Annotated in this window: 52 protein-coding genes and 1 tRNA gene (1 of these 53 only partly in view); 21 read left to right on the top strand and 32 right to left on the bottom strand. The window is 62.2% G+C overall.

Features of this window, described 5'->3' with window-relative positions; translation table 11 throughout:
* A protein-coding gene (locus ACFOYU_RS13220) for a M10 family metallopeptidase C-terminal domain-containing protein (protein ID WP_377033957.1) crosses the window boundary here: on the bottom strand, positions 1-751 show its 5' portion. It extends 614 nt beyond the left edge of the window; 751 of the gene's 1,365 nt are visible here — the first part of the coding sequence; it begins with the start codon at positions 749-751; its stop codon lies beyond the left edge, outside the window.
* Positions 752-1,358: 607 nt separating this feature from the next.
* On the opposite strand from ACFOYU_RS13220, the gene ACFOYU_RS13215 reads away from it, so the two are divergent.
* The 3 genes from ACFOYU_RS13215 (at position 1,359) to ACFOYU_RS13205 (ending at position 3,499) form a co-directional block, all read left to right on the top strand.
* Positions 1,359-2,615 carry a cytochrome P450 gene (locus tag ACFOYU_RS13215; RefSeq protein WP_377033956.1) on the top strand — a complete coding sequence of 419 codons (1,257 nt, stop codon included), beginning with the start codon at positions 1,359-1,361 and terminating at the stop codon, positions 2,613-2,615.
* A gap of 153 nt (positions 2,616-2,768) precedes the next feature.
* Positions 2,769-3,014, top strand: a complete 246-nt coding sequence (locus ACFOYU_RS13210) for a DUF2171 domain-containing protein (RefSeq protein ID WP_226742618.1) — start codon at positions 2,769-2,771, stop codon at positions 3,012-3,014.
* A 38-nt stretch (positions 3,015-3,052) separates the two neighbouring features.
* Positions 3,053-3,499: a DUF6789 family protein gene (locus ACFOYU_RS13205; RefSeq protein WP_377033955.1), complete on the top strand. Its 447-nt coding sequence runs from the start codon at positions 3,053-3,055 to the stop codon at positions 3,497-3,499.
* Between the two features lie 96 nt (positions 3,500-3,595).
* Here the strand turns inward: ACFOYU_RS13205 and ACFOYU_RS13200 are convergent, their stop codons facing one another.
* The gene (locus ACFOYU_RS13200; RefSeq protein WP_377033954.1) at positions 3,596-4,039 is read right to left on the bottom strand and encodes a hypothetical protein; all 444 of its coding nucleotides are present in this window, start codon (positions 4,037-4,039) and stop codon (positions 3,596-3,598) included.
* 178 nt (positions 4,040-4,217) lie between these two features.
* Entirely contained in the window at positions 4,218-4,361 is a 144-nt protein-coding gene (locus ACFOYU_RS13195) for a hypothetical protein (protein ID WP_377033953.1), read from the bottom strand.
* 137 nt (positions 4,362-4,498) lie between these two features.
* Here ACFOYU_RS13195 and ACFOYU_RS13190 point away from each other — a divergent pair, with 137 nt between their 5' ends.
* Positions 4,499-4,774: a hypothetical protein gene (locus ACFOYU_RS13190; RefSeq protein ID WP_226742615.1), complete on the top strand. Its 276-nt coding sequence runs from the start codon at positions 4,499-4,501 to the stop codon at positions 4,772-4,774.
* Positions 4,775-4,868: 94 nt separating this feature from the next.
* On the opposite strand, the gene ACFOYU_RS13185 is transcribed toward ACFOYU_RS13190, so the two are convergent.
* The gene (locus ACFOYU_RS13185; RefSeq protein ID WP_377033952.1) at positions 4,869-7,073 is read right to left on the bottom strand and encodes a family 1 glycosylhydrolase; all 2,205 of its coding nucleotides are present in this window, start codon (positions 7,071-7,073) and stop codon (positions 4,869-4,871) included.
* Positions 7,074-7,565: 492 nt separating this feature from the next.
* On the opposite strand from ACFOYU_RS13185, the gene ACFOYU_RS13180 reads away from it, so the two are divergent.
* Entirely contained in the window at positions 7,566-9,026 is a 1,461-nt protein-coding gene (locus ACFOYU_RS13180) for a family 43 glycosylhydrolase (protein WP_377033982.1), read from the top strand.
* A 293-nt stretch (positions 9,027-9,319) separates the two neighbouring features.
* Positions 9,320-10,561 (top strand): DUF6538 domain-containing protein, encoded by a 1,242-nt coding sequence (locus tag ACFOYU_RS13175; RefSeq protein WP_377033951.1) that lies wholly within the window; start codon positions 9,320-9,322, stop codon positions 10,559-10,561.
* 3 nt (positions 10,562-10,564) lie between these two features.
* On the opposite strand, the gene ACFOYU_RS13170 is transcribed toward ACFOYU_RS13175, so the two are convergent.
* Positions 10,565-10,798: a hypothetical protein gene (locus ACFOYU_RS13170; RefSeq protein WP_377033950.1), complete on the bottom strand. Its 234-nt coding sequence runs from the start codon at positions 10,796-10,798 to the stop codon at positions 10,565-10,567.
* Between the two features lie 171 nt (positions 10,799-10,969).
* Here ACFOYU_RS13170 and ACFOYU_RS13165 point away from each other — a divergent pair, with 171 nt between their 5' ends.
* Complete coding sequence (locus tag ACFOYU_RS13165; protein WP_377033949.1) at positions 10,970-11,119, top strand: hypothetical protein; 150 nt, start codon at positions 10,970-10,972, stop codon at positions 11,117-11,119.
* Between the two features lies 1 nt (position 11,120).
* Here the strand turns inward: ACFOYU_RS13165 and ACFOYU_RS13160 are convergent, their stop codons facing one another.
* A complete protein-coding gene (locus tag ACFOYU_RS13160; protein ID WP_377033948.1) occupies positions 11,121-11,489 on the bottom strand; it encodes a hypothetical protein in 369 nt (122 codons plus the stop codon).
* A 26-nt stretch (positions 11,490-11,515) separates the two neighbouring features.
* On the bottom strand, positions 11,516-11,821 hold the full coding sequence (locus ACFOYU_RS13155; RefSeq protein ID WP_377033947.1) for a hypothetical protein: 306 nt from the start codon (positions 11,819-11,821) through the stop codon (positions 11,516-11,518).
* A 507-nt stretch (positions 11,822-12,328) separates the two neighbouring features.
* Here ACFOYU_RS13155 and ACFOYU_RS13150 point away from each other — a divergent pair.
* From ACFOYU_RS13150 to ACFOYU_RS13135, 4 genes are all read left to right on the top strand, one after another.
* On the top strand, positions 12,329-12,874 hold the full coding sequence (locus tag ACFOYU_RS13150) for a sigma-70 family RNA polymerase sigma factor (RefSeq protein ID WP_377033946.1): 546 nt from the start codon (positions 12,329-12,331) through the stop codon (positions 12,872-12,874).
* A 44-nt stretch (positions 12,875-12,918) separates the two neighbouring features.
* Complete coding sequence (locus ACFOYU_RS13145) at positions 12,919-13,239, top strand: hypothetical protein (protein WP_377033945.1); 321 nt, start codon at positions 12,919-12,921, stop codon at positions 13,237-13,239.
* 267 nt (positions 13,240-13,506) lie between these two features.
* Positions 13,507-15,018, top strand: a complete 1,512-nt coding sequence (locus tag ACFOYU_RS13140; RefSeq protein ID WP_377033944.1) for a diguanylate cyclase — start codon at positions 13,507-13,509, stop codon at positions 15,016-15,018.
* Positions 15,019-15,188: 170 nt separating this feature from the next.
* Entirely contained in the window at positions 15,189-15,764 is a 576-nt protein-coding gene (locus tag ACFOYU_RS13135; RefSeq protein WP_377033943.1) for a recombinase family protein, read from the top strand.
* A 501-nt stretch (positions 15,765-16,265) separates the two neighbouring features.
* Here the strand turns inward: ACFOYU_RS13135 and ACFOYU_RS13130 are convergent.
* A complete protein-coding gene (locus ACFOYU_RS13130) occupies positions 16,266-17,864 on the bottom strand; it encodes a hypothetical protein (RefSeq protein WP_377033942.1) in 1,599 nt (532 codons plus the stop codon).
* A gap of 650 nt (positions 17,865-18,514) precedes the next feature.
* Here ACFOYU_RS13130 and ACFOYU_RS13125 point away from each other — a divergent pair.
* The gene (locus tag ACFOYU_RS13125; RefSeq protein ID WP_377033941.1) at positions 18,515-18,943 is read left to right on the top strand and encodes a hypothetical protein; all 429 of its coding nucleotides are present in this window, start codon (positions 18,515-18,517) and stop codon (positions 18,941-18,943) included.
* A gap of 823 nt (positions 18,944-19,766) precedes the next feature.
* Positions 19,767-20,981 carry a DNA methyltransferase gene (locus ACFOYU_RS13120; protein ID WP_377033940.1) on the top strand — a complete coding sequence of 405 codons (1,215 nt, stop codon included), beginning with the start codon at positions 19,767-19,769 and terminating at the stop codon, positions 20,979-20,981.
* 335 nt (positions 20,982-21,316) lie between these two features.
* Here ACFOYU_RS13120 and ACFOYU_RS13115 read toward each other — a convergent pair whose 3' ends face one another.
* A complete protein-coding gene (locus ACFOYU_RS13115; RefSeq protein WP_377033939.1) occupies positions 21,317-21,742 on the bottom strand; it encodes a hypothetical protein in 426 nt (141 codons plus the stop codon).
* A gap of 13 nt (positions 21,743-21,755) precedes the next feature.
* Between ACFOYU_RS13115 and ACFOYU_RS13110 the strand changes: the two genes are divergently transcribed.
* Positions 21,756-22,514, top strand: a complete 759-nt coding sequence (locus ACFOYU_RS13110; RefSeq protein WP_377033938.1) for a hypothetical protein — start codon at positions 21,756-21,758, stop codon at positions 22,512-22,514.
* Positions 22,515-22,765: 251 nt separating this feature from the next.
* Here ACFOYU_RS13110 and ACFOYU_RS13105 read toward each other — a convergent pair whose 3' ends face one another.
* From ACFOYU_RS13105 to ACFOYU_RS13070, 8 genes are all read right to left on the bottom strand, one after another.
* Positions 22,766-23,092, bottom strand: a complete 327-nt coding sequence (locus ACFOYU_RS13105; protein WP_377033937.1) for a hypothetical protein — start codon at positions 23,090-23,092, stop codon at positions 22,766-22,768.
* Positions 23,089-24,177, bottom strand: coding sequence for a hypothetical protein (locus tag ACFOYU_RS13100; protein ID WP_377033936.1), 1,089 nt, complete (start codon positions 24,175-24,177; stop codon positions 23,089-23,091). Before ACFOYU_RS13100 ends, ACFOYU_RS13105 begins: the two co-directional genes overlap by 4 nt.
* Positions 24,178-24,477: 300 nt before the next feature.
* Positions 24,478-25,587, bottom strand: a complete 1,110-nt coding sequence (locus ACFOYU_RS13095) for a sensor histidine kinase (protein ID WP_377033935.1) — start codon at positions 25,585-25,587, stop codon at positions 24,478-24,480.
* 160 nt (positions 25,588-25,747) lie between these two features.
* Positions 25,748-26,110 (bottom strand): response regulator, encoded by a 363-nt coding sequence (locus tag ACFOYU_RS13090; protein ID WP_377033934.1) that lies wholly within the window; start codon positions 26,108-26,110, stop codon positions 25,748-25,750.
* Between the two features lie 4 nt (positions 26,111-26,114).
* A complete protein-coding gene (locus tag ACFOYU_RS13085; protein ID WP_377033933.1) occupies positions 26,115-27,476 on the bottom strand; it encodes a sensor histidine kinase in 1,362 nt (453 codons plus the stop codon).
* A 124-nt stretch (positions 27,477-27,600) separates the two neighbouring features.
* On the bottom strand, positions 27,601-27,795 hold the full coding sequence (locus ACFOYU_RS13080; protein WP_377033932.1) for a type II toxin-antitoxin system ParD family antitoxin: 195 nt from the start codon (positions 27,793-27,795) through the stop codon (positions 27,601-27,603).
* Positions 27,796-28,211: 416 nt separating this feature from the next.
* Positions 28,212-29,585, bottom strand: a complete 1,374-nt coding sequence (locus tag ACFOYU_RS13075) for a sensor histidine kinase (protein WP_377033931.1) — start codon at positions 29,583-29,585, stop codon at positions 28,212-28,214.
* Positions 29,575-29,739, bottom strand: coding sequence for a type II toxin-antitoxin system ParD family antitoxin (locus ACFOYU_RS13070; protein WP_377033981.1), 165 nt, complete (start codon positions 29,737-29,739; stop codon positions 29,575-29,577). The genes ACFOYU_RS13075 and ACFOYU_RS13070 overlap by 11 nt, the downstream gene beginning before the upstream one ends.
* 333 nt (positions 29,740-30,072) lie before the next feature.
* Here ACFOYU_RS13070 and ACFOYU_RS13065 point away from each other — a divergent pair, with 333 nt between their 5' ends.
* Positions 30,073-30,810 (top strand): Crp/Fnr family transcriptional regulator, encoded by a 738-nt coding sequence (locus ACFOYU_RS13065; RefSeq protein WP_377033930.1) that lies wholly within the window; start codon positions 30,073-30,075, stop codon positions 30,808-30,810.
* Between the two features lie 494 nt (positions 30,811-31,304).
* Here ACFOYU_RS13065 and ACFOYU_RS13060 read toward each other — a convergent pair.
* Positions 31,305-31,380 (bottom strand) — tRNA-Glu (locus ACFOYU_RS13060).
* Between the two features lie 97 nt (positions 31,381-31,477).
* Between ACFOYU_RS13060 and ACFOYU_RS13055 the strand changes: the two genes are divergently transcribed.
* Positions 31,478-32,470: an RluA family pseudouridine synthase gene (locus tag ACFOYU_RS13055; protein ID WP_377033929.1), complete on the top strand. Its 993-nt coding sequence runs from the start codon at positions 31,478-31,480 to the stop codon at positions 32,468-32,470.
* 198 nt (positions 32,471-32,668) lie between these two features.
* Positions 32,669-33,556 (top strand): RNA polymerase sigma factor RpoH, encoded by an 888-nt coding sequence (gene rpoH, locus ACFOYU_RS13050; protein WP_226742593.1) that lies wholly within the window; start codon positions 32,669-32,671, stop codon positions 33,554-33,556.
* A gap of 52 nt (positions 33,557-33,608) precedes the next feature.
* Here rpoH and ACFOYU_RS13045 read toward each other — a convergent pair whose 3' ends face one another.
* The 5 genes from ACFOYU_RS13045 to ACFOYU_RS13025 form a co-directional block, all read right to left on the bottom strand.
* Positions 33,609-34,820: a histidine kinase gene (locus ACFOYU_RS13045; protein WP_377033928.1), complete on the bottom strand. Its 1,212-nt coding sequence runs from the start codon at positions 34,818-34,820 to the stop codon at positions 33,609-33,611.
* Positions 34,821-34,854: 34 nt separating this feature from the next.
* On the bottom strand, positions 34,855-36,147 hold the full coding sequence (locus tag ACFOYU_RS13040) for an adenylosuccinate synthase (RefSeq protein WP_226742591.1): 1,293 nt from the start codon (positions 36,145-36,147) through the stop codon (positions 34,855-34,857).
* A 624-nt stretch (positions 36,148-36,771) separates the two neighbouring features.
* On the bottom strand, positions 36,772-37,539 hold the full coding sequence (locus ACFOYU_RS13035; protein ID WP_226742590.1) for an ABC transporter ATP-binding protein: 768 nt from the start codon (positions 37,537-37,539) through the stop codon (positions 36,772-36,774).
* A complete protein-coding gene (locus ACFOYU_RS13030) occupies positions 37,533-38,597 on the bottom strand; it encodes an iron ABC transporter permease (RefSeq protein WP_226742589.1) in 1,065 nt (354 codons plus the stop codon). Before ACFOYU_RS13030 ends, ACFOYU_RS13035 begins: the two co-directional genes overlap by 7 nt.
* Positions 38,598-38,601: 4 nt before the next feature.
* The gene (locus tag ACFOYU_RS13025; RefSeq protein ID WP_377033927.1) at positions 38,602-39,741 is read right to left on the bottom strand and encodes an ABC transporter substrate-binding protein; all 1,140 of its coding nucleotides are present in this window, start codon (positions 39,739-39,741) and stop codon (positions 38,602-38,604) included.
* A gap of 211 nt (positions 39,742-39,952) precedes the next feature.
* On the opposite strand from ACFOYU_RS13025, the gene ACFOYU_RS13020 reads away from it, so the two are divergent.
* A complete protein-coding gene (locus ACFOYU_RS13020) occupies positions 39,953-40,729 on the top strand; it encodes a class I SAM-dependent methyltransferase (RefSeq protein WP_377033926.1) in 777 nt (258 codons plus the stop codon).
* A gap of 10 nt (positions 40,730-40,739) precedes the next feature.
* Here ACFOYU_RS13020 and ACFOYU_RS13015 read toward each other — a convergent pair whose 3' ends face one another.
* Positions 40,740-41,528, bottom strand: a complete 789-nt coding sequence (locus tag ACFOYU_RS13015) for a type 1 glutamine amidotransferase (protein WP_377033925.1) — start codon at positions 41,526-41,528, stop codon at positions 40,740-40,742.
* A gap of 151 nt (positions 41,529-41,679) precedes the next feature.
* Between ACFOYU_RS13015 and ACFOYU_RS13010 the strand changes: the two genes are divergently transcribed.
* Positions 41,680-42,585 (top strand): DMT family transporter, encoded by a 906-nt coding sequence (locus ACFOYU_RS13010; protein WP_226742586.1) that lies wholly within the window; start codon positions 41,680-41,682, stop codon positions 42,583-42,585.
* Here the strand turns inward: ACFOYU_RS13010 and purU are convergent.
* The 3 genes from purU to ACFOYU_RS12995 form a co-directional block, all read right to left on the bottom strand.
* A complete protein-coding gene (gene purU / locus ACFOYU_RS13005) occupies positions 42,582-43,454 on the bottom strand; it encodes a formyltetrahydrofolate deformylase (RefSeq protein ID WP_226742585.1) in 873 nt (290 codons plus the stop codon). The genes ACFOYU_RS13010 and purU overlap by 4 nt on opposite strands.
* A 10-nt stretch (positions 43,455-43,464) precedes the next feature.
* On the bottom strand, positions 43,465-45,057 hold the full coding sequence (serA, locus tag ACFOYU_RS13000) for a phosphoglycerate dehydrogenase (protein WP_377033924.1): 1,593 nt from the start codon (positions 45,055-45,057) through the stop codon (positions 43,465-43,467).
* A 124-nt stretch (positions 45,058-45,181) separates the two neighbouring features.
* Positions 45,182-46,354: a phosphoserine transaminase gene (locus ACFOYU_RS12995; RefSeq protein ID WP_377033923.1), complete on the bottom strand. Its 1,173-nt coding sequence runs from the start codon at positions 46,352-46,354 to the stop codon at positions 45,182-45,184.
* Positions 46,355-46,591: 237 nt separating this feature from the next.
* Here ACFOYU_RS12995 and ACFOYU_RS12990 point away from each other — a divergent pair, with 237 nt between their 5' ends.
* On the top strand, positions 46,592-47,857 hold the full coding sequence (locus ACFOYU_RS12990) for an efflux RND transporter periplasmic adaptor subunit (RefSeq protein ID WP_377033922.1): 1,266 nt from the start codon (positions 46,592-46,594) through the stop codon (positions 47,855-47,857).
* 59 nt (positions 47,858-47,916) lie between these two features.
* Entirely contained in the window at positions 47,917-51,057 is a 3,141-nt protein-coding gene (locus ACFOYU_RS12985) for an efflux RND transporter permease subunit (RefSeq protein WP_377033921.1), read from the top strand.
* A 112-nt stretch (positions 51,058-51,169) separates the two neighbouring features.
* On the opposite strand, the gene ACFOYU_RS12980 is transcribed toward ACFOYU_RS12985, so the two are convergent.
* The 5 genes from ACFOYU_RS12980 to glmM all read right to left on the bottom strand — a co-directional run bounded on the left by ACFOYU_RS12980 (position 51,170) and on the right by glmM (position 55,496).
* A complete protein-coding gene (locus tag ACFOYU_RS12980) occupies positions 51,170-51,589 on the bottom strand; it encodes a hypothetical protein (protein WP_377033920.1) in 420 nt (139 codons plus the stop codon).
* 83 nt (positions 51,590-51,672) lie between these two features.
* Entirely contained in the window at positions 51,673-51,951 is a 279-nt protein-coding gene (locus ACFOYU_RS12975) for a hypothetical protein (RefSeq protein ID WP_377033919.1), read from the bottom strand.
* A gap of 192 nt (positions 51,952-52,143) precedes the next feature.
* A complete protein-coding gene (locus ACFOYU_RS12970) occupies positions 52,144-52,896 on the bottom strand; it encodes an outer membrane protein (protein WP_377033918.1) in 753 nt (250 codons plus the stop codon).
* A gap of 252 nt (positions 52,897-53,148) precedes the next feature.
* Entirely contained in the window at positions 53,149-53,904 is a 756-nt protein-coding gene (locus tag ACFOYU_RS12965; RefSeq protein WP_377033917.1) for an outer membrane protein, read from the bottom strand.
* A gap of 218 nt (positions 53,905-54,122) precedes the next feature.
* Positions 54,123-55,496, bottom strand: a complete 1,374-nt coding sequence (gene glmM / locus ACFOYU_RS12960; RefSeq protein ID WP_377033916.1) for a phosphoglucosamine mutase — start codon at positions 55,494-55,496, stop codon at positions 54,123-54,125.
* Between the last annotated feature and the right edge of the window lie 394 nt (positions 55,497-55,890).

Raw genomic sequence — 55,890 nt, 5'->3', positions numbered from 1 at the left:
TGTTGATCGTGAAATCGAAGAACTGCCGCAACAGACCCTTGACGTTGCTGTTGAAGCCGAAGACCTGGCCGCCCGAGAAAGGACCGTTTTTCGCGGCGCCGTAAAGCTGCTGGATCGCCATGATGTCCAGCATCATGATGGTGTGGGGCGAATTCTGAGGAATCCCCTCCTGCGTGACGCCCCAATTCGTGCCGGTCACGGGATAGCTGCCGGCATACTTGGCGTCGGCCGCAGTCCAGCCGATGTAGGACATGATCGTCCACATCCGGTTGTCGTAGGCGCTGAACTGCTGTGTGGACGCGTCGACATTGCCGTTGTACGGCCCTCCGTGTCCCAGGCCAAGCAGGTGACCGACCTCGTGGATGGCCGTGCCCATCCCGTAGCCGCCATACTTGTCGAACGATCCCGAGAGATCGAAGCCGTTCTCGGCCGTATCCATGGATATCGTGGCCTGGCCGGTGTGGCTGCCCAACTGGTAGCCGCTTCCATTGGAGACCGGGCCGTTCTCCCAGGCTCCCCCGTCATTGCCGCGCTGGATCCGGACATCCGCATTGGTGCCGCTCTCGACGAACTTGATGTCCGCGACGGCCGACCACATGGCGAAAGCCTTGAGGAACGTATTCTTCTCCACCTTCGTCAGCTGGGATGCGGGGTCGAAGGTGTAGGTGATGACCGCTCCTGTCCCGGCGAACGGCGCTCCCCACTTCTGCGCGGTCTGCCCGTCCAGGCTCCAGAACGCCTTGTTGGTCACCGAACCCTTCGGGCTCAACCCGTTTATGAATGAGACCTCCGCCTGCAGCGAAGGGCTTTTCGGACCGGCAAGGCCGGCGCCCTTGCCCGCCGACAGGTTGCAGACGAGTCAGAGCGAGCACCCGCATGCTCGTAAGACCCTAGCGTAAGCCGGCCATTGCCGTTCTGGCCGCAGAAGAAACACATGAATGCCCCCATAAAACCCTGCGCGGCGGAGCCATCCTGACTCTCTTTGCCACTAGGCTGGGGGATAGTCTTACGATGCTTCCGTAAAGGAAAGACTATGGGCTCCAGTCTTCTGGAGCATCGCGAGGGGCTCGCCTCATCGTCGACGGGGCGGATGCTCAGGAGGACGCGCGGGAGGAGAAGGTTCGGCCTCAGGCCACTTCTGTTGAAGTATCCGTGCGACACCCCGGGATCGGGCACACTCCTCAGGCTCGGACTGGCGGTAGGCCCGAATCCGCACCTCCTCGAGACCGAAGCCATATGGCGGCGAATGTCGATGATCGGCCGGCGGAACCTTGGGGCTTCCGGATCGCTTGAGAGCAGGCATGCGTTTGTCGTCGCCAAGCCCCGGCCCGCATCGCCGGACCACAAGCGGAGGTCTCATGGCCAGCATTCCCAAGGATCCGAGCCTGGACAGCACCCTCAAGCTCTTTTCCGAGGGCTACACGTTCATCTCCGACCGATGCCGCCGCTACGGGTCAGACCTTTTCGAGACACGGATCATGCTCACCAAGGCCGTCTGCATGGTCGGAGCGGAAGCCGCGGAGCACTTCTACCGGCGGGACCAGTTCACTCGACGCTATGCCATGCCGCGGCCGTCCATCACGCTGATCCAGGATTTCGGAAGCGTCATGGTCATGGATGGCGAGGACCATCGCCGGCGCAAGCAGATGTTCCTGTCCCTCATGAGCCCTGAAGCGCTCCGGAGGCTTGCCGATCTGACAGCTTCGCATTGGCGCGCCCGAACTCGCCGCTGGGAGACCATGGACGAAGTCGTCCTCTTCCATGAGGCGCATGTTCCCCTCTGCGGAGCCATCTGCGAATGGGCGGGCCTCAGCCTGGAAGAGAGCGAGATCGAGCAGAGGGCCCGGGAATTCGAGGCGATGGTCGAGGGAACCGGATCTCCCGGGCCGCGCAACTGGCGAGGGCACCTGATGCGCGCCCGGACGGAGCGGTGGATGCGCGACATCATCCGCCGGATCAGGGCCAAGGACATCCGGGTTCCTCAGGGAAGCGCCGCGGACGTGATCGCCTCGTACCGGGACATGAACGGCGAACTCCTCGATGTGAAGGTTGCGGCGGTCGAGCTTATCAACGTCCTGCGGCCCACGGTTGCCAATGCCCGCTTCGTAACCTTCATCGCCATGGCCCTGCATGACAATCCCCAGTGGCGGGAGCGGCTTCAAGCCAGCGACGACGATCTGGAACCCTTCGTGCATGAGGTCCGCCGCTTCTACCCGTTCATCCCCTTCATCGGCGGAAGGGTGCTGAAGGAATTCGAGTGGAGAGGCTATCGCTTCGCCAAAGGAACCTGGGTCCTGATGGATCTCTACGGCACGAACCGCGACCCGCGCATCTGGAATGATGCAGATGCTTTCCGGCCGGAAAGATTCCGGGATCGGGCGATAGGCAGCTATGAATTCATCCCTCAGGGCGGCGGCGACCACTCGGAAACCCACCGCTGCCCGGGCGAGTGGATCACGATCGAGCAGATGAAGACGATCACCCGCCTGCTCACGCGGGAGACGACCTATCGTGTCCCCGAGCAGGATCTTGCGATCGACCTCGGGAGAATGCCCGCGTTGCCCGAAAGCCGCTTCGTGATGAACGACGTCCGGCACGTACCGCGTCCGGCATAGCGGCCCGACGGCTGAGTTCATGTGGACCGAAGGACGCCGAAAGGATTGTTGCCGGCCGTTCCGGCCCAGGGGCAGCCCTTCACGGTTGAACCGTCTCCATCGCTCGTTTGTTGAGCCAGCAGACGACCACCCTCATGCGCCCGGAGATCATTGATGATCAACCTCGACAAGATCCACAAGGGAATGGACGTGGTCACGTCCGACGACCATCGCCTCGGGACCGTTCGCGAAGTCATGGAGCACGTGCTGTTCCTGAACGACGTCGAGGCGGTTTCGGAGTTCAACAAGACCTCCGTCCCGATGATCTGGATCATCGGCATCGACGATGCGGTGCGGCTCGCGAAATCCCGGGAGCAGGTCGAGAAGGAGTGGCACGCGGGTCCCAGGTCCGGCCTCTGACGCGTCGGCGGAGCCTCAATGTTCCCTGTGGAGACATCATGATCAATATCGGCAAAGGCATCATCGCGGGTCTTGTTGCCTCCGCAGTCACTGCCGGTGTCGTGTTTCTGGCGTCGTCGGTCGGCATCGCCCAGAGCCTGGATCCGGTCCGGGCGATGAGCGGGATCATGCTGTCGCCGCCTGGACTGGGCTGGGTCTTACACTTTGCGCTGGGGGCGATTCTGTGGGGACCTCTCTTTGCGGTGCTAAGTCCGGCTCTGCCGAGCCCCTTCTGGTTCAAGGGCATCGTCTTCGGCGCGGCTGCTTGGCTGCTGATGCATGTCGTGGTTTGGCTGGCCGACCCCGCCACGCCGCCCCAGGCCGCCTTCGGACCTGCCCTGTACCACCTTCTTTTCGGGGGCGTGCTCGGGGCGATCTATGGAATCCTGCTCGACCGGTCGGAGCGGCGAGCTTCGGTCCGGCGCGCAGCCGGAAACACCTGGTGAGCGCCCCCCCGGGCAGGCCGTCTTCCGGCCTACCCGGTCGGTGAGAACCGGCACCGCGAGGCGCGCCTCCTGACGATTGCCGGCTCAGGCGAGTCGCTAGCTCTGCAATTGGGGTGGAATGGCCGAAACATCGTCGTGGTCATGGTCGATGGGCACGAGGAACGTCACGAAAAGACCGTCCTCTTCCTCGTCCTCGTCGAAATCGTCGTCGGCATCCAGATCAGGGGCTTCGAAGGCGGCCACCTCCTCCTGCGAAGCAGGCCGGACGTTCAGGTGTGCCTGCCCGTCCCACAACGGCTTCCCCTCGCTGGTCATCGCAGTCAAGTCCTGCTTGAACTCGTCGCTTTCGAAGATCGCTCGTGCCTGAGCCTCTTCCGCATCCGTGATGGCAATCGGGTTGCCACCGATCTCGAGCGTAAACATCTTTCTTCCTTCTCCATTGAAGTCGCATGGCCAATCAACGCCGTGCGGGTGAAACAGATCGCCGACGGACCCTGGAGAGCCCGTCACGGACGGCAGTCGTCCGGCGAGCATCCGCACCGACCGGCCTCTCCGTGGCGCACGCACCGCCCAACCGTAGCAGGACGGCGGCCGTTCACAGCCCGGCTCATGGTGTCCTCCTCGCTGCGTCCATTGATGGAACAGATAAAGGCGCGGGTTGTTCTGGCCTAGGTTCCGTATGGATCCCGAGCCGTTTGCACGTCGGGCACGACCGCACCTACTGAACGGGCATCGTCGGCGCAGGATTCGGGGCCTGATCGCTCGATGGGGAGGTGTCCTCCAGAGAGCCGAAATACGTCATCAGAACAGTGCCGGCCAGGACGATCAGGACGAGGGCGATCATGATGGTGCGTCGGTTCATGGATGTCTCCTCTGACAGTGTGCCGATGAGCCGGCGAAAGCATGGATTCCCGCCCCGTCCGACCCGCGAAGTCTTTCCGTCATGGTACTCTCCACCTGCCCCTCCGATGGCGCGGGGCCAGCAACCGGAGCGAACAGATGCCCGTCTTCAAGCGTGAATTGGCCTTCACCGCGGATCGTCCGCTCGAGAATGCGGGAGACTGGTGGCATCTCGTCCTCGATACCGATGCGCCGGGCCTTTACGTGGAGCACACTTGGCTGCACGCGGGTCCTCACCAGGACGGTCAGACGGCCCATGGAACGCAGCGCTTCGGGATCAACGACTTTCTCACGCTGGCCGAGGGCCGGCCGGCGCAGCCGATGCTCATGAGCGCCCTCCGAGAGATGTTCCGCGACACCGAGCCAGCCTCCTGACGGCATTCCCCGGTCGTCCATCGTCGGTCCTGCGCCACACGGGAAGGTCGGAGCGTGAGGATCTAGACCCTCACGCCCGTCGCACGCCGGATCGCTATTCGGCCGCCTCGAGGAACGATTGCGCTCTCCAGTCGACCTCGCATTCGTCGAAGTAGCGCGAGACGGCCTTCTCGAAGGGCGGCAGGATCAGGCCGCGCTCGCTCGACAGGGCCGTGAGCCGCGGAGCATCCTTTACCGCCTGCGGCCCTGCCCGCCACGGCAGCCCGGCCTCGACCGCGATGCGCTTGGCCAGTTCGGCCCACGAGGTCATGCCCTGGTTCGCCAGGTGCCAGATCCCGCGTTCGCCGTCGACCAGGAGATCGAGGACGGCGTGGACAAGATCGGGAACATAGGTGGGCGAGACGATGCCCTCCGTCGGAGCGACGGTCCGGCCGGCGTCGAGATTGCTGAGAACCTGGTAGACGAAGTTGGACGTGTCCCACGGTCCGAAGAAGGCGCTTGTACGAATGACGAGCGCCTCGGGATGGGCCTGGGCCACACGTCTCTCTGCCTCCGCCTTGCTCTCGCCGTACACGCAGGCCGGGCAGACCGGATCGCTCTCCAGGTAAGGGCGTCCAAGCCCGCCGTCGAAGACCCGGTCAGACGAGAAGGCGACCACCGGCAGCCCAAGGCGGGCGCCCGCCTGAGCAACCGCCTCGGCCCCGGCGGCATTCGCCCTGAAGCACAGATCCCGCTCACGCGCGGCATCGCCGACACGAACGTATCCCGCTGCATTGATGACGGCCCAGGGACGGTGCCGTGCGACTGCGGCATCCACGGAGGCCGGATCGGTGATATCCATCTCGTTGCGCGTCAGGAGCACGTGGTCGAGCCCGCGCTGCTCGCAGAGGCGGGCGAAAGCCCGGCCGAGGGTCCCGGTCGCGCCGGCGATCAGGATCGGACGCCGGGCACGGGGAGGCGCAGCCGCTTTGCGTGCCGGGGGATGGTAATGCCGCCCGTCACGCCGCCACCAGCCCTGCTGGTCGAGCACGGGGTGCTCGAAGGTGCCGGTGCGCGCCAGGGACTCGGCCGCCCTTCCGATCGCGGTGCGACGCGGTTGCGCGCTGCGGATGTCGAAGGCGCCGGGTTCATAGAAGCCGTTGCGGGCCACGAGCAGAGAGTTCCAGTCCACCGCCCCGAGCAGGGACCAGATGGTGACGGCCCGGATGTCGTGGCCCGTCGCCCTGAGTTCCTGAACGCCGTTCCAGACCTCTGCGAGCCAGCGCACCTGCTCCTCGCGGGTCGAGCCGTGATGCGCCTCCGTGACCACGATGGGATGCCGGTAGCGGTCCCAGACCTCCGCAAGGCGCGCCTTGAAACCGAGCTCTTCGGGCGGAATGTCCATCCGCAGCGCCTCGACATCGGCGTAGTGGTCGATGCGTGTGGCGCCACTGAGCGGATGCAGGTGATTGCCGCCATGGAAGCACGCGGGATAGCGATCCATCGCTTCGTCGAGATAGCGTTCGCTCGTATTATAATGGTTGATGCCGATGATGTCCGGCGTGCCGTCACCTTCGAGGAAGAAATCGAGCTCCTCTTCCTGAATGCCGTGCCGGAGGCAGATCTCATGCCAGGGATGCGAGCGATCCACGCGCCCGAACAGCAGGTCGAGGCTGAGCCAGCGGCGCTGGTTCTCCAGGTCGGCCTGGTAGCGCAGATGCGGCGTGCTGAAAGTCTTGCCCATGTCCTCCGTCTGCACCAGTTGCGCATGAGGCGTTATCCGGCGGATGGCGCGCATGGCCAGTACGGTTGCCCGGCATTCGGTGACGAGGCAGCGCAGGAACGTCGGGTAATCGCGCCCATGTGGATGCCAGTGACCGTAAAGACCGCTGAAGCGGGCGGTTGTCAGCGGCTCATTGATCGGGGTGAACATGTCGATCCAGGGATAGCGCGCCGCGACACGCTCCGCGTGGCGGGCCAGCAGATGGGGGAACTCCGGATCGGTCAGGCTGGTATATCTCGGTCCGCTGCCGTGATGCACCAGGCCGGCGATCGGCCGGATGCCCAGCTCGCGCAAGCGAGCGAAACGCTCGTCGCTCCAGCTCCAGTCGCAAATGTCGGGATGATCGGGCGCGATGGATTCCCACACGACGGGATAGCGCATCGTCCTGATCCCAAGAGCCGCGATGGCATCGAGGTCCGAAAGGCGCCGGAGATGGCCCGTCTCTTCGACCTGATTGCGGAACTCGTCTCCGATTTGCACAACAGTGCACTCGACGCCGCCCCAAAGCTCGAGCGGCCGCTCAACTGGCTCGATCAAAGTCAGACCTCTTTAAAACGGATCGCGCGGTCGGCGCGTTTAAGGAGTGGTTCTAACCTGCCCGAAGCGCCAGTAGTTCCTCATGTTTCGACAATATACACCTCGGTTTAACTCATGTTAATTGGAGGATCTTCCCGGTCTATAAGAAGGTTATGAATATTGTTGAGAAAACAGGAGGCATAGATGGCATCGCCTCCGCCCAACGCCCGAGTAATTCCTCTGTCCGGCGCCATGTATACAGGCATCGCCTTAGCGATATGGCTGTGTTTCCCTGAACCGGCTGAGCGGCGCCGGTGTTCATCATGATCGCATTGCGGTGGCTCCGTCGTGACGAGACCGGACGAGGCTCCGGCAGTTCGCCGTGCGATCGTAGCCCGGTTCTCGCACGGCCATGAGCAAAGCACGCGGGTTCGGCGTTAAGTGAAGGAGCACGGGCGATCTTGGTTGAACGGGACCGGAGTTTCCTTCAGCCACGGCGAAGAGGGGAGCGTGATGGAAGATGAGCAGGCTGAGAGCACGGGGCACGGCATGATCCTCAAGGCACCGGCGGCGACGGTCCCTTTCGAGGCCCGCATCGCGACGAGCGGTGCCGGCATCGTGTTCGAGCTGCACGGGCTCGATTCCAAGGGCGAGTCCATGGTTGTGCTCCGGCACGAGATGGCAAGACGCGAACAGGGCGATTACCTCGACCTTTTCGAGAAGATCTCTCACACCTTCGGAACCCGCCTCCCCCGCAACCGTCAGGGCGGAGAGCCGCCTTCCTTCACGGCGTCCTACCGGGTCCTGCTCGACCGCAACATCACGCCTCAGGTCTGGTACGGATACGGCGATCCAGCCGTCACCAGAGTTCCGGCCGAGCGCACGGGCGACGGCGACTGGTACTATCTCTTCGTGACCTCGAACGACGCCCCGAACTCGTTTCCGATCCTGCGGTCCAGAACCCTGGATCGATGGGAGCTGTCGGGCTTTGTCTTTCCGGAAGGGAAAAAGCCGTCCTGGGCCGAGGATGGGTTGAATGTCAGCGATTACTGGGCTCCCGAGATGCACATGGCCGGGGATCAGTTCCTGGTCTGCTTCGCGGCCCGCGAGAAGGGCGGTTCCCTGGCGATCGGGCTGGCCCGATCGTCCCGGCCGGAGGGGCCCTTCGAGGGCGACGACGCGCCGCTCGTCGGCGGCGGCGTGATCGATCCGCATCTCTTCGTCGACCGCGACGGCCGAACGTTCTTGTTCTGGAAGGAGGACACGAATGACGTCTGGCCGAGCCTGCTGAGCGCGTTCCTGTCCGACCACGCGGAGATGGCCGAAGCGCTCTTCCCCTTGCCCGAGGACCAGAGGACGGCCTCGCTCGCCCTAACGATCTGGCCCTGGGTGCGCACGCTGGAACCCATGGAGCGCTTCCTCGTGCAGCAGGTCCTGATCGAAGCGGTCGTGTCCGACTTCTCAGGGTTCCGGCAGCGTCTCCGCGCGTTGCTGGAAGGGCAGGTTGCCGAGGACACCCGGCAGGCCATCAACCATATTCTCACGGCCCTGCGCACACCTGTTTATGCTCAGGAGTTCGATCCGCAGACCCGCTGCCTTATCGGCGACAGGACGGTCGTGCTCGAGAACGATCAGGATTGGGAGGCCCACCTCATCGAGGGGATCTGGGTCGTCGAACATTCAGGCCGGTTCTACATGTTCTATTCCGGAAACGATTTCTCGACGCCGGAATACGGAACCGGTGTCGCTGTCGCCCCCTCCCCGCTCGGACCCTACCGGAAGATCGCGAACCCTCTCCTGCGGTCGACGAGACAATGGGCCGGCCCCGGCCACCCCTCCGTCGCCACCGGACCGGACGGAGCCCCCTGGCTCTTCCTGCACGCCTTCCATCCGGGAGAGGCCGGATACAAGAAGTTCCGCGCGCTGCTCGCGGTGCCGCTCAGCTTCGATCGGGAAAACGTGACGGTCCGTTGAGGTCGTCCCTCGCGATGGACCTCGACCCTCGGCTGGCCCATTTCACCGCAGTCCGACGCAACTCGCCGGGCTCGCCCATGGCAAGCCGCGGATGTGCGCAGATCGATTTTGAGGGATGGACGAGAAGGCGGCCTGCACTGAGGCCAAGCCTTGAAACCGTGGCGCTCCCTAGGGGACGGGATTCTTAAGCAGCGATAAAGCATTATTTCGTGTGATTTCAAATAGTTGAGCTATGCCGATAGCTATGCCTAAACCTCTATGCCAAGCTCACATGCCTAAGCTTGGAATTTCACATGCGAAAGACCGACTATCTATATCGTCAGGCTGGCTCTGCGAACTGGCACATTAGACTTCAATTTCCTAAAGCTCTTTGGGACAAGTTCGGACGAGAGAAACGTAGGAGCCTCGGCACACCTGATCGTAAGGAAGCTGAAGTTCGAGCCCTTCCGCTGATCCATAAGCATAAGCTTATGCTTCTCACCATTCAAAGGATGGTGGATGGAGCAGCTAGGGAAACTGAGGGTGTCCGCTACGAGCCCGGTCGTGAGCACCGGACCCCACAAGGTGAACGTGTCCTCGCCACCACGACAGGCCAACTGATCTACCTCGATGAGAAAGGGACGATAACGCGGACAGAAGCCAATCAGCCGGTTGTCCAGATTTCCTTCAAGACAACCCCTCAAGAGCGAAGAGAAGTCACAAAATATCGCCCCAAGACACCCAATCCTGACGATGCGATCCTAGAAACTTGGATCAAAGACAAGAACGTCAGCGGCTTCCTTGAGCAGGAGGCTCGCACGGTATGGGACCTGTTCAGGACCATAACAAACAACAAGCCTTTGAAACAATGCAACCGCGATGATGGGCGAAAATTAGCTCAGCATCTATTGGATACAGGCAACAAATCAAAAACCGTCCAGAAGAAAATCGGGCACCTAAATGCAGCAGTTAACATCGCCATCGATGAAGGAAAACTAAGCTTCAATCCCTTCTCGAAGGTAGTTCCTAAGCTTAACGACAAGTCTAGACGCCTCCCACTTGATGAGGACGACATGGCTATCATGCGAGCCGTCCTTCCCTCGCTCAATAGAGACGAGTGGCTACTTTGGATGTGGCTTGCGACCACAGGAATGCGGCGAGGAGAACCATTTCAGATCGTCGAGGAGTTCAGAGAAGACTCCATCAGGTACGTGATGTTCGGAACAAAGTCAGAACCATCTGAGCGCCGTGTCCCGATCCCTGACGCGATGGTCCCGTTGCTCCCGAGAAAGATCACAGGACCGTTGTTCAAGAGAGATCCACGGAATGTGGGCCGCAACCTGCTGCGAACCATGAGGAGCTTAGGCATCAGTGATGAGCGCAAGGTGTTACACTCACTCCGTCACCGAGCCAAAGACCGCCTCCGTGCTGCAAGCTGCCCTCTCGACATTCAGTATCATCTGCTCGGTCACGAGGAAGATACCGTAGCCGCCGATTATGGCCGTGGTTATCCAATGAGAATCTTGAAAGGCTTTGTCGAGAAAATCGGCTTCTGAACCCTAAACCTCTTGAGCCTTAAGGTCCGTAGCTTCTGCCGCAGTCCACAGCGCCAAAATCTCATCCGGGTCTGTGATCCGAAAAAGCTCGTCCATGGTGATCCCGATGGACGAGCCATACCGCAGCATCTTCTCACGGTCGGCTTCAAACACATCCTGATCAGCCCATTCCGGTCGGGCATCGATCAAGGCGTTCATCATCCGCCAAACCCGGTGTGAATGAGACGGTCCGAACATCTCCCCCTCCCCTTTGGGACTTGCCTTTCAACTGATGCCGAGAATTATAGAACAAATAATGAACAAGAGATTCGATCTACGATGCGCCATGGCGGGGGAAGACGGTCCACACGGTCAATGAAACCCATGATTGCACAACGCCTCTTAAAGGCGGCTGAGGAGTGCCGCCACGTGCCCACCCGTACTCAAGCCGAAATCCCCATCCACGGGGAGGAGTACAGAGCCATCAACAGGGTCGTTGATAAGATCGATGGTCTGGCCGAGGTGCTGACAGGAAGCCGGGAGCACTTCCATCTGAAGAGCCCGACCGTATCCGGCTAGATCATCGACAGGCTTTTGCTACTGGACGACGGGTACGAGGCTTCTTGCAAGCTGCCTCAAACCGACACCGCTCCGCGTCTGTCGTGAAGCTGACCCGGATGTATTCCGTCATGCCCCACGCTCCCGGAGCAAGATGGTCATCGAGCCACGAAACTAAGTTCGGCACGCAATCGACCGACGCCCCAACCAACACCATGCCGCTGCTGTCTAGGACGTGAAGTTGGCAGACTGAGCCTTGGTTTGCAAAGCGAAACCAGAACGCATCATCCCGATTATTGAACCCGAAGATCACCTCTGATGACGGCTCAAAGTGCGTCGCGCCATTCAGGTTCAGATGCTTGGCGAGATCGAGCGCCGCACCATGGCTCATAGCATAGACGTTCCACGCCCTCCGCATCACCGCTCACCCTCGGCCGCAATAAGGTCGTCTAGAGTGTCCAGCACAGTCTTGCCACTGCGGACGGTGGCGGTGATCGCTCTGCTCCGCTCGATCCATGCCCCGAGCAGAGCAGCGGCAGCATCTGGACTGCCGGTGAGCACATCAACTGAATAACCCCCAAAACGGGGCAGAACCCTCGTCTCAATAATCCTGCCGCTGTGCTGTTCGCAGACAGCAACGAACGCGGCAACATGACCTCGCGGGATGAACAGAGTAGCAATATTGAAGATGTGCTGCCACTCGGCAATCTCATTGTAGCGCATTGATATAAACTCTTACATGGACCTTGAGGTATTTATCCGACGTAAAACCTTCTGATCCAAATCAGAACAGAGCATTCCATCTGTGCTCAACTTTGCTCCTAAAGTCTTAGGCGAGGATCAAACCTTAAACACTGCTCTGCGGAACCATCTCACCTGCTCACGGTTCTGTGTTCGTAACATAGGTTAATCACGCCACTCGTCCTGCGAGCATTTTCAAGTCTTACAGGTTTCTGACACATTTTGTTAGTCAAGCTTCAAGGTAAGCAATATGTCCGCACCAGCCTTGCCCAATAACCGTACTATCTCTTCACCTAGCGCGAATGCTATTATTCTCAGTCGTATTGGCGCTAATCTGCGCTCTCACTACGAAAGCATGCTATATAAGCCTATCCCACACCAAATAGACTTGATTTTGCGGCAGCTTTCCTAACAGTTGCTAGTCCACTCAAGCGAGCAACCTCGAATGTTAGCTCGGTAGCCGCCCCTCATTAAAGATGGATTCCTAAGATGCCCGCTCCGTCCATCAGCACAGAGGAATTGCTCGCTGCAATTCCTCACCTTAGAGCCTTCGCGACCTCTCTTTGTGGCAACCGGGATCGGGCTGACGATCTGGTGCAGGACACGCTTGCCAGAGCTTGGGCCAAGATGGACCGCTTCGAGGCCGGAACGAACCTTAATGCGTGGCTCTTCACGATTCTTCGTAACCTATTCTTCTCCGAGCACAGAAAGAAGGTGCGTGAGGTGGAGGATGCTGATGGTTCCCATGCCAGCCGACTTTTCACTCTGCCCGAGCAGACTGCACGGCTGGAAATGCAGGACTTCCGAAGAGCGCTAATGAAGCTCCCATCTGACCAGCGCGAAGCGCTGCTTCTGGTCGGTGCTGAGGGTTATGCCTACGAGGAGGTTGCGGAGATTTGCGGCTGCGCAGTGGGAACCATCAAGAGCCGCGTCAACCGCGCCCGCACCCGCTTAGCTGCACTCCTTGGTCTAGAGGACGAGGACAGCATCGGCGTTGATAAAATCGTCATGGCCGCACTTCCAGTAGCTGCGTAGAACGCCAACCGCATTCTAAGACGGGATGGGGAGCCCCTTGGAAGTTGACTGATCTTCTGTGTCTGAAGGCTCTCGATGAAGCCTGCCGAGACCTCAAGGAAGCTCGGTTCCGATATGCTGAGGCAGCCCTTGCTCTGGCGCAAGCTCGGGGAAAGCTGGAGCAGGTCGTTGATAAAGCCTTCGAGCAGAAGCGATTTCGCCCTATCGAGGCCCTGTTCTGTGAAGAGGAGGCTGCCCTGAAGGTCTATGAGGAAGCAGTTGCGGCACTTACGCGGATAGAGGAACGATGTTGCATCCTGCGATTGGCCTTAGCCCATGAGCGGATGCTTATGGTCATCGGAGTTCCGCGCCAGAGGTTCCACTGAAATGGAACCACCAGACCGGCAGCGACATTGGCATCGTGTGATCCTCGTTCAGAGATACTTCGCAGACCTGAGACGCCTCCCGCTCGGGTCTTCTTTTTACGCGAAGCTTAGCCTTACTGGAGGCAGCACTCCATCACCTCTCTCAGCATCCTTCCTGCTCAAAGAAGCTCGATGGGTGAGGCAGTCTGTTGACTTTCAAAGCTAGCACAGCATGGTGCTGCCCGCATCCGGTCATCCCGAGCATCGGACCAGTGTTGCCGAAGTTGTATGATGATGTGGACGAAGCCTCTCCCCCTTAAGCTCTATCTGAACCTTTTCGCTGCCGTAATTGCCTTGAGCATTGTCGCCTTATCGGGAAAAATTTTGTGGGATGATCACCGGCGCGCTTGGAGTGAAGCAAAGCAAAGCTCCCTCAATCTGTTGACCGCCCTTGCGCGAGACTTGGGAGGTAATATTGCGCTTCTCGATCTTTCTCTCAGAGGAGTTATCCAAGACCTTAATGAACAGGGCTTTGAGGAGCTATCCCCTGAACTTCGGCACCGAATGCTGTTCGACCGTGCAGCGACCGCAGCTTATATGGGTTCTGTTCTGGTCCTGAACGCTTCCGGGCAGGTAATTGCTGACGCCGAGGCTGTCACCCCGCGCAAGGCGAACTTCGGTGACCGCGACTATTTTAAGGTTCATCAGGAACGTCCTGATATTGGGCTGTATGTAAGCCGCGCCTACAAGAGCAGGTTCAGGAGCGGTGATTTGAGCATTGCTGTCAGTCGGCGGCTCACGCATGCCGATGGCAGTTTTGCCGGTGTCGTGATGGGAGCGATTTCTCTAGCGAAGGTCCAAGCACTGTTCAGAGAGCTGAATCTAGGTTGGGCAGGTACCATCAACCTCTTTCGTGAGGACGGTATCCTCCTGATGCGGTGTCCCTTCGATGAAGGTCAAATCAATCAGGATTTCAGTAGGTCTCCTCATGTCCAACGGCTCTTACAAGGAGGTTCGGGTACTTTCGAATCCGTTTCGCCGATTGATGGTGTGAACCGTCTAATCTCGTTCAAGAGGTTGGAAGGGCTTCCGTTGGTTTTGACCGTCGCACAGTCCGTGGATGAAATCTTCGCGCCGTGGGTAGAAGAGGCTGCCACATTGGGTTTCGTTACTATTGTGGTGTCCTCTTCGGTCATTGGACTGACTCTCCTGTTTCAACGCGAACTGAACCGCCGCGTAAGAGCCGAGGCGAAGCTCAGACGCATTGCCAGGACAGACGACCTGACCGGGTTACCAAATCGTCGCGGCTTCCGGGAGACGTTCGAACGTGAGTGGCGGCAGGCGATCCGCTCAGGGAGACCGCTTTCGCTCCTCTATATCGATGCTGATTTCTTCAAGGACTTCAATGATCGGTATGGACACGGTCATGGGGACGAAGTGCTCCGTGCGCTCGCCCGTGCTCTCGAAGCAAACATTCGCCGACCTCGGGACATCGCTGCTCGCCATGGCGGCGAGGAATTCGCCGTGATGCTGCCGGAGACAGACTTAGCAGGTGCTCGGGTCATTGCCGAGAACATCCGCCAAGCCGTCATGGCATTAGGAATCGTCCATGAAGAGAGCCCCTATCACGTCGTGACTGTCAGCATCGGAGTTGCGGCAGCGAGGCCGCCTCGTGGGAGTGTGGCAGCATCCCTCCTGACAGCAGCCGATGCAGCCCTCTATCAGGCGAAAGCGGATGGTCGAAACGCCGTCCATATATCAGAGCGGAGCATCCCGTCAGAGGCCATTACCGCAGGTTGACCCTCAAGGTCCCCGATTGCATCGCATCTAGATGCAACAATGAGTGTGCATGTCTCTAGACCCTGACCTAGTGAGACTTCTCAACTAAGCCCAATCCTGTCTCATACAAGTTGTCTCTTGATTTTTACGATCAAGTCTCACATGGTTGTCTCACACAGCAAGGGGACAGCATGCTGATCGGATTGGCAAGAACAAGCACGGACGAACAGAAAGCCGGTCTCGAAGCGCAGATCGAAACGCTTCGGAATCTCGGGGTCGATGACGACCACCTCTTTGTTGAGGAAGCAAGCTCAGTCGGGAAGCGGCCTGTTCTGGACGAGGTGCTGAAGTTCTGCCGAAAGGGCGACACTCTCGTCGTCACCTCTCTTTCGAGGCTTGCACGATCCGTCCCGCACCTGTGGGAAATCGTCCAGCACCTTCAGAAGAAGCGCGTCGCCCTTCGCATTCTCGATCTGGACATTGATACGAGCACTCCCAATGGACGGCTCATGATGACTCTTGTGGGCGGTATCGTGCAGTGGGAGCGCGAGATCATGTTAGAGCGGCAGAAGATTGGGATCGCAAAAGCACGCAAGGAAGGCAAGTTTCGAGGCCGTGTGCCGACCGCCCGGCGTCAAGGTGCCGAAGTCGTGAAACTCAAGGCCGAGGGCGTCGCACCGAGCGACATTGCCAAGCGTCTGAAGATCAGCCGAGCCTCCGTCTATCGCATTCTCAGTGAGACCGGCCCATCCGAGTTGAGTACCTGACCGAGCAGAATCTCCCGCTCGACAGTCCATCGCGCCATGCACCGCTAAATATCTATGTGAAAGTTTCCTGCTCGTCCCAACACCGCTGCGCCATGGTCACCTGTGAGGTTTGTGCCCGGCGCTATGCCTCACGGCTGTCCCGGCGCATCCTTGCCACTGACCCTCGGCGACTACTCGCCGTTGAGATCGATGCGGCAATCGCGTCCACCACTGATTTTCGACAGTGGCGCATTGAGGCCCGGAACCTGCTCGACCACCGTCGCCGAGCGAGTCGCTGGTGGTTGGGTACGGGAATATGGGTTTGGCGCAGCCACGACGGTAAGGTTCGCGGAATCGTCTGTCTCGGCTCAATTGTCGAAGACGAGTTCATGGCGGCCTTGGACCGGCGCTGGCCCACAACGCTTCGTCGGATTGATCCTGCGGCGCTACGGGAAGAGATCATCGCAGCGATCCGGCCCGGCGTGATTTACGTCGGGCCGGTGAGTGGTCGCTATCAGAGGCTCAAGTTCTTTGTGGGGCCTCGGGAACGAATGCAGAGGAAGGCTTTGACACCAAGGCCGTTTCAGGAAGCGGACTGGATGGAGCCGATGCCGATAGTGGTGTGATCGCCGAATTCATGATAATTCGGCCCTCTCTTGGCTTGGTTCTCTGCTTAGGCTGAGAAGCGTTGTCGGGTATCGAGGATTTGGATCGCCGACCAAGTTTGGGAGGGGGCAGGCCGTTTTTGGCATCCTCCTCCTTTTTCTTGTCCCGTCTTGCCTGACTGCGCGCCTTGTCATACGCCTTCGTTCTCTCCCTTCGCTCTTTCGGGGTCAGTGATTGGGATTCGGCCCTTTTGCGCGAGCGCTCTGTCTCAGGACGCCTCACGTCCATAATACCAGCTTCACTGACCGGTGTGACGGCTACATCATCGGTTACGCCGTTCTCTATAAGGTACTTCTTCAACACCTCAGCCTGATCCAAGCTGTAGAGGTGAACATCGTATGCCCCATCGAAGTCGGGGCGGCGGATTGCACCGCGCATGACAAACTGGATCAGGTCTTCAGTTTCCCGCGTCCGCTTGATGCTCTTCCGGTCAAGGTCAAGAACCTCCAGAATGGCGTTGTCAGCATCTTGAGCCTTATTGCTGTAGATGTAGGCGCATGACACGTGCTCGATTAGGCCGTTTGTCCCTGCGAGCTTAGGTGAGCACATCACACCGGGGAAGCGATGCCGGAAGTAGGGTCGGATTTCGTCGTTACATGACCAGTAGCCGTTGAACCCAATATTCTCTAACCAACGCGACACCTGAACGAGGCAACGACTTCCTTCATCGGTGCGCCACCATGCTGTCGTGCCCTCGTGGAGGGTATAGTAGTAGATTGTAACTCTTGGTCGGCCTGTGCGCTTCGTGCGCTGGCCGACATCGACAGCTTCAAAATTGATTGCACCATCATGCGCCCACCGAGTGGCATGATAGGCAAGACTGCTGAAGAAACTCGCGCCCGTGATGACGACGGACCGGCATTCTCGGATTAGCTCGGCGGGCGTCCATGCCGACCACCATTTGACGCGGCGCAGCTTCGCGTCCTCCCAATCGCCAATGTTTACGAAGACGCCATGGCCGCTGAGCACACGCTTGTGGAATGGCGTCAGCTTGTCTGCCGCGTCTTTGATGATCTCGCTCGGCTTGAGACGTTCAACTCCCTCACGCGGCAAAACCTGCCAGTTCCGGTCATCCCCGATAGGGTCAAGGCGGTATTGGTGGGCAAGGGCACTCCATATTGCGGATGCAGGAAACGCCCCTGACAGAACGCTCATTTCCGGGTTTTCGTCGATGCCGAGGGACCACCCACTCAGACCTGACGGATTGAGGGTTAGTAGCGTCTCATGGGTTGTGAGAATGAACGCGTGTTGGGCTTGCCCATATGTTCGAAGTGCGGTCTCGACGCGGGCCAACACCCTTCCACGGACATGCTGGTCGGAATGGAAAGTCTCAATGATGACCTCAGGGCGTTCGGCACACTGGCTACGAAGCCACGAAGCCTTTTCTTCGATTAGCTCGGTACGAGGGAACGCAACCAAATAAATGCCGGGGCTCCCAACCATCTCTTGCAACATGCTCAAAGTCTTTTTGCTGCCGGGAACGCCAATATAAATCTTACAGTTCAAGTTACTGCCTTTCTTTCCTCAAAATATGTTCTGAATAATTCCGTCCGACGCGTGTCTATAGTAGCAATTCGGACGGATTTATTACTGATTATTATGTATCTATACATCACTGACTTCGCCTGACCAAAATTTATTTTTACAGACCGGCGAGGTGAGCCAGAAGGAAGCCCTCGCGGCTGACGGATGGCCACCTCGGCACGACGGGGTGGCCCGCCACCCCTCGTCTTCTCGCGATCTCCAATCCTGAAGGAATGAGGGAAGACGCCGCTCGCGCTGAAGCGCGATCCGCGTGCCGCTGCGTCCTCTGTCTTGGCGAGCGCCAAGGGCGCTACGCCCGCCAGAGCCCGAGCGGCGGGCTTACAATACCTGTTTGGGCTGACCTCACACCTCAATCAGTTATCGCCCGGTTCATCCAAGCAGAGATCAGGCTGGCCTCCTATTCGCCTCAAGAAACTAAGTTTTTGGCAAGCCGCCGCAGGCGGCTCACCACCAGACACGCAGCGGACGGAATCTAATTTTGACTTCTGTCTAACTCAACCCGTATATTTCAGATGTCTTCAATGACATTCATTCAATTTTTTCAATAACGGATTTTTCTAATGTCTAAAAAGCGAATTTTCTACGGTTACGAACTCTGTGAGAATGGAATTGTCCGCCATAACTACTTTCAGGAACAGCAGCTTCGTCGTGCCTTCAGCCCACCACCCGTCATTTGGGACGGGGAACCGGCCTCGCTGTACTTCTGGAACTATTACCGAACCAGCACGCCGGTGAACCAGATTGCCTCAAATCTGATCACCCACACGGGCTTTATCATTCGAGGACCAGCTTTTGTCATCACCGGGTCTGAGCGGTGGCACCACTTCCGTGCGGTGGGTACGGCTCAACAGGTCCAAGCCAAGCTGGCAAACGTCCTGCACGGCCTCAGCGGTAAGATCATCTTTAGGCCCTCGGGCCGGTGGGAGACGCATCAAAATATCTACGTTGAGAAAGACGATGATGCGGTCGCCGTGAGGATGGCGCTCTAACGGCTTCGGAAAGTGAGTTGGCGACCGTTGCCAACTCACTCCGCACCGAGCACCCTCAGGAGGTGCCAAGCACGACGACTTCATCTCCTCAACCCCATGATTGAGCGAAGCCGGATTTAGCCCTGTAGATCAAGGTGGATACGGTTGCTCGATGAATCGTTGAGTCCACAGACGGTCATCGCCTGCCCTCTATCAGCGTCTATGGGAGCGCGGTCGAGTTCCGTTCGAGGTTTGAGTGAGTATGACAACCATTTTGGAGCCAGCCTCTCTCCGCTTTGCTGCCAGCGTGAATGCGACTGAGAGCGCCTGTCCCTCCGTTTCATGTACAGAAACAGTTTGCTTGTCGTGCGACACTGACCAAACCCCTTGCCGGGTGCGTTCTACCCTGATGCGTTCCATGCGGAGGCTTTCCAGAGACCACCACCAGCTTAGGCTCTCAGCGACACTCCGCATCAGACATAAACGGATAGCAAGGCAGCAAAGATTGGGTAAGGGCTCTCCATACTTTATGGGCAGCCTCCTCTTAACGTCAGTTCCGTCGAAGATTGGCTTCCCTTGAGCATCAAGACGATCACGGGATCGTTCCGTGTAGCCTCAACAAACTAAGTTTTGAGCATGCCGCCATGGGCCGCCTCAGACGCGCAGCGGACCGGTTTCTGGCAAGAGTTGCAACAACGAGGGTTCAGCACCATTCGCCAAGGGACGGGGTCTTGACACCTGTCATGCGGCTCAAACTCAGGCCCTAATGCCGACCTGAGATCACCCCTTGAGCATCAAGACCAAACATGAAAGGAATCGATAGTCCCTCCTGTCGATTCCTTTCATGAAATTTGCACCCCTTATCCGCGAGGCGCGCCAGCGCGCCCTCCTGACCCAAGACGAACTTGCCGCTGCCATCGGCGTAAGCACCCGCGCCGTCTGGTTGGCCGAACAAGGCGCGGGCACCCTCAAGACACTGGCACCAATCCTCGGCCTGCTTCGGGTTCCAGTGACTGGATTGCCCCCGGCTCGGGACCTCGGCGCGCGTGTTCGGTCTGCACGCCTCAAGAAGGGCTGGTCACTTCAGGTTTTGTCGGAGCAATGCGGATTGTCGATCCCCACCTTGCGAGCCCTTGAGCGTGGATCAGGACGCATCGCGAGTCTGGAAGCCGCTATTCACGCCCTTGCCCCATCAGCACGCATGAAGCAGCCACTGAAAGTCAGACGGGAGGCTCCTCGCGAGGTGATCACCTCCGGCGTACAAAGGTTTATCAACGCAGATTGCGTTGAAGCCATGCGCATCATGGAGAGGGGTTCCGTTGACCTCGTGATCACGAGCCCTCCCTACAATGCAGGCAAGGAGTATGAGATTGATCTCTCCGTGGACGAGTACCTTCGATTCGCCGAGCGGTGGATCGCCCACATCCCACGGCTTCTCACGCCCGCAGGTGCGCTCTGGCTGAACGTCGGCCACATCAAGCCCTCTGGAACTGAAGCCGTACCTCTGACCTACCTGTACTATCCGCTACTCAGGAAGCATGGCCTGCATCTGGTACAGGAGGTGGTCTGGCACTTCGAAGGTGGTCTTGCCTACTCCAGACGCTTCTCTCACCGGACGGAGCGCTGGATGTGGTGTGTGAAGGACCCGACGAACTACGTCTTCCACTTGGACGATGTGCGGGATCATACGCTCAATATCGGGCGCGATAAACGCAACCATCCTGCCGGGAAGAACCCAACCGACTACTGGCACTTTCCTACGGTGGTCGGTGGTCGGGGTGCAACGAGCGAGAAGACGGCTCATCCGTGCCAGTTCCCGGTTGCCATGATCGAGCGCATTGTTCGAGCCTGCTCCAATCCGGGCGACGTTGTTCTCGATTGCTTTGGCGGTTCCGGCAGCACGGCGGTGGCGGCTTATGAGAACGGAAGAGGCTTCATCAGCATCGAAATCGAGCGCAAGTATCACGAGATCGCAATGGCCCGGCTGAATAAGATCAGGGAATCGCAACACCCGGTCTCGCTGAAGGCTGCAACGTGTCCAGACACACGTGCTGCGTAAGCGTCTCGTAACTTGATTCAGCGGTTGTAAGCGCCTGCAATGGGTGTAGCGAGACACAAGAAGACAAGTTGAGGTAATTTCACCCCCTCGTTCCATGTTTGATGCAGCGACAGGTGGCTGGAACCACCGAGCGTTTAGCCGATTTATTCCACGAGGGCAGAGCCCTCGGTGAGCCCCTGAAAGATGAACCCCTGAAGGCTGAATGTCTTCAGGGGTTTTTCTTTTGCAGCCGCCAGATTAGCGGAATTACTGTCAAGCTTATGGCAAGCGCCGCAGCGCACTCTGAGGCTAATCATCGGTAGAGTTCCACACTACTCCAAAAGAGTTATTTCGGCTCACAGCAGGAACCATTTTCCTATTGTGGCGTAATTCAGCCGCACAAGCCGCTGTTCTGCGGCACGCTCCATCATTACTAATCCTAAGTAGGTGAACTCATGAAGCGTTCGCACGCTCTTGCTTTGTCTGGCGTTGCCCTTTTCCTCGCCTCTTCCCTTCCATCTCAAGCCCAAGGAATTCGACCGGGACAGCAGTGCGAACCAGCGGTCGCCAATCCGTCGATGTACGGCAACTGCCGCCTTCGCATTGTCAAAGGCCAAGAGGTATGCCGTTGCGCCATTCTTCCGCAGGCACAGCGGCGGATGAACGGACGAACTGATCGTGATGTCACCGCCACCGGATCGATTGGGATCAAAACTCCCGCACCGCTCGGTCCGCTCGGCCCAACGAGTGCTCCGCCGTCCGTGCGTTTCGATGACGATCACTACATGTACAACGATGGCTGGATCAACCCGGCCACGGGCCTTCCGGGACGCACGACGAACGGCCGTAGCGGCGCAGGCTCTGTCGCCAGCGGCGGCGGAGGTCAGCCGGGCGGCGGCTCTGGTGGTGGGAATGGTGGCGGAAACGCCGGTGGCGGAGGCTCTGACGGCGGCAGCACCGGTGGCGGCGTTGGAGGCGGCAACAGCGGTGGCAGCGCAGGCGGAGGGAACTCGGGAGGCGACACTGGCAGTGGCGGTTCCGGTGGTGGGAATACGGGCGGTGGTTCATCCGGTGGGAATACTGGCGGAGGAACCGGTGGTGGCTCCGGCAATGGTAGTGGCGGTGGCCACTCCGGGGGTAACGGCAACACCGGTGGCGGCGCTGACGGTGGCAATAGCGGCGGCGGTTCCAGCGGTGGACACAGTGATGGAAACACAGGTGGCTCTGGCGGCAACAACGATGGCGGCCATGACGGTGGCAAGGGTAACAACGGCGGCGGACACGGTAACAACGGCCATGGCAATGACGCCGATGGAAATGACTCCTCTAACCCCGGTGGCTCCAACAACGGTGACGGCACCGACGCGGACGGCCCCGCTGGCGGTGGCAATGGAGGTCACGGCGGGGGCAACCACGGAGGTGGCGGCCATGACGGCGGGAAAGGTGGTCATGGCGGCAACAACGGCGGAGGCCACGGCAATAACGGCTTCGGCAATGGTGGAGGCGATGGCAGCCCGAACGGCAAGGACGACTCCAACCGCTAAAGCCACGTGAGACGCTGAATCAAAGAGCCCTTGGCTGCATACAGCCAAGGGCTTCATGCGTTGGCTGCTATCGCGGGAAGCGTGTCACAAGAAGAATGCCAACGACGAAGCCGAGTAGGATGGCACAGAGGTGCAGAACTACCTTGAAGATCAGCCTGACCATGGCTGTAGCAGACCAGATCAACGCGTTGAGCAGAAGCCTAATGCGGTCACACGTCCTTGTCCCACAATGATACCCCTGATCCTCGGGCACCCGTCTCATTAGCCCCTCATCCTTCCGCTCTCACGAAGTACCGCAATGCGTTCGAATGCAGCTTGGGCAGCTTGAAAGCGCTGCGTGGCGTGCCGCTTCCGTCCTTCAGGCCAGCGATCAGGATGCCAGTGAGAGAGCAGAGCCTTTCGTGCTGCGGTCACCACTACAGGAGAGCAGCCTGACGAGAGACCAACCTTGCGGTACGCCTCCTCCTCGGGTGAGGTGATCGAGAGAATGTCAGCTTCGAGGCTCAGGATGCGCTCCTGTGCTTCGGCTAACTCTCTATCCAATGAGGCTATCTTTCCCTGTAAGGTTAGATGCAGCCAGTCCATCAAGCTGCCTCTCCCTCTAGCCCGCAAAGGTCGAAGTCTTCTTCAATCCCAAAGTCGTAGAACCCATTCGGAATGCGCTCAATGGCTCGCCACGGGCAGTCTTCAGGCCACGAGGTTAGTGACGGAACACCAGCCGCCAAAAACTCCTCTTCGACTTCGCGGTGCATCCTGCGTGGCACTGGAGCATTTCGTCTTGCATGCACTCCAGCGAGGATGAGGAAACGCTGTGGTCCGACAGCCTGCACCTCGGCGATCATCGAGTGGCGGGTGTTCTCATAATAGAACTTCTGCCCCTTTAGCGTTTCGATGACGCGTTCCGCAGTTCCAAGGCAAACCTGTAAGCGGAGCCCCGTGTCCCTCAGCTTCTCGCCGCTGTCCAACGCCTGCCATTCAGGGTCGAGGTTTAGCCGAGGACAAGCGATGTGCCCCGCCCGAGATAGCCAAGTGGCCACCCACTGTGAGACAGACGTGTTCTCGCCAATGGACCGAATCGAGTTCGTCAGGGCTTCATCGCTGGCATCTTCGCCCACGACCTGCCGAATGAGCATGAGAGCCGTGGAAAGGTCGGCGGCCTGTTGGGCGTCTCGGACTTTTGAGCAGAATCCCGGCGAGAGGAAGATCGGGTCAAGCGCCATAAGGACGTTGAGCCGCCCAAAATTGATCGTGGGAAGCAGACGAACGATCTTAGCGATCTGTTTGTGCTTTGGGTCGGTGAAGACGGTATGGAGCCGGGCGTAGTACGCCCCGCCCTGCGGCCCCTCCTTGGTCTTCGAGACCGCACCGAGGAAGCCGTCAGGGGAAGACCCGTACCACCTCTCAAGCAGATCACCAGCGCGAAGCTGCCGCATATCCGTCAACACAGGGCGCAAAGCCAGAAGTTGCTCGCTACTCGGGCGGGTGGGCTCCTGTCCCTGTCGTCGCGGACGAAGGAAGTCCGCCCCGGCCTTGGCGAGAACCGCGTACATGATCTGGCGACGGTTCTCCGGGAGCCGGGTCAGCCAGCCGAGGAATCCGGGGTCTACGCGGTCAAGGCTCACGACAAGATCGTGAGTGCGTCCCTTCGGCAACGGCTGAAAGTCGAAGTCCATGAAGGTGACCTGAGAGGTTGGAACTCAGATCACTCCAGCACGGATCGGAAAACGCGCAACTAATTCTCGTCCCGCGTTCTTGAGTTGGGGTGATGATTTAAGGGTGCACTTTACGCGACATCTCATTGCCTTCCACGCGGTCCCAAATTGGTCGGTTCCGCTGTCCGCTCTTTCCTGATCCTCTCCAGCAGCATCCTAACCGGTTCATCATGTGGGCCTTGCGGCACCAACTCGCCCCGGAAGGCTTCGAAGGGGAACGCCTAACCGGGCAGCCGAGTCTCTTCTCGCATTATCCCAATATCAGACACGATCAGTCCCATGCGGGAAGGTAAGCTCAAACGACGTGCCCTGCTCCACGAGAAAGCGGGAAGACCCTCTTAGTTGATCGACAAAGTTCGAAATAAGCCGTTGGCCCATCCCGGTGCCTTTGTTCTCAGAACTGCTCGTCAGGCCAATTCCATTGTCACAGATGCGGAGCAGCACGTGCTCCTGAGCGGAGCTAAGGGCAATTGTGATTTCGCCAGCCATCTCGCCGGGGAACGCATACTTACAAGCATTCGAGATCACCTCGGCAGCTAAGAGTGCAAGGGTGGTGCCTGTATCCAGTCCAACTTGAATAGGTTGACCCTCGGTCTTCACCTTCACCCGCCCAAGCAGGCCAAATGAGTCAATAATCGTCTCGCCAAGTTCTCCAAGGTAGGAGAGGAGATCAATTCTCGCGACTTGCCGCTCTTGGTAGAACTTCTCGTGCAGAAGTCCCATCGACTGAATACGGCGTAGGCTCTCGTCGAAGTATACCTTCAATTCGGCTGGTGCCGAGCGGCTTTGAAGAGCAAGCAAACTTGAGACGATCTGGAGGTTGTTCTTGACCCGGTGGTGGACCTCTTTGAACAAAATCTCCTTTTCGGCTACGGCGCGCTTTGCGGACAGCCGCAGTTCCAATTCGTCCATGACCACGGCGGCAAGATCGCTTAGCTGTGCGAGTTCATACTCGCTCACGTCACGAGGCTCCCGGTCGATGACACAGAGAGTACCAAGACTGTGCCCATCATACGTCCTCAGCGGCACGCCAGCATAGAAGCGGAGGCCGAACTCTCCCGCGACGAGAGGATTCGCCAGAGAGCGTGGATCGACCTTAGCATCTGTCAGGACCCAAGGCTTACTATCGAGGATCGCCGACGCACATAGACCGGGGCCGCGCGGAATTTCTGAGGCATCAATTCCATGGTGCGATTTGAACCAAATACGATCCTCATCGACAATGCTAACGATGGAGATGGGTACGCCAAACATCCTTGCGGCCATTCGCGTAATACGGTCAAAGGCTCCATCGGGTGGGGTGTCGAGAATATCATAGCGCCTTACGGCAGCAAGACGCTCGGCCTCTTCAGGCGGCGTAATATATGTCATTTGTTCCTTTTATCATGGAAGCGCGACGCTAGGAACCTTCTGAAAGAGGGTTCATCCCTTCGCTGGCTGCCTCGATAGGACCCTAAGGGTTGAATGCATCGTGACTACTCTCCGCAATTAGCTGAGCCAGATCGAAGTCAGTCTGAGGCAGCAGTTTGTGCTAATGGGCAATCTTAGCAATAGCTTGAGCTAGGTCTTGACTTAGGAAGGGCTTCTGGATGCGAACGGCGTCGCGATAACCTTCGATAAATCCTTTAGAGCCATAGCCACTGGCGAACAGAAATGGGATGCCGCGCTGCCGCAACACGTCAGCAACAGGGAAACTCAACCGTCCATCGAGATTGACATCAAGAACCGCGAAGTCGAAGTCACCGTCCTGTGCAAGCGGTAACGCCTGATCCAAGTTCGTCGCCATTTCTGCGACCTCAAAGCCAAGTTCGATCAACAGGTCTTCGACGTACATGGCGACCATGATTTCATCTTCCACAATGAGCGCCCGCCGCAACTTTGTACTCTGCCCCATAGTCTTAAAACTCTCGAACGGAGATTTTCGGCAGGGGTGTATCAATGACACACACCACGCCGCTTGGGGGATAAGAAAGCCGAACGGTCCCACCCAATTCGGCTGCCAGCCCGCGCTCGATCAGGCGGCTGCCAAAGCCTTTGCGGCTTGGCGGCATGACTGATGGTCCGCCTTGCTCAGACCAAACCATGTGCAGTCTATGCTCCCCTTCTGCTTGTTCGACCTGCCAGTGAAGGCTTACTGTTCCGCAATCATTCGATAGGGCTCCGTATTTGATCGCATTGGTGGCTAACTCATGGAGCGCCATTGCAATGGCCAAGGCTGTCTTAGATGACAGGTGAACCTCTGGCCCGTTAATCTCAATCCGCTCCTCCCGGTCGTTTCGGTGTGGTCGCAAGGCCATCTCCACCACCCTATTGAGAGTCGTTCCTTCCCAATTATGGTCTGTCAGAAGGTTGTGAGCATCCGACAAGGCAACCAGCCGCGAATCAATCCTGTTGCGGACCTCTACTTCAAGAGCGCTTGTTCGCAGGGTCTGCGCTGTGATGGACTGGACGGTGGCGAGGGTGTTTTTGACCCTGTGGTTCAACTCATTGAGGAGCAAATGCTGGTGGCGCATCGCCATTGTACGCTCAGTAACGTCATGTCCCTCAACAAAGATACCCGTGACCCGCCCCTGATCACTCGTGATGGGCTGGTAGACGAAATCGACGTAACGGGTCTCAGGTGGGGCACCTTGCCGCCGCTGAAGTGAGATCGACACCTCACGCCCGACAAACGGCTCGCCCGTTGAATACACCCTGTCGAGGAGTTCGAAGAAACCCTGCCCCTCGATTTCAGGAAGCGCTTCCCTCACCGTCTTCCCGATTAATTCACGGTTGCCGACGAGTTCAAGATAAGAGGCATTAGCCAGTTCGAAGATATGCTCAGGACCGCTGACCATTGCCATAATACCCGGAGCTTGCTGGAAAAGCGCTTGGAGGCGGTCCTTCTCGGCTTTCAGTGACTTACGGCTTTCCACCTCTTTGGTGGTTTCTGTGCAGGCGCAAAACATCCCTCCAATACCGCCTGTCTCATCGCGCACTGGACTGTAGGAGAAGGTAAAGTAGGTCTGCTCGTTATAGCCCTTGCGCCGCATAACCAGCGGCAAGTCCTCGTGAAAGGTCGCCTCTCCCGCCAACGCCTTGCTGATTAGCGGCTCAATGTCGCCCCAAATCTCGGACCAGATGTCCTTGAAGCGACGACCCATTGCCTGCGGATGCTTCGCCCCGAGAATTTCTGCATAAGGATCATTGTAGAGGAACCCGAGTTCTGCCCCCCAAGCTATGAACATTGGGAACTTGGAATTGAGCAGCAGGCTCACCACGGTGCGAAGGCTCTGTGGCCATTCGCTCGGCTCTCCGAGCGGTGATGCAGACCAATCCATGGACCGCATGAGTGCCCCTGCTGCACCCCCCCCTGAGAGGAAGTTAAGCCCGGATGGGTGCGTTCTAGCATGCATTGTGCTGCTTTCCGACCTTCATAGTCGTGACCGAATGGTCATAACGATCCTGCTCGACCAGCAGACGCAAGGCAGCACGTATGACTTCGCTGGCGCTGCGGCAATGGCCAGAGGCGACCTTTGCAGCGACAAAGGTGGCCAATTCAGGCGTGAGAGATGCGGTGAGGACCGATTTGGCGGGCATTAGCTAGGAAGGGCATTAGGAAGGGTATGGAGAATTGTGACCCTACGTAGGCCGGAACACCGCCTTTGCAAGGACCTAAGCCGTTTTGATCGCTTCCGTAGCCGATACCCGTTCTGTTTGCGCCATAGCACCGAAAGCAGCCTTCAGCTAAGCAAGAGGGCGAGCCATAGGGCAACTATCAACTTTCCGCCTCATGATCCGTCACGGGGTTGGATGCCGCATTGAGGAGACCCTGACAATCAAGAAGCTCGACGAGGAGTTCTTTGAGTGAGTGTCATGTATCAAAGTAGCAGAATGGTGGCCGTTGGTGCCACAATGGCCGCCCCGGCTATCGGCTCCGGTATGGGCCAGAATGCGGCGGCGCTTTGTTTTCGCGTTGTTTGTCATCGCACGGGCGATGGTGGTCCTGCGCGTATTCAGGCGGCCTTTTCCACGCCGATATCCCGCTCGTCGGCCAAGGGGGCACTCACCTCACATATGACTCCGGCAGGATCGTAGCTGATCTTGACTTCACCCGCGAGTTCAAGCGCCAGACTGCGTTCGATCAAGCGTGAGCCAAAGCCCTTTTGCCGAGGCGGCGAAACAAATGGGCCACCGCGTTCCTGCCAACGGAGGATGAGGTGCGGGACATCATCAGGTTGGACCCACCACGTGATTGCAATTCGGCCTGATGGAGCCGAGAGCGCACCATATTTCGCCGCGTTGGTTGCCAACTCGTGCAGCGCCAAAGTCAACGCCAAGGCCATCTTCGGGACCAAGCGCACGTCCGGTCCGTCGATCTCGAAGAAGTCCCGGTGGTAGGGTGAGAGTGCTTCAGTAACAATCCGTGACAGGTTGGCTCCGTCCCAATTCTCGCGTGTAAGCAGGTCGTGAGCTTTGGATAAGGCGAGCAAGCGAGCCTCAAAGGTCTCACGCACCGTGTCGTTCGATTTCCGTGGGCTGAGGGTTTGCCGAGCGATAGCCTGCACTGTCGCGAGGATGTTCTTCACGCGATGATTCAGTTCATGCACCAGAAGACGCTGGAGGCGTTCCGCCTGCTTGTGTCTGGTGATGTCGCGGGCAATCTTCGATGCGCCAACAATCCTGCCTTGGGCATCCTTGATCGGTGAAATTGTTAGAGAGACCTCGACTAGACTGCCGTCCTTGCGTCGGCGAATGCTTTCAAAGTGCTCAACGCGCTCACCTCGCCGGATGCGTTCAAGAATCCTCGCCTCTTCATCCTGTCGATCCTCGGGGAACAGGATCGTGATCGGATTACCGATCATCTCCTCTGCCCGGTAGCCGAAGAGCCGTTCCGCCCCCTTGTTCCAACTTGTGACGATGCTCTCAAGATTCTTGCTGACGATGGCGTCATCTGACGACTCGATGATCGCGGCTAGCCATCCCTCGACTTCCTCAACGCGTTTGCGTGCGCTGATGTCGCGAAAGTAAACGGAAAGCCCGCCGTCACTTGTCGGATAAATGCTTAGGTCAACCCACTGATGCAGAACCGGAGAGACCACCTCCAGACGTGTGGGCTGACGCTCCCGCATCGACCTCAGAAACGCCTCCCACGGCTCTGAGCCAACAGCTTGTGGAAACTCCTTCAGAAAATCCTTGCCGATTAGGTCCTCGCGCCTGCGCCCCCACCGTTCTGCCGCTGCACGGTTGACGTACGTGAAGCGCCATTGGTGATCCACGGCAAAGAAGGCGTCGGCAACACTCTCCAGTATATCAAAGCTCTGCTCGCGTGATGGCCCGACGGATTTGTCCTCAGCCTGTCCTTGCTCCGTCAAGGTTTTACGTGGCATAGCGCGACCTCGCGGCAGGTGTTCCGCTCCCGCGCTCATTCCGACGCTCGTGATCCTCCAAGAGCCGCAGGGCAGCCCGCACCACTTCGCTGGCACTACGGTAACGTCCAGACGCCACCTTCGCGGCGATCATCGCTGTGAGTTCCGGGGTCAGTCAGGCTGTGATGATCGATTTCGAGGGCATGGAGAATAGGTCGGATAAGAAAAGTTCTTACCCACATAGGTCACGAAACAACCTTTGCAATAACATATGATAATCTTGTTAAGCTTTGCCTTGCATTGAGCGAGTGTCACTCAACAAAATGAAGCACTAACAAAGTTGCGGCTGGTGCGGATTTCTGGCTTTAGTGCTCGCCACTTTGTTCATCTGCTAAGCCTGTCGGCCTTGGACACTGGTCCAAGTGGGCATCAATCAGCCAGCCGTTCCGAGTCGTGCTCTCCACGCGCGGCCTCAGAACCGGGCGCTCCCATCCAGTGTTCCTGCAAAATGTCTCAAGCGCATCCGACGAAAGATCATCGAGCTAATCGGCTCCTAAAGGCACTGGACCCTGAAGCCTTAGCCTATCTTGAACCCCATTTAGAGATCGTGCCCCTTAAACGTGGTCAGGTTCTCTACGAGACAGACGAGGCAATCCGGTATACGTATTTCCCGCATGATGCTGTCATTGCGTTGATGGCTATGATGAGTAACGGCTCTAGTGCAGAAATGGCTATGGTTGGCCGGGAGGGCCTAATTGGACTAGTCACGACGGCTTTCGCTCCCACTGCCTTCGGGCGCTATGTGGTGCAGAGCCCCGGAACGGCCTCACGGATCAGTGTCGAACGGCTACAACGAGCCATTTTGGCCAACCGAAATATTCAGGGAGTGATGCAGCGCTTTAGTGAGGCTATAACCGCACGTATCCTTCAAAACGCAGCCTGTGGTGCCGCACACTCGGTCGAACAACGGGCAAGCAGATGGATTTTGGGCCTCCGTGATCGGGTTGATCAAGATACTCTGTTCGTCAACCACGAAGCTCTTGCAGACGCGCTCGCTGTCCAACGCTCCACCTTGAGTGCCGTTATGCGCTCTCTCCAAACCGCAGGACTCATCGAACTAGGCCGAGGGAGCATTACCGTGAAGGACCGGGCTGGTCTCGAACGAGCATCCTGCGAATGCTACGGCAGGATTCGACAGATTTTTGAGCGGCTTCTGCCGCTGACCTATGCGAGGGATGATCGATAGTCCGCCACAGCGTCAGGTCGAGGAGACACTGACGATCAAGAAGCTCGATGAAGAGTTCTTCGAATGAGAACGATGCACCATATCAGAAAAAGACTAACTGTCGCATTTCTGTCCGGGCTCTTCTGCTATGCGCTATTGCCTGAAGCCGAAGCACAGGCAGTTAGGAAAGTGGGTGCCTGCCCATCGGGCTACATTACCAGTGGCGACGCTTGCATCTCAAGCTCACGGCAAAAGGCCCCTCGGCCAGCGTTAGCGAAGGTTGGGGCGTGCCCTTCGGGGTACATAGCTTCTGGCGCGTACTGCCTCGGGTCCAGTGATAGAGCGAAGCACGCGTTTCCTAAAGGAAAGTCATGCCCGAGCGGGTATCACACGTCGGGAGCCTACTGCTTGTCGAGCCAGTGAGGTGGATGAGGAGGCTCATGCAGGCTGGCACTATGCCTAACTGCTATGCCTACTATGACTGAACCAGCAGCTAAGTGCTTGATTTCAGTGAGTGGCGCTCCCTAGGGGACTCGAACCCCTGTTTTCGCCGTGAGAGGGCGACGTCCTAGACCGCTAGACGAAGGGAGCTAGCGCGGTAGAGGCCGCTCGTATAACCACCCTTGCGGAACCCTTCAAGTCCTTTTCCCGAAAAATCGGCAAAAGGTTTGCGACAAGTGAGGATGCGGTGAGCGGCGAGACGCAGCGAGAATGGACTCTGGACGACACGACGGCTCCCGATCGCCTCGACCGGGTGATGGCCCAGCTCTGGAGCGATCTGTCCCGAAGCCGCCTTCAGGCTCTCATCCGGGAGGGCCAGGTCACCGTGGACGGCGCCCCCGCGCTGGATCCGAGCCGCAAGGTGGCCGCGGGCGCCCGCATCGCCCTGGTGGTGCCGCCGCCGGTCCCGGCGGAGCCCGCCGGCGAGTCCATCGCGCTCGCGATCGTGTACGAGGACGACGACCTCATCGTGATCGACAAGCCGGCCGGTCTCGTCGTGCACCCAGCCGCGGGCCACGAATCGGGCACCCTGGTCAACGCCCTCATCGCCCATTGCGGGGAGAGCCTGTCGGGGATCGGCGGCGTGAAGCGGCCGGGCATCGTGCACCGGCTCGACAAGGACACGTCCGGTCTCCTGGTCATCGCCAAGAACGACCGCGCCCATCAGGGGCTCGCGGCCCAGTTCGCCGACCACGGGCGCTCAGGCCCGCTGGAGCGCGCCTATCTGGCCCTCGTCTGGGGCGTTCCGGAGCGGCAGCGCGGCACCGTCGAGGCAGCCCTGGCACGCAGCCTGCACAACCGGGAGAAGATCGCCGTGGCCCCCGAGGAACGCGGCCGCTATGCCATCACTCACTATGAATTGATCGAGGCCCTGCCGCCGAAGGAGGCCCTGGCGAGCCTCGTCCGCTGCGAGCTGGAGACCGGCCGCACCCATCAGATCCGCGTGCATATGGCCCATATCGGCCACCCGCTCCTGGGGGACCTCGTCTACGGCTCGGGCTTCAAGACCAAGGCCAACCGCCTCGCGGAGACGCAGCAGGCGGCGCTGAAAACCTTGGGAAGACAGGCCCTTCATGCGGCCGTGCTCGGTTTCGAGCATCCCCGGACAGGGGAGTTCCTGCAGTTCGAGAGCCCGCTGCCCGAGGACATGGCCGCGCTTCTCGCGGCGCTTCGCGGGTAATCATCGGCGTCAATGCGTCGCAAATTCGGGATGGGTCGGCACCCTTGCACTCTTCATGCGTTGACCACGTCTTGAAGCCTGAACGCCTCTATTCGGACAAGTTGAGACCGCTTATATAGGAAAGAGGGCGGCCAGCCGGTTGAGGGGGCCGCCTCAGGCTTGCCTCGGTTGAGAGGGAGCCAGAAGAGGAGATTGACTATGGCTGCAGCGCTACCCGTGCTTGCCAACGAAGGGGGCCTTTCGCGCTATCTCGACGAGATTCGTCGCTTCCCCATGCTGGAACCGCATGAGGAGTACATGCTCGCCAAACGCTGGCGCGAGCATGGAGACCGCGAAGCCGCCCACAAGCTCGTGACATCCCATCTGCGTCTGGTCGCCAAGATCGCCATGGGCTATCGCGGCTACGGCCTGCCGATCAGCGAGGTCGTGTCCGAAGGCAATGTCGGCCTGATGCAGGCCGTCAAACGCTTCGAGCCCGACAAGGGCTTCCGCCTCGCCACATATGCCATGTGGTGGATCAAGGCGGCAATTCAAGAATACATCCTGCGTTCGTGGTCCCTCGTGAAGATGGGCACCACCGCGAACCAGAAGAAGCTGTTCTTCAACCTGCGCAAGGCCAAGGGCCGCATCTCCGCCCTCGAGGAGGGCGATCTGCACCCGGATCAGGTGAAGCAGATCGCGACCCAGCTGGGCGTGAACGAGCAGGACGTGATCGACATGAACCGCCGCCTCGGCGGCGACGCCTCGCTGAACGCGCCCCTGCGCGAAGAGGGCGAGGGAGAATGGCAGGACTGGCTGGTCGATGCGGGCCAGAGCCAGGAGCAGGTCCTCGTCGAGGAGGAGGAGGGCCAGAACCGGCTCACCGCCCTCCGGAACGCCCTGTCGGTGCTCAATCCGCGCGAGCGCAGGATCTTCGAGGCCCGGCGCCTGTCGGACGATCCCATTACCCTGGAAGACCTGTCGACGGAGTTCGGCGTCTCCCGGGAGCGCGTCCGCCAGATCGAGGTTCGCGCCTTCGAGAAGGTCCAGGAGGCGGTGAAGAAGAACCTGGCCCAGATCGAGACCTCGGCGGAGGCCACGGCCTGAGCCCGGGAAGGACGACGTTCATGAAAAAAGCCGCGGACCCGCCGCGGCTTTTTTATTGCCACTGCGTGAAGGCCTCGTTCATGACCCGCTCGCCGGTGGGTCCCTTTTCGAAGCTCAGGATCGCGCGCTGCCCCGAGGCCATGCGCACGGGCAGGTCGATCCAGTTGCGGCGCACGAACAGCTCGGTGTTGCGCTCGATGTCGCCCGGCAGGTTCGAGAGCCCGATCAGGAACAGGTTCTCGCGGACCGGCACGGGAAGCCCGGCAATGGGGGTGCCGCGGGCCGCCTCCTCGTTCTTGAACTGAAGCAGGCCGACGTCACGAATCACCCGTCCGCTCTCGCCAGCCCGGGTCGTGAAGGTGAGCTCGACCGTATGCGAGGCCGGCAGGGTGGAATCCAGGTTGCGGCGAAGGACCATGCGCATGCTCAGGCCCGCATCCGGCACCTCGACATTGGCCGTCACGGCCTTTTCCAGGGCCTGCCCCTGGCCCGGATTCACGTCCTCGAGCCGCCACACGACGCGGCCGACCTGGGCCTTCGGCGTCTGCGGATTGGCAGGGTCCTCCTCGTAGAAGACGGCGCGCTGGGCGACGCCGATCTCCTGGCGCGGCGCGTCGGCCGCCGGCGCGTTCGTTGCCGGCGGAGCCTGCCCTCCCCCGACCCGCTCGTTGATCTTGCCTGCGTCGGGCGCCGGCTCCTGGGGCGCTGCCGCAACGGGAGTCTGGGCCGGAAGGTCCTCGGGCCTGTCCCGCCAGAGGAACGCGAAGGCCGCGATGGCGGCGATCGCCAGCGCCAGAACCGTGCCGAGAACGATCGTCCGCGTGCGCTTGTTGTTCTGCATGCCCGGATGCGGACGGCTCTCGACGCGCGGTCGCGCGGTCGCAGCCTCCTCGTAGGCGTGGTCGGGGGCCTCGTCATCGGCCCCGTCGTCATGGAACGGGCCCCGGTGGCCCGCATCGGCACGGCCGGGAACGTCGTCCGACGGCAGGCGGGCACTCTGGCGAAGGACCGGAGCCGCGGCTGCCTGCGGCATCGAGCTCGATGCCGGAGCCTCCGCAGCATACTCGGACTCGATCCGGCGGATGGCCTCGTCGAGGGAAATCCGCTCCTGGTGGATTTCGTCTTCCGTGAGGGGCGGATCGAGCGTGCGCAGCTGCCCGATCAGGGCGGAGCGCGCGCGCTCGTAGACGGCGCGGCGCATCTCCGGCGACGGATCGGACAAGCCTTCGACAGCGCGGGCTATGAGGGGATAGTAATCAGCCATTGCGCTCTTGGGATGGCCCGGAGCGGGCGCCTCGTCAACCCTCAAACGGGTTCTTCATGAGGATTGTATCGTCACGCTCCGGCGAAGTGGACAGAACGGCCACCGGCGCACCGATGAGCTCCTCCACGCGGCGCACGTATTTGATCGCCTGCGCGGGCAGATCGGCCCAGGAGCGCGCTCCCGCGGTCGATCCGCTCCAGCCTTCCATCTCTTCGTAGATCGGCTCGACGCGTCCTTGAGCGCCCTGGCTCGCCGGGAAGTAGTCGATGGTCTGGCCGTCGAGGCGATAGCCGACGCCGATCTTGATCGTCTCGAATCCGTCGAGGATGTCGAGCTTGGTGAGCGCGATTCCGTCGATGCCCGAGGTGCGGACCGTCTGGCGCACCAGGGTCGCGTCGAACCAGCCGCAGCGGCGCTTGCGGCCCGTGACGACGCCGAATTCCTTGCCCTTCTGGCCGATCAGCTCGCCGGTCTCGTCGAACAATTCCGTTGGGAAAGGCCCCTCGCCCACGCGGGTCGTGTAGGCCTTGGCGATGCCCAGCACGTAGCCGACGGCGCCCGGCCCGAGGCCCGAACCCGTGGCGGCCTGGCCGGCGACGGTGTTGGACGACGTGACGAAGGGATAGGTGCCGTGATCCACATCGAGCAGCGCACCCTGGGCGCCTTCGAACAGGATGCGCTTGCCGGAACGGCGCTGCTCGTCGAGCAGGCGCCACACCGCGTCCATGTAGGGCAGCACCTTCGGGGCGACGGAGGACAGCTCCTCGTAGATCGCGTCGGGGGAGAATTCCTCGAGGCCGAAGCCGCGGCGAAGGGCGTTGTGGTGCGTGAGCAGCCGGTCGATCTTGTCCCGCAGGGAGGACAGGTCGGCAAGGTCCATCAGGCGGATGGCGCGGCGCCCGGCCTTGTCCTCGTAGGCGGGGCCGATGCCGCGCTTGGTGGTGCCGATCTTGGTGCCGGCGCTGCCGCTTTCGCGCAGGGCGTCGAGCTCGCGGTGGATCGACAGGATCAGCGTGGCGTTCTCGGCGACGCGCAGGTTGTCCCGGCTGATGGAGACGCCCTGCTCGGCCAGGCGCTCGACCTCCCCCGCGAGGGCATGGGGATCGAGCACGACGCCGTTGCCGATGACCGACAGCTTGTTGGGGCGCACCACGCCGGACGGCAGGAGCGAGAGCTTGTAGACCTTGTCGCCGATGACCAGCGTATGGCCGGCATTGTGCCCGCCCTGGAACCGCACGACCACGTCCGCCTGTTCGGACAGCCAATCGACGATCTTGCCCTTGCCCTCGTCGCCCCACTGGGCGCCTACGACAACCACGTTCGCCATTGCTCAAGCCTCACATGAAAAAGCCCTGGCGCAAGGCCAGGGCTGGGGAAAAACCTTGCAAACCCTCATGGTGGATCAATGCCGGGAGGTCAAGAACCAACACGCTTTTTCCGCCCGCCAATCCCAAGATGCATCACGTTCCACAAGGACCGGCGCAAAGGTATGGCAACGGGCACGGGTGATCGGGCTGCGGGGTATGCGCGCGGCCTTGTGGCAGTCGAGGGGGCGCGAGGAGCGAACCGGCTCGAAGGGTGGTGGTGGAGAGGGAAGAGCCGGATGGCCCCTCGCGCACGGTTCTTTTCAGGCGAACAGGCGGCGCTGGTCCGTGAACGGCCGCAGGCGAACGCCGCACGCCTGGTGCGGCCGGGCCTGCGACCCGCTCCGGCCCCAGGGCTTGTGCCTGGGCCTCCTGCCGCAGGAGGGTGCGTTCCCCTCCGGCGCAGGACCGTGTCCGGTCCCACAATCACGACGCCTCGCGAGCGCGCCCCTCGGTGAACCGGACACGAACAATATAGCTTAGCTTGGCGCGAGTGTCAAGAACAGAGTGGGAACATAGCGCGAGGAAGATGACGGCGGCGTGGCGCTCCTTCACATCCGCGCACCGTGGCAGGACGCCGGATCGGGTCAATGGACGATGGGACCGTCGATGATGACCTGGGCGCAGAGGCGGGAGCAGCGCTCGATCCGGCCGTCGACCTTGTAGATGTCCCGGAGAAGGTCGGGCGTGATGACCGCCTCGGCGGGGCCGCACTTCACCATCGTGCCGGCATCGATCACCAGGACGCGGTCGGCCACGCGCAGGACCTGGTTGAGATCGTGGACCGCCAGGACGACGCAGATCTCGTGCTTCCGCGCCAGCGCGCGGATGAGCGCCAGCACCTCGACCTGGCGGTGGAGATCGAGGGCGCTCGTCGGCTCGTCCAGGAGCAGGATCTTCGGCTGCCGCACCAGCGTCTGGGCCAGGGACACCAGCTGCCGCTGGCCGCCGCTGAGCTCGCACAATCCCCTGAAGGCGATGGGTTCGATCCGCAGGGCCGCGAGAACCTCGTCCACGGCTTCGAGATCGCCGTCGCTGACCCGGTGTTCCCCGCCCTGCTTGCGCGCCAGGAGGATCGATTCGTAGACGGTGAGCACGGTGTTCACCGACGTGTCCTGAGGCATGTAGCAGACGGCCCGGGACGCGGACCGTCCCGCGAGGCCGCCGATGGCGATGTCTCCTGGCCCGCCGAGAAGCCCCGCGATGCGCCGGAACAGGCTCGACTTGCCGGCGGCGTTGGGCCCGATCACCGCCGTCACCTCGCCGCCCTTCATGACCGGCGTCGTGATGCCCGAGAGCACCTCCAGCTTGCCGTAGCGCACACCGACCTGGTTGAGCTGCAACGTGGCTACCATGCCTGTCTCCGGTTGGTCATGATCAGGCTGAAGAGAAACGGCACGCCGACCAGCGCCGTGATGATGCCGATGGGAATGATGCTGCCGGGAATGAGCGACTTGCTGATCACGGACGTCAGCGACAGCATCGCGGCCCCCGAGAGGGCGGAAGCCGGCAGGAAGAAGCGCTGGTCCTCCCCGATCATCATGCGGGCGATGTGAGGGCCGACGAGGCCGACGAATCCGATGGTGCCGACGAAGGCCACGGGCACCGCGGCGAGCACGCTGACGATCAGCATCGTCTCGAGCCTGAGCCAGCGCACGTTCACGCCGAAGCTCGCGGCCTTGTCCTCGCCCAGGCGCAGAGCCGTCAGGGCCCAGGCGCGGCGGAAGAAGAGCGGAAGGGCGACGGCGAGGATGGCCGTGGTGATGGCCAGCTTCGGCCAGGTCGCCCGGGTGAGGCTGCCCATGGTCCAGAACACGACGGCCGCCAGCGCCTGCTCCGAGGCGAGAAACTGCACCAGCGCCAGAAGGGCGTTGAAGGTGAAGACCAGGGTGATGCCCAGCAGGACGATCGTCTCGACGGTGACGCCGCGCCTCTGGCTCATCAGGTGAATGAACAGGGCCGCCCCCATGGCCATGAGCAGGGCGTTGATCGACACCACGTATTCGATGGCGAAGGGCAGCAGGCCCACTCCGAACACGAGCGCGAGCGAGGCGCCGAAGCTGGCGGCCGCCGAGATGCCGAGGGTGAAGGGGCTGGCGAGCGGATTGTTCAGGATCGTCTGCATCTGCGCGCCCGCGGCCGAGAGGGCGGCGCCGACCACCACCGCCATCAGGGCGACCGGCATCCGGATATCCCAGATCACGACGCTGACCTGGTGCGACACCTCCGACGACCCGGCGAGCGCGAGCACGACCTCCCGCATACCGTAGCGGGCCGGCCCCAGGCCGAGATCGGCGATGACCGAGAGGATCAGGACGGCCGCAAGCGCGAGGAGCAGGAGCTTCTTGCGCTGCACGAGGGCGCGGTAGACACCGCGCCCTGTCTGTGCCGGAACGGATGCCGCGTGAGTCAAGGACCTATTCCTTGTCCGCCAGGGAGACCCAGTAGCCCGGCTTGTAGGCCACCGGCAGGAAGCGCTCGTAGAGGGTGCGCATCGTCTGGTCCGGGTCGAGGTCCTTGAAGAGCTCCGGGTGCAGCCACTTGGCCATCTGCTGGATGGCGACGAACTGATACGGGCTGTTGTAGAACTGGTGCCAGATGGCATGGACCTGGCCGTTCTGCACCGCCTTCACGCCGGTAAAGGCGGGACGCTTCATGAGATCCGCCAGCTTGGCGCGGGCCTTCGCCTTATCGGCGCCGGAGCCGACGCCGACCCACTTTCCGCCGGGCACGTACAGCTCCCAGTTCGAGCCGGTGGCGATCACGTGGTCCGGGTTGGACGCGATGATCTGCTCCGGGTTCACGACGCCGAAGGTGCCGGGGATGATCTTGGCCGCGAGATTGATGCCGCCGGCCATCTCGACCATCTTGCCGAAATTCTCGTTGCCGAAGGACATGCAGCAATCGTCGGTGTAGCCGGCAGCGCGCTCCATCATCACGAGCGGCTTTGCCGGATTGGCTTTCGCGAGGCGCTCCGTGACGCGCTCGATCTGCTCCTTGCGGAAGGCGATGAACTCCTCCGCCCGGGCCTCCTTGCCGAACAGCTTGCCGATCAGCCGCATGCTCGGTTCGGTGTTCTCGAACGGCTTGTCGCGGAAGTCCACGAAGACGACCGGGATGCCGACCTTGGCGAGCTTCTCGATGAGCTTCGCGTCGTCCGTCGCGGTCTTCGCCTCCACGTTCATGATCATGACGTCGGGGGCGAGCGCCACGGCCTGCTCGATGTCGAACGTGCCTTCCTTCGTGCCGCCGAAGGTGGGGAGCTTTGCGATATCGGGGTACTTGGCGAGGTAGTCCTTGTAGCCGTCGAGGTCCGCCTTCTCGAAATCGTCGCGCCAGCCGACGACGCGCTTGAAGGGATCCTCGCCGTCCAGGGCCGCCACGAAGTAGATCTGCCGCCCCTCACCGAGGATCACTTTGTCGACAGGCGCTTTGACCTCGACCTTCCGGCCGGCGATGTCGGTGACGGTGATCTTCGTGTCCGCCGCCGTCGAGGGGGTGGGCAGGAGACCGACGAGCGCCAGGGCGGCGCAAAGGGCCAGTTTGGGAAGCTGCATGATGAACCTCGCATCAAGAGGAAAAGCGGCTCGTCCCTATGCCCGCAATGAAAGTATATCAAGCAATATCTTTTAGAACTTCTATAACAAACAATAGATTTTACCTAGTTTAGAAATAGTCTATTCTACAGTTTAGAACATCTATAATTTGACGAGTACCGACACGGAGGGTAAATCGCACCGCAAAGCATGACTGGAACGGGCCCATTCGATGACGTCGAACTATACGCTTCGGGACGAAATTCGTGACTATTGGTCGGCCCGCGCCGCAACCTTCGACCAGCAGGTGGGACACGAGATCTTCTCGGAAGCGGAGCGGCAGGCATGGAGCGAGTTGTTCCTGCGCCATCTCGGGCCGGGCGCGGGGCGCAGCGCCCTCGACCTCGCGAGCGGCACGGGGGTGATATCCCACCTGCTCGACGGGCTGGGGTTCCACGTCACCGGGCTGGACTGGTCGGACGCGATGCTCTCCCGGGCCCGCGCCAAGGCCGAAGCGCGCGGGGCCCGCATCCGGTTCGTCATGGGCGACGCCGAGCGCACCCTGGAAAGGCCGGAGAGCTACGACGCGATCGTGACGCGCCATCTGGTCTGGACCCTGGTCGATCCGATGGCCGCCTTCAGGGAATGGCATTCGCTCCTGAAGCCCGGCGGCAAGGTGCTCATCGTCGACGGCGACTTCGTCTCGGACACCCTGGTCAGGCGCATGGTCCGGGCGTTCGAGCGCCTCACTGGGCGAACGCCGCCCGCGTCCCACATGCCCGATGCGATGCGCGAGACCCACGAACGGATCCTGCGGCAGGTCTACTTTTCCAAGGGAGCGCGCTCGGCCGAGGTCGTGGACCTGCTCCGCCAGGCCGGCTTCGCCGAGATCACGGTCGATCGCAACCTCAAGCGCATCCACCGCGAGCAGGCCAAGCACATGTCGCTTCTGAAGGGCCTGGAGCGGGCCACCCAGCACCGCTACGCCATCGCGGCGACGAAGCGGTGATGCCGCAGCGTCACGCCCGTCCGCGCGCGCTCTTTCCGGGCCTGACCCGATGCTCGATGAAGTTGCGGATCTCGCGGGTGCGGCGCACCGGGTCGAGCACCTCCGCATCGAGGCCGTGGCGCCAGGCAACCGGGATGTCGTTGGGCTCGGCATGGAGGGTCTTCAGGTCGGCCACGTAGGCCGCGGCCTCCTCGGGCGTCCGGCAGAAGCCTTCGTTAACGAGGATCTCGGTGCGCCGGCCCAGGATCACGGCCAGTTCGCCCAGGCTGAACTCGGGATGATACTGCACGCCCCAGAACACGCCGCCATTCACCCGGATCTCCGCCGCCTGCACGGCCGAGACCGCGTTGGTGGACAGGATCGTGCAGTCGCCCGGGGTGACCGTGACCATGTCGAGATGGATCGCGGGCGCGTCATAGGCGCCGGGGCGGCCCTCCAGTATGGGATGCACCCGGCCCGCCTCCGTCGGCGTCAGGCGCCGGGCGAAGCCGATCTCCCGTCCCAGGGGGTTCTGCCGCACGTCGCCATCCGCCGCGACGGCCGCGACCTGGAGGCCCCAGCAGGACCCGAAAGTGGGCGTGCCGGAGGTGTAGACCGCCCGCATGAGGTCGATCTGGCGCAGGATGTCGGGGGTACGGTCGTAGATGTTGAGGTGCGAGCCGGTGAGCACGATGCCGTCATAGGATTCGAGCCCCGCCGCATCCGGCAGGTTCGCCCCCTCGTCCGCCGGGAAGGCGAGATCGCAGATCGCGTCCCCCGCGATGCCCTGCAGCACCGCCGCATAAGACTCCGACGGCATGAGTCCATAGCTTTCCCTGTGGGCCTGCCTTGCACCACGCGTATTGCCCTCGACCACCAGGAACCTTAAGGCCATAGACATCCCCCGCCTCCAATCAGGCCGGTTTACCCGAACCGCGGACGGCGGCAAGCGCTGCGAGGACCCGCGTCCCATGAAAATCCTGCAATCGCTCTGGAAGGGGCTCTTCGGGCAGGCCTACCTGCTGCTGATCCTGACCACCCTGTTCTGGGGCGGCAACGCCATCGCGGGGCGGATCGCCGTGGGCGAGATCTCCCCCATGGTCCTCACCTGCCTGCGCTGGGTCGTGGTCGTGGCCGTGATGGTGCCGACGACGGGGCGGCAGCTCCGGGCCGAATGGCCGGTCCTGCGGAGGCACCTGCCCTACATCGCCGGCATGGGGGCCTTCGGCTTCACCGCGTTCAACGCCCTGTTCTATGCCGCCGCCCATCACACGACGGCGGTGAACCTCACGATCTTCCAGGGCTCCATTCCGGTCCTGGTCCTGCTCGGGACGGTGCTGTTCTTCCGGGCGCGCATCCTGCCCCTGCAGATCCTCGGCATGGCCGTAACCATCGCGGGCGTCGTGCTCGTCTCGGTGAAGGGGGACCTCGAAATCCTCCGCACCCTCGCGCTCAACATCGGCGACGTGTGGATGCTCGTGGCGTGCCTGTTCTATGCCGGCTACACCCTGGGGCTGCGCCGCCGGCCCGCGGTGACGGGCCTCGTCTTCTTCACGGCGCTTGCCGTGGTGGCCTTCGTCACCTCCCTGCCCCCGCTGGCCTACGAGATGGCGACCGGCACCCTGCAATGGCCCACGCCCACGGGCTGGGCGGTCCTGCTCTACGTGGCGCTGCTGCCCTCGCTCCTGTCCCAGATCTTCTACATCCGGGGCGTCGAGCTGATCGGCCCGGCGCGGGCGGGCCTGTTCGTCAACCTGGTGCCCGTCTTCGGGGCGCTTCTCGCCGTCGTTCTGCTGGGCGAGCCCTTCGCGTTCTACCACGCGCTCGGTCTGGCGCTGGTGCTCGGCGGCATCTGGCTCGCGGAGCGGCGGCGCTAATCCGCGAACACCACGGTCTTCTGGCCATTGAGGAGGATGCGGTCCTCCAGATGGTGGCGCACGGCGCGGGCCAGCACCCGGCGCTCGATGTCGCGCCCCTTGCGCACGAGGTCGTCCGGCGTGTCGCGATGGGTGATGGGCTCCACGTCCTGGGCGATGATCGGCCCCTCGTCGAGATCCGACGTGACGTAGTGCGCCGTCGCCCCGATGAGCTTCACGCCGCGGGCATGGGCCTGATGGTAGGGCTTGGCGCCCTTGAAGCCGGGCAGGAACGAGTGGTGGATGTTGATGCAGCGTCCCGCGAGCTTCGCCGCGAGCCCGTCGGAGAGCACCTGCATGTAGCGCGCGAGCACCACGAGATCGGCCTTGGCGTCGCGGATGACCTCCCAGACCTTCGCCTCCTGCTCCATCTTGGTGTCGCGGGTGACCGGCAGGTGGTGGAACGGGATGCTGCCGAGATCCACGTGGCTGTAGGTCTCGACCGGGTGGTTGGCGATGACGCCGACAGGCTCGAAGGCGAGTTCGCCGATGCGCCAGCGGTAGAGCAGATCGGCGAGACAGTGATCGAACTTGGACACCATGAGCATGACCCGGCGCGGCTCGCTCCGGTTGCGCAGGGTCCAGGTCATCCCGAAGCGCTCGGCCACGGGCACGAAGCCGCTCCTGAGGGCGTCGAGATCGGCCTCGCCCTCCACGGGGTCGAAGACGACGCGCATGAAGAACCTGTCCGTCTGCGTGTCGTCGTATTGCTGGGCGTCGAGGATGTTCAGGCCCGCGCTCGACAGGTGCCCTGCCACGGCGGCGACGATGCCCGGGCGGTTGGCGCAGGCGAGGGTCAGAACGAAGCGCTGCGGCAGGGACGAGGGCATGGCGGGCCTCTTAGAAGTGGACGGCGCGGGCGCGCTTGACCTGCGGGATCTCCTCGATCCTGCGCAGGAGCTCGTCCGACACGGGCTGATCGACGGAGACGAAGCAGATGGCATCGCCGCCGGGCCTGTCGCGGCCGAGGGCGAAGGTCGCCACGTTGACGCCGGACTCACCCAGCAGCGTGCCGAAGCGGCCGATGAAGCCGGGCTTGTCGTCGTTGCGCACATAGATCATGTGCGGCGCGAACTCCGCGTCGACCGCGATGTCGCGGATCTCGATCACGCGCGGCTTGCCGTCCTGGAACACGGTGCCGCCCGCGTGCCTCGGCATGTCCTCGGCATCCACGACGATGCGGATGAAGCTCTCGTAGTCGCGGGCCGCGTTCTCGCGCTTGACCTCCTCGATGGTGATGCCGCGCTCGCGGGCGACCACGGGAGCCGACACCATGTTGATGTCCTGCAGGAAGGGACGCAGCACGCCGGTGACGGCGGCCGAGGTGAGCGCGCGGGTGTTCATGTCCGCCACGGCGCCTTCGTACTCGATGCGGATGCCCTTGATGGGCGCTTCCGTGAGCTGGCCGAGGAAGGAGCCGAGCTTTTCGGCGAGCGCCACGAAGGGCCGCAGGCGCGGAGCCTCCTCGGCCGTGATCGACGGGAAGTTCACGGCGTTCTGGATCGCGCCCTGGAGCAGGTAGTCCGACATCTGCTCGGCGACCTGGAGCGCGACGTTCTCCTGCGCCTCGGTGGTGGCGGCGCCCAGATGCGGGGTGCAGACCACGTTGGGATGGCCGAAGAGCGGATTGGAGGTCGCCGGTTCCTCGACGAACACGTCGAAGGCCGCGCCGGCCACGTGGCCGGAATCGAGCGCCGCGCGAAGCGCCACCTCGTCCACGAGTCCGCCGCGGGCGCAGTTGACGATGCGCACGCCCTTCTTGGTCTTGGCGAGGTTCTCGGCGGACAGGATGTTCTTCGTCTTCTCCGTCATCGGCACGTGGAGCGTGATGATGTCGGCCCGGCGCAGGAGGTCTTCGAGCTCGACCTTCTCGACGCCGATCTCGAGGGCGCGCTCCGGCGACAGGAAGGGATCGTAGGCGATGACCCTCATGCGCAGGCCGATGCCGCGATCGGCCACAATGGAGCCGATATTGCCGCAGCCGATCACGCCGAGCACCTTGCCGGTGAGCTCGACGCCCATGAAGCGGTTCTTCTCCCACTTTCCGGCCTGGGTCGAGGCGTCGGCCTGCGGGATCTGGCGGGCGAGCGCGAACATCATGGCGATGGCGTGCTCGGCGGTGGTGATGGAATTGCCGAAGGGCGTGTTCATGACGATGATGCCCTTCGCCGTGGCGGCGGGGATCTCGACATTGTCGACGCCGATGCCGGCGCGGCCGATGACCTTCAGGTTGGTCGCCTGCTCCAGGATCTTGGCCGTGACCTTGGTGGCCGAGCGGATGGCGAGGCCGTCATACTGGCCGATGATGGCAGCGAGTTTCTCCTTGTCCTTGCCGAGGTCGGGCTGGAAATCGACCTCGATGCCGCGATCCTTGAAGATCTGCACGGCGGCGGGAGAAAGAGCGTCGGAAATGAGTACGCGGGGAGCGGGCATGGTGCACCTGTGCCTGTAGCGTCATCCCGGCCAAGCGCAGCGCGAGCCGGGATCGTCATGGGAGTCTGGCTGATGAGAGCGATCCCGGATCGCGGCCCTGCCGCGTCCGGGATGACGAATGAAATCAAGCCGCTTTCGCGAGCTTCGCCTTTTCCTGCTCGAAGGCCCAGTCGAGCCACGGCGTCAGGGCCTCCAGGTCGGATTGCTCGACCGTGGCGCCGCACCAGATCCGAAGACCGGGAGGCGCATCGCGATAGGCGCCGATGTCATAGGCGACGCCTTCCTTGTCGAGCGCCGCGGTGATGCCCTTGGCGACCTGGGCCACGGCCTCGGGCCCCTTGGCGACCACGTCCGCATCGGCAACGACGAGGCAGACGCTGGTGTTGGAGGCGGTGGCCGGGTCCTTGGCGAGGTTGGCGATCCAGGGCGTTTTGGCGACCCAGTCGAGGACGACCTTGGCGTTGGCGTCGGCCTTGGCCACGAGGGCGTTCAGGCCGCCGATGGACTTCGCCCATTCCAGCGCGTCGATGTAATCCTCGACCGCGAGCATGGAGGGGGTGTTGATGGTCTCGCCCTCGAAGATGCCCTCGATGAGCTTGCCGCCCTTGGTCATGCGGAAGATCTTCGGCAGCGGCCATGCGGGCTTGTAGGTCTCCAGCCGCTCGACCGCGCGGGGCGAGAGGATGAGCATGCCGTGCGCCGCCTCGCCGCCCAGCACCTTCTGCCAGGAGAAGGTGACCACGTCGAGCTTGGCGAAGTCGAGCTTCTGGGCGAAGGCCGCCGAGGTGGCGTCGCAGATGGTCAGGCCCTCGCGGTCCGCCGCGATCCAGTCGGCGTTCGGCACGCGAACGCCCGAGGTGGTGCCGTTCCAGGTGAAGACCACGTCGCGGGTCTTCGTGTCGACCTGCGAGAGGTCGGGAAGTTCGCCGTAAGGGGCGGTGATGACGCGGGAGTCGTCGAGCTTGAGCTGCTTGACCACGTCCGTGACCCAGCCCTCGCCGAAGCTTTCCCAGGCGAGCATGTCCACGCCGCGCGCGCCGAGCATCGACCACAGGGCCATCTCCACGGCGCCCGTGTCGGAGGCCGGGACGATGCCGATGCGGTAATCGGCCGGAACCCCGAGAACCTCGCGGGTCAGGTCGATGGCCAGCTTCAGGCGCGACTTGCCGATCTTGGCGCGGTGCGAGCGGCCCAGGCTGTCGGTCTTGAGGTTGTCGAGGGACCATCCGGGGCGCTTCGCGCAGGGGCCGGACGAGAAGAAGGGCGCGCGAGGACGCGCGGCGGGCAGGTCTGTCATGTCATCCATCCTTACAGATGGGCGCCTCTCGGTGGGGAGAGGTGTCCCGCCATCCGGTATGACGGAGGAGCCGCCGGCGGTCAAGATGACTTCCGCTTAGGCAGCATGACATCCTTATGAGCACTGTCAGATTACAAAACCGTAATACAAAATATTGTGTTCATTGCAGTAAGTTGGGTCTGCCCAGTCTATATTGTGCTACGGCATTCCCAATATTCGAGTCTTCGAGGAGCGAGCATGCGTGTGTCCAGTCAGCTTGCCGTCATCGCCATGCTGGGAGCAGCAGGCTACGGCGGTTGGTACGCCTATCAGGGCGGCTATTTGGCAAAGGCACCGGTGGTCGGCTCCTACTTTGCCCAGCCTGCGGCGCCGGCGGGCGGCCCCGGCGGCGGACGCGGTCCCTCCGGCCCCGCCATGGTCGAGGTCGACACGGTCAAGACCGGCCGCGTGGTGGAAACCCGCGACGCGGTGGGCACGGTCCGGGCCTTCGAATCGATCACCGTGACCGCCAAGGTCGCCGGTCTCATCACCGAGATCGGGTTCGAGGAGGGCCAGAAGGTCAAGGCCGGCGACATGCTGGTCCAGTTCGACGCCGCCGAGCGCCGTGCCGAGATCGAGCAGGCGGCGGCGGAAGCCAACCGGGCGGTCGCGCTCCGGAACGAGGTCGCCATCAAGCTGGAGCGCGCCAAGGCCCTGAGCCGCACCGGCGCGGGCACCAGCGCCCAGGTCGAGGACCTGACGGCCCAGATGAAATCCCTCGAAGGCTCCATCGCCTCCGCCGAGGCCCAGCGCCGGGGCGCCGAGGCACGGCTGGAGGAGCTGACGATCCGTGCGCCCTTCGCCGGCCGGGTCGGCAGCCGCTCCGTGTCGCTGGGCGCCTATGTGCCCCCCGGCACCCGAATCACGTCCCTGGACGACCTGTCCCGGATCCGGCTCGACTTCTCCGTGCCGGAGAACCTCCTCGGGCGCCTCAAGGCCGGCCAGACCGTGAACGCGACCTCGGCCGCCTATCCCGGGCGGACCTTCGAGGGGGCCGTGACCATGATCGACCCGCGCGTGGAGCCGACCACCCGCACCGTCAAGCTGACGGCGGAGTTCGACAACGAGGACGAGGCCCTCAGGCCCGGCATGTTCCTGTCGGTGCGCCTGGAGGTCACCACCAAGGACGACGCGGTCGTCATCCCCGAGGAGGCCATCGTCAGCGAAGGCCTTCGCCAGATCGTCTATCCGGTCAAGGACGGCAAGGTGGAGCGCCGCGTCATCCGGATCGGCCAGCGGCAGAACGGCCGGGTGGAGGTGGTGGAAGGGCTGCAGCCCGGAGAATCCATCGTCGTGCTCGGCGTCCAGCGGGTGCGTCCGGGAGCCCAGGTGATCGCGCGGCCGGTCGGGTCCGGCACTCCGGCGGCGCAGCCGGCGCCCGCGGCCGACAGGCAGCAGCCCTCGCGCAGCTCCCTGAACCTCCCGCAGGCCATCGGCAGCGCCGTCGCGGCCGAACGCCCGTAATTCCGACTCTCCCGTCCGCGGGGGAGATTTCTCTTCACCAGCCTGAGAGCTGACGCGCCATGCAGGTTTCCGACCTCTTCATCCGCCGCCCCGTCTTCGCCGTCGTGGTCAGCCTTCTGCTGATCGTGGGCGGCCTCGCCGCGCTCATGAACCTCCCGGTGCGCGAGTACCCGAGCGTGGACCGGCCCGTCGTCTCCGTCTCGACGATCTACCGCGGCGCCTCGAACGAGGTCATCGAGAGCCGGATCACGGAGGTGATCGAAGGCGCGGTCGCGGGCATCGAGGGCATCGACCAGATCCGGTCGGAAAGCCGCAACGAGCGCTCCTCGGTCGTGATCGAATTCGACGTGTCGCGCGATCCCGAAGGCGCCACGTCGGACGTGCGCGACGCGGTGTTCCGCGTCGTCGGCCGCCTGCCGGACGGCGTCGACCAGCCGGTCATCCGCAAGGTCGACGACAACGCATCGCCCATCATGTGGGTCAGCGTGACCTCCTCGACCTACGATGCGCTCGAGCTCAGCGACTTCCTCAAGCGGGTCTATGTGGACCGGCTCTCGACCGTGCCGGGCGTCGCGAACGTCTATCTCGCCGGCGAGCGGCGCTATGCCATGCGCATCTGGATCGACCGTTCGGCCCTTGCCGCCCGCGGCCTCACGGTGCAGGACCTGGAAACCGCCATCAAGCGCCAGAACGTGGAGCTGCCCGGCGGGCGCATCGAGTCGTCCCAGCGCGAGCTCACCGTCAAGACGGATTCCCGCCTGTCGACCCCGCAGGATTTCGAGCAGCTCATCGTCACGAACAAGAACGGCTATCTGGTGCGCCTGAGCGAGGTCGCCCGGGTCGAGGTCGGTCCGGAGGACAACCGCTTCGAGTTCTACGAATCCGGCAACGTGGCCACCGGCCTCGGCATCGTGCGCCAGGCGACGGCCAACACCCTGTCGGTGGCCGACGAGGTCCGCGCGGAGCTCGAGCGGCTGAAGCCGTCGCTGCCGCCCGGCACCACGGCGGAGGTGTCCTACGACGAGAGCCAGTTCATCCGCGCCTCCATCGACGGCGTGCTGCAGACGCTCGTCGAAGGCATCATCCTCGTCATCCTGGTGATCCTGATCTTCCTGCGCGACTGGCGCTCGACCATCGTGGCCATCGTGGCGATCCCCGTTTCCGTCATCGCCGCCCTGATGGTGATGGCCTACTTCAACGCCTCGATCAACGTGCTGACGCTGCTCGCCATCGTGCTCGCCATCGGCATCGTGGTGGATGATGCCATCGTGGAGATCGAGAACGTCCACCGGCGCATCGAGGAGGGTCAGCCGCCCCTGCTCGCCTCCTTCGACGGCGCGCGGGAGATCGGTTTCGCGGTGATCGCGACGACCGCCACCCTGATGGCGGTCTTCGTGCCCCTCGCCTTCATGACCGGCAACACGGGCAAGCTCTTCCGGGAGTTCGGCATCACGCTCGCGGCCTCGATCTTCTTCTCGGGCGTCGTCGCGCGCACGCTCACCCCAATGATGTGCTCCAAGCTCATGGTGCCGGCCCATGGCCGCATCCAGCGCATGACGGAGCCCTTCTTCACGAGCATGAACAACGTCTACCGCCGGATCCTTTCCACGGTTCTCAAGGCCCCGCTGGTGATCCTCGCCATCGGGTTCGCCGTGTCGCTGTCGGCCTGGGGCCTGTTCCAGATGCTGCCGAAGAACTTCGCGCCGACCGAGGACCGCGGCGCCATCATCGTCCGCATCGAGGCCCCGGAGGGCTCCAGCCTCGACTATACCCGCGAACGCGTTCGGGAGGTCGAGCGGATCCTCCTGCCCTACAAGGAACAGGGCGTGATCGGCTCCATGACGAGCCAGGTCGCGCCCGGCTTCGCCCGGCCCTCGCCGGTCAATGCCGGCATGATCATCGTGCGCCTCGTTCCCTGGGAGCAGCGGACCGTGAAGCAGCAGGAGCTGGTCCAGGAAATCCAGCGGAAGGTCGCGAACCTGCCCGGTGCGCGCGTGGCGCCGATCAGCCCCGGCTCGTTCGGCCAGCGCGGCCCCTCCAAGCCGATTCAGTTCGTGCTGGGCGGACCCGACTACGACACCCTGCGCGAGTGGCGCGACATCGTCATGCAGAAGGCGCAGGAAACCGGGATGTTCGTGAACATGGATTCCGACTACCGGGAATCCCAGCCCGACATCCGCGTCCAGATCGACCGCCAGCGCGCGGCGGATCTCGGCGTGTCCGTCGAGGATATCGGCCGCACCCTCGAGCTGATGTTCGGCGAGCGCGAGGTCTCGACCTTCGTCAGCCGCGGCGAGGAATACTCCGTCATCATGCGGGGCCGCGCGGAAGACCGGGCCACGCCGAACGACCTGACGAACACCTTCGTGCGGGCGACGAACGGGGAGCTCGTTCCCCTCTCCTCCTTCGTCACGCTCACGGAATCGGCGGCGCCCCAGACCCTGAACCGGTTCAACCGGATGCGGGCGATCACCATCGATTCCTCTCTCCGGGGGGATGTCTCCATCGGCGACGCGCTCGCGACCCTCGAGCAGATCGTGCGCGAGAACCTGCCGGCGGAGGCCCGGATCGGCTACCGGGGTCAGTCGCAGGACTTCCTCGAATCCTCCAACGCGTTCTACGTCACCTTCGGCCTGGCCCTGCTCGTGGTGTTCCTGGTGCTGGCGGCGCAGTTCGAGAGCTGGATCAATCCGTTCATCATCATGCTGACCGTTCCGCTCGCCGTCACCGGCGGCCTTGCGGCCCTCGTGCTCACGGGCCAGTCGCTCAACATCTACAGCCAGATCGGCATGATCCTGCTCATCGGCCTGATGACCAAGAACGGCATCCTGATCGTCGAGTTCGCGAACCAGCTGCGCGAGCAGGGCATGGCGGTCCGGGAGGCGGTGATCGAGGCCTCCGTGCTGCGCCTGCGGCCGATCCTCATGACCTCCATCGCCATGATCGGCGCGGGCATCCCGCTCGCCTGGTCGACGGGAGCAGGCGCCGAGGCCCGCAACGCCATCGGCTCGGTGATCGTCGGCGGCGTGGCCCTGTCCACCCTGCTGACGGTGGTCGTGGTTCCGGCGATCTACCTGCTCATTGGCGGCTACACGAGGCCCTCCACCTATGTGAGCGAGCTGCTGGACAAGATGCGGGCGCAGACGGGCCTGAGGCCCCACGGCGAGAAGCAGGCGCCGCCGCCGCACCCGGCGGAGTGACGGGCGGAGGGGCCGTTAGGGCCCCTCCCCCGCTCCGAAGCACCTCCTGGCGCGGCTTTAGCGTTCAGCCTTCGTGTCCGTCATGCAATCCGCGCGGGACCTGCGCCTCTCGTCACGAAACGTGGCTTACCGTGCACTGCTGGTCCTTGGCCGTCACGTTGTCGGTGATCACCCAGTGGAGGATCTTCTCGTTCTCGTCGATCTCGAGGACCATTTCGAAGACCCGCGTCTCGGCATACACCGCGAAGAAGCCGAAGCGACGGGAACCCCACGACGGCGTGCTGAGCCGGAAGATGTCGTGGGTCAGAACCCGGCATCGCACCAGCGCGGTTCGGAGCGCCTCCACCGGGTACTTGGCCTGCAGGGACGGAGCCAGGAACTCGTGGAAGGCGGCCGCATCCTCGGCGTTGTAGGCGCGGACCAGTGCATCCGAGACGTTCGTGATCGAAAAGGGACCGACCTCCGACAGGGCGGGAGCAGCCGAGGTCGCGCCGATGATGAGCAGGATCGCGCTCTTCAGTCCGCCACGCATGCCGCCGCCCTCCCGTCGTTCCGCCGGGGCTTATCTGGCGCCGCCCGGCGGAACGGCCAGATGAGCGGGCATGGGCGCCCTCTCTAGAAATCGTAGCGGGCGAAGCTGACGCTGACGCGAACCTCATGATCCCTCAGGCCCGTCACCGATGCGATGAGGCTCTCGGCGTTCCTGAGGGCGTGGCTGATGAAGATGCTGGGGTCGCGGCGCTCGGAAGAACCCTGGTCCGCCGCTGCCGGGGACGGCAGGGGCGTGTCCCGCGCCACGACGGGAGCGGACGCCTCGACTTCCCTCACCTGCAGGATCTGAGGGCTCTGCCAGAGCGACGGAAGGCGATTCTCGAGAGTGACGAATCCTGACATCGATCCTCCCTGCAGTGATTCGCGGAGGAACTTAGTGAATTGATGGTTAACGCTCAAGCCGAAGCTTGGCCTTGTCATGGACCAACCTGCGGGATCGTGCCCGGAAGCCCGGGGTGAGCTGATCGAGCATGCGGCAAAGCTCGCCATGCTCCGTCAGCCGATCCCCGGGCATCGGTCGGGTCGTCCGGACCATCAGAGCCCGTAGCGCACGCCCAGGCGCACCTCGTGCGTGCCGATGGATTCCACGTCGGAGCCGGCGCCGGCCTCGTAGGAGCGGGTCTTCATGTCTCCACGGCTGACATAGCGGTAGCCGAGATCGAGGGTGAAGTTCGACGAGAGCCGGTAGCCCACACCGGCCATGAGGGCCCAGGCGAAGCTCCTGTCGTCGCCTCCCGCGAGACGCTCCCAGGTCTCGACGTCGGCGACGACGTCATAGGTGGTGCGCGTGTAGTCGGAGAAGACGTTGCGCGCCAGGCCGATGCCCGCGCCCACGTAAGGCGTGAAGCCTCCCATCGACCCGAAGTCCACGTAGCCGTTCACCAGGAAGGCCGAGGACTGGAGCGAGGCCCGGTCCGTGACGGACGCGGTGGCGAAGGTGGGCGTGGGCGCCGTGCCCTTGAAGCGGGCGCTGAAATGGTCCGCCGTCACGTCCATGCGGAAATTGGGGCTGAAGCGGTAGCCGATGCCGACGCCGAGACCCGCGGCATCGCCGAGGTCTTCGCGGAACAGATTGCCGCGGTAGTCTCCGGCGGCGAAGTCCGCTTCGGGCCGCTTGTGGTGGACATAGCCGATGTCTCCCCGCAGGTACCAGCCTTCGGTGCTGGGTCTCGTGGCCCGCATGGCAGGCGCCGGGGAAAAGAAGTTGCGAGGGAGGTCGGCCGCGAGGGCTGCCGAAGCGGTTGCGGTGAAAAGACCGGCAAGGACCGCGATCTTGATGGAACTCATGGGTATTCTTCTCCACTCAACAGGTCACGCACCGCCGAGATCTTCAACGGTCATAAAATGTTGTAACGTTTGCGGGTGAAGAGAACGTTAAGCTTAATTCTTGAGCTTACTTTTTTCTTATCCGGGGCTCGCCCAGGTGCCTTCCGGTCGGATCGGACCTGCCGCGACCCTGTCCCATGCAAGCGAAAGGGCACGGATGGCGCACCATCCCTGCCCGCCGCGAGGCTCATGCCGCCGGTTCCCGAAGCGCCGTCAGTTCAGCCCGAACCGTACGCCGACCCGCACCTCGTGGCCGCCGATCGCCTCCAGGTCGACGCCGTTGCCAAGCCCGAAACGGCGGGTCTTGACCTCGCCGAGACTGACATAACGGTAGCCGAGGTCGAGGGTGAGGCCGGGCAGGAGCTCGTAGCCGAGACCCGCCATGAGCGCCCAGGCGAGCCCGTAATCGGCGCCGCCGGCAATCCGGCCCCAGGAGGTGAGATCCATAGCTCCGTCGAAGGTGGCGCGCGTCAGGCGGGAGACCTCGTTGCGCGCGATGCCGATGCCGGCGCCGACATAGGGGGTCAGGCCGTTCCAGGTCCCGAGATCCGCATAGGCGTTGAGCATCGCCGTGGAGGATCGGAAGCGGCCCCGGTCGGCCAGAAGCGCCGCCGCGAAGTCCGGAGCGGCGGCCCTGCCGTCGAAGCGGCTTTCGAAACGGTGATCGAACGTCACGTCCATGCGGAACATCGGATCGAGACGATAGCCGATGCCGAAGCCGAGAGCCGCGGTGTCGGCAATGCCCTCCCCGGCAAGGCTCCCGCTCCGAGGGAAGGCCGCGAAATCGGCCTCCGGGCGCTTGTGATGCACGTAGCCGACGTCCCCCCGCAGGTACAGGGTCGCCTCGGCATCCTCGACATCGTCGAGAACGGGTGCCGGCGGCAGGAGATCCTCGGGGTCGGCAGCCGCGGCGGACGTGGCGGCGGCGGCAAGGAGAACGGCAAGGACGGCTTTCGTGACGGGGCGCATGAACACTCTTCTTCACTCGCGGGCTTCGCGCCGGCGCGTCCGGCCGGCTCCGCAAGCTTGTAGCGCAGCCCTTCTAAAGGGATCGTTAAGCTTAACTTTCCCTTACCGCTCCACGTCCATGGGAAGATGTCCGGCCCCGGCCTCCCCGCTCCGGGCAAAAGGAAAGGGCGTGGATGAGGCATCCACGCCCTTCATCATGATTTCACCGGTTGATGGGGTCAGGCAGCGCCCTTGATCGCCGGGGCCGGCGCCTGGCTCGCCGCCCGGGTCACCGCCTCCACCACATCGTCCACGACCCGGTTCACGAGATCACGGTCGTCACCCTCGCCCATGACGCGGATGACGGGCTCCGTGCCGGAGGGGCGGATGATGAGGCGGCCATTGGCGCCGAGACGCTCGCGGCCGGCCTCGATGGCCTTGACCACGGAGCTCTCCTGGAGCGGCTTGCCGGCCTTGTAGCGCACGTTCTTGAGCACCTGCGGCAGGGGCTCGAAGCAATGGCACACCTCGGAGACGGGCCGGTTGCAGCGCTTCACGACCGCGAGAAGCTGGAGCGCCGCGATGAGGCCGTCTCCGGTGGTCGTGTAGTCCGACATGATGATGTGTCCGGACTGCTCGCCGCCCAGGTTGAAGCCGTGGGCGCGCATGTGCTCCAGCACGTAGCGGTCGCCGACCGCCGTGCGCACGAGGTTGAGCCCGATGCCGCCGAGATAGCGTTCGAGGCCGAGATTGGACATGATCGTCGCGACGATGCCGGTCTGGGTCAGGCGGCCGTCGTCCTTCCAGGACCGGGCCACGACGCCCATGAGCTGGTCGCCGTCGACCTTCTGGCCCTTCTCGTCCACGATCAGGACCCGGTCGGCGTCCCCGTCGAGGGCGATGCCCACGTCGGCGCGGACCTCCCGCACCTTGTTGATGAGGGCGTCGGGGGCGGTGGAGCCCACGTCCTGATTGATGTTGAACCCGTTCGGCTCCACGCCGATCGAGATCACGTCGGCGCCGAGCTCCCAGAGAGCCTCGGGCGCGACCTTGTATCCGGCGCCGTTGGCGCAGTCGATCACGACGCGCATGCCTTCGAGGTCGAGCTGGCGCGGCAGGGTGCGCTTGGCGAACTCGATATAGCGCGCATCGGCGCTCTCGATGCGCTTGGCCCGGCCGAGCTTGGCGGAGCCGGACAGGCGATGCGTGACGTCGGAATCGATCAGGGCCTCGATCTCCAGCTCCACGTCGTCGTTGAGCTTGAACCCGTCCGGGCCGAACAGCTTGATGCCGTTGTCCTCGTAGGGGTTGTGCGAGGCCGAGATCATGACGCCGAGGTCGCAGCGCATGGAGCGGGTGAGCATGGCCACGGCCGGGGTCGGCATCGGGCCCAGCAGCAGCACGTCCATGCCCACGGAGGTGAAGCCGGCCACGAGGGCGTTCTCGATCATGTAGCCGGACAGGCGGGTGTCCTTGCCGATGATGACCCGGTGGCGATAATCGCCCCGCTGGAACATGAGCCCGGCTGCCTGCCCGACCCTTAAAGCGAGATCCGGGGTAATGAGGCGGTTTGCCTGTCCGCGGATGCCATCGGTCCCAAAGTATTTGCGCACGATTCCTGTCTCCGCATGCTGTAGCGCCATTGTGCGCTTTGGTCTTCTCAAAGCAACCTCTATGAATCGGGTCAAGGCTTTGAGGCGATATAGGGCATCACAAGTGATAAGCGATTATTACAATGCCAAAAGCAGACTTTGGTTTGAAATGAGAACTTGAGGTACGCCAAGAAAAACGCCCGCCGAACCGGGCGGGCGTTTGGGTCTCGAGCGAATCGTCGCAATCAGGCCTGAGGCTGCGGCTCCATGCCGCCGTCGGTCTCGCGGGGCCTTCCGCGTCCTGCGGTGGGGACGGCGGAGCCGCGGGTGGCGGTGACGCTCTCGCCGGTGTCGCGGATCGGCGGCTGCCCGTCGAGAAGGTTGCGGATCTCGTCCCCCGACAGGGTCTCGTACT

Source organism: Microvirga sp. GCM10011540 (assembly GCF_042650665.1).
Taxonomy (GTDB): Bacteria; Pseudomonadota; Alphaproteobacteria; order Rhizobiales; family Beijerinckiaceae; genus Microvirga; species Microvirga lenta.
Note: the sequence above shows the minus strand (reverse complement) of the source record. Positions and strands in the feature narration are given on the sequence as shown.

What these genes read in the sequence shown, in the direction of transcription:
- ACFOYU_RS13215 (WP_377033956.1), top strand. Translation starts at nt 1,359, where the DNA reads ATGGCCAGCATTCCCAAGGATCCGAGCCTGGACAGCACCCTCAAGCTC.
- ACFOYU_RS13210 (WP_226742618.1), top strand. Translation starts at nt 2,769, where the DNA reads ATGATCAACCTCGACAAGATCCACAAGGGAATGGACGTGGTCACGTCC.
- ACFOYU_RS13205 (WP_377033955.1), top strand. Translation starts at nt 3,053, where the DNA reads ATGATCAATATCGGCAAAGGCATCATCGCGGGTCTTGTTGCCTCCGCA.
- ACFOYU_RS13195 (WP_377033953.1), bottom strand. Translation starts at nt 4,361, where the DNA reads ATGAACCGACGCACCATCATGATCGCCCTCGTCCTGATCGTCCTGGCC.
- ACFOYU_RS13190 (WP_226742615.1), top strand. Translation starts at nt 4,499, where the DNA reads ATGCCCGTCTTCAAGCGTGAATTGGCCTTCACCGCGGATCGTCCGCTC.
- ACFOYU_RS13180 (WP_377033982.1), top strand. Translation starts at nt 7,566, where the DNA reads ATGGAAGATGAGCAGGCTGAGAGCACGGGGCACGGCATGATCCTCAAG.
- ACFOYU_RS13175 (WP_377033951.1), top strand. Translation starts at nt 9,320, where the DNA reads ATGCGAAAGACCGACTATCTATATCGTCAGGCTGGCTCTGCGAACTGG.
- ACFOYU_RS13170 (WP_377033950.1), bottom strand. Translation starts at nt 10,798, where the DNA reads ATGTTCGGACCGTCTCATTCACACCGGGTTTGGCGGATGATGAACGCC.
- ACFOYU_RS13160 (WP_377033948.1), bottom strand. Translation starts at nt 11,489, where the DNA reads ATGAGCCATGGTGCGGCGCTCGATCTCGCCAAGCATCTGAACCTGAAT.
- ACFOYU_RS13155 (WP_377033947.1), bottom strand. Translation starts at nt 11,821, where the DNA reads ATGCGCTACAATGAGATTGCCGAGTGGCAGCACATCTTCAATATTGCT.
- ACFOYU_RS13150 (WP_377033946.1), top strand. Translation starts at nt 12,329, where the DNA reads ATGCCCGCTCCGTCCATCAGCACAGAGGAATTGCTCGCTGCAATTCCT.
- ACFOYU_RS13140 (WP_377033944.1), top strand. Translation starts at nt 13,507, where the DNA reads ATGATGATGTGGACGAAGCCTCTCCCCCTTAAGCTCTATCTGAACCTT.
- ACFOYU_RS13135 (WP_377033943.1), top strand. Translation starts at nt 15,189, where the DNA reads ATGCTGATCGGATTGGCAAGAACAAGCACGGACGAACAGAAAGCCGGT.
- ACFOYU_RS13130 (WP_377033942.1), bottom strand. Translation starts at nt 17,864, where the DNA reads ATGTTGCAAGAGATGGTTGGGAGCCCCGGCATTTATTTGGTTGCGTTC.
- ACFOYU_RS13125 (WP_377033941.1), top strand. Translation starts at nt 18,515, where the DNA reads ATGTCTAAAAAGCGAATTTTCTACGGTTACGAACTCTGTGAGAATGGA.
- ACFOYU_RS13120 (WP_377033940.1), top strand. Translation starts at nt 19,767, where the DNA reads ATGAAATTTGCACCCCTTATCCGCGAGGCGCGCCAGCGCGCCCTCCTG.
- ACFOYU_RS13110 (WP_377033938.1), top strand. Translation starts at nt 21,756, where the DNA reads ATGGCTGGATCAACCCGGCCACGGGCCTTCCGGGACGCACGACGAACG.
- ACFOYU_RS13100 (WP_377033936.1), bottom strand. Translation starts at nt 24,177, where the DNA reads ATGGACTTCGACTTTCAGCCGTTGCCGAAGGGACGCACTCACGATCTT.
- ACFOYU_RS13095 (WP_377033935.1), bottom strand. Translation starts at nt 25,587, where the DNA reads ATGACATATATTACGCCGCCTGAAGAGGCCGAGCGTCTTGCTGCCGTA.
- ACFOYU_RS13090 (WP_377033934.1), bottom strand. Translation starts at nt 26,110, where the DNA reads ATGGGGCAGAGTACAAAGTTGCGGCGGGCGCTCATTGTGGAAGATGAA.
- ACFOYU_RS13080 (WP_377033932.1), bottom strand. Translation starts at nt 27,795, where the DNA reads ATGCCCGCCAAATCGGTCCTCACCGCATCTCTCACGCCTGAATTGGCC.
- ACFOYU_RS13075 (WP_377033931.1), bottom strand. Translation starts at nt 29,585, where the DNA reads ATGCCACGTAAAACCTTGACGGAGCAAGGACAGGCTGAGGACAAATCC.
- ACFOYU_RS13065 (WP_377033930.1), top strand. Translation starts at nt 30,073, where the DNA reads ATGTCTCAAGCGCATCCGACGAAAGATCATCGAGCTAATCGGCTCCTA.
- rpoH (WP_226742593.1), top strand. Translation starts at nt 32,669, where the DNA reads ATGGCTGCAGCGCTACCCGTGCTTGCCAACGAAGGGGGCCTTTCGCGC.
- ACFOYU_RS13045 (WP_377033928.1), bottom strand. Translation starts at nt 34,820, where the DNA reads ATGGCTGATTACTATCCCCTCATAGCCCGCGCTGTCGAAGGCTTGTCC.
- ACFOYU_RS13040 (WP_226742591.1), bottom strand. Translation starts at nt 36,147, where the DNA reads ATGGCGAACGTGGTTGTCGTAGGCGCCCAGTGGGGCGACGAGGGCAAG.
- ACFOYU_RS13035 (WP_226742590.1), bottom strand. Translation starts at nt 37,539, where the DNA reads ATGGTAGCCACGTTGCAGCTCAACCAGGTCGGTGTGCGCTACGGCAAG.
- ACFOYU_RS13025 (WP_377033927.1), bottom strand. Translation starts at nt 39,741, where the DNA reads ATGCAGCTTCCCAAACTGGCCCTTTGCGCCGCCCTGGCGCTCGTCGGT.
- ACFOYU_RS13020 (WP_377033926.1), top strand. Translation starts at nt 39,953, where the DNA reads ATGACGTCGAACTATACGCTTCGGGACGAAATTCGTGACTATTGGTCG.
- ACFOYU_RS13015 (WP_377033925.1), bottom strand. Translation starts at nt 41,528, where the DNA reads ATGCCGTCGGAGTCTTATGCGGCGGTGCTGCAGGGCATCGCGGGGGAC.
- ACFOYU_RS13010 (WP_226742586.1), top strand. Translation starts at nt 41,680, where the DNA reads ATGAAAATCCTGCAATCGCTCTGGAAGGGGCTCTTCGGGCAGGCCTAC.
- purU (WP_226742585.1), bottom strand. Translation starts at nt 43,454, where the DNA reads ATGCCCTCGTCCCTGCCGCAGCGCTTCGTTCTGACCCTCGCCTGCGCC.
- serA (WP_377033924.1), bottom strand. Translation starts at nt 45,057, where the DNA reads ATGCCCGCTCCCCGCGTACTCATTTCCGACGCTCTTTCTCCCGCCGCC.
- ACFOYU_RS12995 (WP_377033923.1), bottom strand. Translation starts at nt 46,354, where the DNA reads ATGACAGACCTGCCCGCCGCGCGTCCTCGCGCGCCCTTCTTCTCGTCC.
- ACFOYU_RS12990 (WP_377033922.1), top strand. Translation starts at nt 46,592, where the DNA reads ATGCGTGTGTCCAGTCAGCTTGCCGTCATCGCCATGCTGGGAGCAGCA.
- ACFOYU_RS12985 (WP_377033921.1), top strand. Translation starts at nt 47,917, where the DNA reads ATGCAGGTTTCCGACCTCTTCATCCGCCGCCCCGTCTTCGCCGTCGTG.
- ACFOYU_RS12980 (WP_377033920.1), bottom strand. Translation starts at nt 51,589, where the DNA reads ATGCGTGGCGGACTGAAGAGCGCGATCCTGCTCATCATCGGCGCGACC.
- ACFOYU_RS12975 (WP_377033919.1), bottom strand. Translation starts at nt 51,951, where the DNA reads ATGTCAGGATTCGTCACTCTCGAGAATCGCCTTCCGTCGCTCTGGCAG.
- ACFOYU_RS12970 (WP_377033918.1), bottom strand. Translation starts at nt 52,896, where the DNA reads ATGAGTTCCATCAAGATCGCGGTCCTTGCCGGTCTTTTCACCGCAACC.
- ACFOYU_RS12965 (WP_377033917.1), bottom strand. Translation starts at nt 53,904, where the DNA reads ATGCGCCCCGTCACGAAAGCCGTCCTTGCCGTTCTCCTTGCCGCCGCC.